Origin of the sequence: Streptomyces virginiae, from assembly GCF_040638905.1 — a bacterium.
GTDB lineage: Bacteria > Actinomycetota > Actinomycetes > Streptomycetales > Streptomycetaceae > Streptomyces > Streptomyces virginiae_B.
In genome coordinates this window covers 55,618-111,478 of record NZ_JBEZYV010000014.1, presented here as the reverse complement: position 1 = coordinate 111,478, position 55,861 = coordinate 55,618, and the positions used below count along the sequence as shown (strand labels likewise).

At 72.5% G+C, this 55,861-nt stretch carries 51 protein-coding genes (1 of these 51 cut by a window edge); 17 read left to right on the top strand and 34 right to left on the bottom strand.

The window, feature by feature from the left end:
- The 5 genes from AB0F82_RS21095 to AB0F82_RS21075 form a co-directional block, all read left to right on the top strand.
- Positions 1–360, top strand: the 3' portion of a protein-coding gene (locus AB0F82_RS21095) for a phosphatidylserine decarboxylase (RefSeq protein ID WP_362629908.1). The gene continues 297 nt to the left of window position 1, outside the view; only the last 360 of its 657 coding nucleotides appear in the window; the start codon falls outside the window, past its left edge; its stop codon occupies positions 358–360.
- On the top strand, positions 347–1,207 hold the full coding sequence (gene pssA / locus AB0F82_RS21090; RefSeq protein ID WP_376506802.1) for a CDP-diacylglycerol--serine O-phosphatidyltransferase: 861 nt from the start codon (positions 347–349) through the stop codon (positions 1,205–1,207). The genes AB0F82_RS21095 and pssA overlap by 14 nt, the downstream gene beginning before the upstream one ends.
- 405 nt (positions 1,208–1,612) lie before the next feature.
- The gene (locus tag AB0F82_RS21085; RefSeq protein ID WP_362629905.1) at positions 1,613–3,097 is read left to right on the top strand and encodes an AlkA N-terminal domain-containing protein; all 1,485 of its coding nucleotides are present in this window, start codon (positions 1,613–1,615) and stop codon (positions 3,095–3,097) included.
- A gap of 9 nt (positions 3,098–3,106) precedes the next feature.
- Complete coding sequence (locus AB0F82_RS21080) at positions 3,107–3,601, top strand: methylated-DNA--[protein]-cysteine S-methyltransferase (protein ID WP_356811154.1); 495 nt, start codon at positions 3,107–3,109, stop codon at positions 3,599–3,601.
- An 84-nt stretch (positions 3,602–3,685) separates the two neighbouring features.
- Complete coding sequence (locus tag AB0F82_RS21075) at positions 3,686–4,075, top strand: SHOCT domain-containing protein (RefSeq protein ID WP_362629901.1); 390 nt, start codon at positions 3,686–3,688, stop codon at positions 4,073–4,075.
- A gap of 7 nt (positions 4,076–4,082) precedes the next feature.
- Here AB0F82_RS21075 and AB0F82_RS21070 read toward each other — a convergent pair whose 3' ends face one another.
- Positions 4,083–4,511, bottom strand: coding sequence for a hypothetical protein (locus tag AB0F82_RS21070; protein WP_362629898.1), 429 nt, complete (start codon positions 4,509–4,511; stop codon positions 4,083–4,085).
- A gap of 46 nt (positions 4,512–4,557) precedes the next feature.
- Positions 4,558–5,058, bottom strand: a complete 501-nt coding sequence (locus AB0F82_RS21065; RefSeq protein ID WP_362629895.1) for an NUDIX hydrolase — start codon at positions 5,056–5,058, stop codon at positions 4,558–4,560.
- A 482-nt stretch (positions 5,059–5,540) separates the two neighbouring features.
- Between AB0F82_RS21065 and AB0F82_RS21060 the strand changes: the two genes are divergently transcribed.
- Both AB0F82_RS21060 and AB0F82_RS21055 read left to right on the top strand, forming a co-directional pair.
- A complete protein-coding gene (locus tag AB0F82_RS21060; protein WP_362629892.1) occupies positions 5,541–6,689 on the top strand; it encodes a glycerate kinase in 1,149 nt (382 codons plus the stop codon).
- Between the two features lie 145 nt (positions 6,690–6,834).
- Positions 6,835–9,660, top strand: a complete 2,826-nt coding sequence (locus tag AB0F82_RS21055; protein ID WP_436842123.1) for a SpoIIE family protein phosphatase — start codon at positions 6,835–6,837, stop codon at positions 9,658–9,660.
- A 10-nt stretch (positions 9,661–9,670) separates the two neighbouring features.
- Here the strand turns inward: AB0F82_RS21055 and AB0F82_RS21050 are convergent, their stop codons facing one another.
- From AB0F82_RS21050 to AB0F82_RS21040, 3 genes are all read right to left on the bottom strand, one after another.
- Complete coding sequence (locus AB0F82_RS21050) at positions 9,671–11,734, bottom strand: SpoIIE family protein phosphatase (RefSeq protein ID WP_362629886.1); 2,064 nt, start codon at positions 11,732–11,734, stop codon at positions 9,671–9,673.
- A 137-nt stretch (positions 11,735–11,871) separates the two neighbouring features.
- Complete coding sequence (locus AB0F82_RS21045; protein WP_362629883.1) at positions 11,872–13,236, bottom strand: MBL fold metallo-hydrolase; 1,365 nt, start codon at positions 13,234–13,236, stop codon at positions 11,872–11,874.
- Positions 13,233–14,342 (bottom strand): molybdopterin-dependent oxidoreductase, encoded by a 1,110-nt coding sequence (locus tag AB0F82_RS21040; RefSeq protein WP_362629880.1) that lies wholly within the window; start codon positions 14,340–14,342, stop codon positions 13,233–13,235. Before AB0F82_RS21040 ends, AB0F82_RS21045 begins: the two co-directional genes overlap by 4 nt.
- Positions 14,343–14,682: 340 nt before the next feature.
- Here AB0F82_RS21040 and AB0F82_RS21035 point away from each other — a divergent pair, with 340 nt between their 5' ends.
- Positions 14,683–16,566 carry an alpha/beta hydrolase gene (locus AB0F82_RS21035; protein ID WP_362629877.1) on the top strand — a complete coding sequence of 628 codons (1,884 nt, stop codon included), beginning with the start codon at positions 14,683–14,685 and terminating at the stop codon, positions 16,564–16,566.
- Positions 16,566–17,108, top strand: coding sequence for a hypothetical protein (locus AB0F82_RS21030; protein WP_362629874.1), 543 nt, complete (start codon positions 16,566–16,568; stop codon positions 17,106–17,108). The genes AB0F82_RS21035 and AB0F82_RS21030 overlap by 1 nt, the downstream gene beginning before the upstream one ends.
- Before the next feature lie 26 nt (positions 17,109–17,134).
- Here AB0F82_RS21030 and AB0F82_RS21025 read toward each other — a convergent pair whose 3' ends face one another.
- Positions 17,135–18,349 (bottom strand): aromatic amino acid transaminase, encoded by a 1,215-nt coding sequence (locus AB0F82_RS21025; RefSeq protein WP_362629871.1) that lies wholly within the window; start codon positions 18,347–18,349, stop codon positions 17,135–17,137.
- The gene (locus tag AB0F82_RS21020; protein ID WP_362629868.1) at positions 18,342–19,319 is read right to left on the bottom strand and encodes a DMT family transporter; all 978 of its coding nucleotides are present in this window, start codon (positions 19,317–19,319) and stop codon (positions 18,342–18,344) included. The genes AB0F82_RS21025 and AB0F82_RS21020 overlap by 8 nt, the downstream gene beginning before the upstream one ends.
- Positions 19,320–19,454: 135 nt before the next feature.
- Between AB0F82_RS21020 and AB0F82_RS21015 the strand changes: the two genes are divergently transcribed.
- Entirely contained in the window at positions 19,455–19,943 is a 489-nt protein-coding gene (locus tag AB0F82_RS21015; protein ID WP_362629865.1) for an Lrp/AsnC family transcriptional regulator, read from the top strand.
- Positions 19,944–19,988: 45 nt separating this feature from the next.
- On the opposite strand, the gene AB0F82_RS21010 is transcribed toward AB0F82_RS21015, so the two are convergent.
- The 3 genes from AB0F82_RS21010 to AB0F82_RS21000 all read right to left on the bottom strand — a co-directional run bounded on the left by AB0F82_RS21010 (position 19,989) and on the right by AB0F82_RS21000 (position 22,931).
- A complete protein-coding gene (locus tag AB0F82_RS21010; RefSeq protein ID WP_362629862.1) occupies positions 19,989–20,507 on the bottom strand; it encodes an O-acetyl-ADP-ribose deacetylase in 519 nt (172 codons plus the stop codon).
- Between the two features lie 42 nt (positions 20,508–20,549).
- Positions 20,550–21,968: a phytoene desaturase family protein gene (locus tag AB0F82_RS21005; protein WP_362629859.1), complete on the bottom strand. Its 1,419-nt coding sequence runs from the start codon at positions 21,966–21,968 to the stop codon at positions 20,550–20,552.
- A gap of 138 nt (positions 21,969–22,106) precedes the next feature.
- Positions 22,107–22,931 (bottom strand): inositol monophosphatase family protein, encoded by an 825-nt coding sequence (locus AB0F82_RS21000; protein WP_362629856.1) that lies wholly within the window; start codon positions 22,929–22,931, stop codon positions 22,107–22,109.
- Positions 22,932–23,093: 162 nt separating this feature from the next.
- Here AB0F82_RS21000 and AB0F82_RS20995 point away from each other — a divergent pair, with 162 nt between their 5' ends.
- The gene (locus tag AB0F82_RS20995) at positions 23,094–24,077 is read left to right on the top strand and encodes a DUF72 domain-containing protein (RefSeq protein ID WP_362629854.1); all 984 of its coding nucleotides are present in this window, start codon (positions 23,094–23,096) and stop codon (positions 24,075–24,077) included.
- On the opposite strand, the gene AB0F82_RS20990 is transcribed toward AB0F82_RS20995, so the two are convergent.
- The 7 genes from AB0F82_RS20990 to AB0F82_RS20960 all read right to left on the bottom strand — a co-directional run bounded on the left by AB0F82_RS20990 (position 24,044) and on the right by AB0F82_RS20960 (position 31,622).
- On the bottom strand, positions 24,044–25,042 hold the full coding sequence (locus AB0F82_RS20990; RefSeq protein ID WP_362629851.1) for a TIGR03842 family LLM class F420-dependent oxidoreductase: 999 nt from the start codon (positions 25,040–25,042) through the stop codon (positions 24,044–24,046). The genes AB0F82_RS20995 and AB0F82_RS20990 overlap by 34 nt on opposite strands.
- A 13-nt stretch (positions 25,043–25,055) precedes the next feature.
- Positions 25,056–26,456, bottom strand: a complete 1,401-nt coding sequence (hydA, locus tag AB0F82_RS20985) for a dihydropyrimidinase (protein WP_362629848.1) — start codon at positions 26,454–26,456, stop codon at positions 25,056–25,058.
- Between the two features lie 10 nt (positions 26,457–26,466).
- Positions 26,467–27,762 carry an aspartate aminotransferase family protein gene (locus AB0F82_RS20980; RefSeq protein WP_356811133.1) on the bottom strand — a complete coding sequence of 432 codons (1,296 nt, stop codon included), beginning with the start codon at positions 27,760–27,762 and terminating at the stop codon, positions 26,467–26,469.
- Positions 27,759–28,601, bottom strand: a complete 843-nt coding sequence (locus AB0F82_RS20975) for a nitrilase-related carbon-nitrogen hydrolase (protein WP_326480423.1) — start codon at positions 28,599–28,601, stop codon at positions 27,759–27,761. Before AB0F82_RS20975 ends, AB0F82_RS20980 begins: the two co-directional genes overlap by 4 nt.
- A 418-nt stretch (positions 28,602–29,019) precedes the next feature.
- Positions 29,020–30,495, bottom strand: a complete 1,476-nt coding sequence (locus tag AB0F82_RS20970) for a hypothetical protein (RefSeq protein WP_362629845.1) — start codon at positions 30,493–30,495, stop codon at positions 29,020–29,022.
- Positions 30,496–30,540: 45 nt separating this feature from the next.
- On the bottom strand, positions 30,541–30,921 hold the full coding sequence (locus AB0F82_RS20965) for a PPOX class F420-dependent oxidoreductase (RefSeq protein ID WP_356811131.1): 381 nt from the start codon (positions 30,919–30,921) through the stop codon (positions 30,541–30,543).
- A 449-nt stretch (positions 30,922–31,370) separates the two neighbouring features.
- Positions 31,371–31,622, bottom strand: coding sequence for a helix-turn-helix domain-containing protein (locus tag AB0F82_RS20960; protein WP_356811130.1), 252 nt, complete (start codon positions 31,620–31,622; stop codon positions 31,371–31,373).
- 78 nt (positions 31,623–31,700) lie between these two features.
- Here AB0F82_RS20960 and map point away from each other — a divergent pair, with 78 nt between their 5' ends.
- Positions 31,701–32,468, top strand: coding sequence for a type I methionyl aminopeptidase (map, locus tag AB0F82_RS20955; RefSeq protein WP_362629840.1), 768 nt, complete (start codon positions 31,701–31,703; stop codon positions 32,466–32,468).
- A 57-nt stretch (positions 32,469–32,525) separates the two neighbouring features.
- Here map and ggt read toward each other — a convergent pair whose 3' ends face one another.
- Positions 32,526–34,334, bottom strand: coding sequence for a gamma-glutamyltransferase (ggt, locus tag AB0F82_RS20950; RefSeq protein WP_362629837.1), 1,809 nt, complete (start codon positions 34,332–34,334; stop codon positions 32,526–32,528).
- 134 nt (positions 34,335–34,468) lie between these two features.
- On the opposite strand from ggt, the gene AB0F82_RS20945 reads away from it, so the two are divergent.
- Entirely contained in the window at positions 34,469–35,194 is a 726-nt protein-coding gene (locus AB0F82_RS20945) for a hypothetical protein (RefSeq protein WP_356811127.1), read from the top strand.
- Here AB0F82_RS20945 and AB0F82_RS20940 read toward each other — a convergent pair.
- From AB0F82_RS20940 to AB0F82_RS20915, 6 genes are all read right to left on the bottom strand, one after another.
- Positions 35,154–36,416 (bottom strand): cytochrome P450, encoded by a 1,263-nt coding sequence (locus AB0F82_RS20940; RefSeq protein WP_356811126.1) that lies wholly within the window; start codon positions 36,414–36,416, stop codon positions 35,154–35,156. The two genes, AB0F82_RS20945 and AB0F82_RS20940, sit on opposite strands and share 41 nt — an antisense overlap.
- A gap of 93 nt (positions 36,417–36,509) precedes the next feature.
- The gene (locus AB0F82_RS20935; RefSeq protein WP_362629832.1) at positions 36,510–37,046 is read right to left on the bottom strand and encodes a hypothetical protein; all 537 of its coding nucleotides are present in this window, start codon (positions 37,044–37,046) and stop codon (positions 36,510–36,512) included.
- Positions 37,043–38,488, bottom strand: coding sequence for a HAMP domain-containing sensor histidine kinase (locus AB0F82_RS20930; protein WP_356811124.1), 1,446 nt, complete (start codon positions 38,486–38,488; stop codon positions 37,043–37,045). The genes AB0F82_RS20935 and AB0F82_RS20930 overlap by 4 nt, the downstream gene beginning before the upstream one ends.
- Positions 38,489–38,494: 6 nt before the next feature.
- Positions 38,495–39,178 (bottom strand): response regulator transcription factor, encoded by a 684-nt coding sequence (locus AB0F82_RS20925; protein ID WP_356811123.1) that lies wholly within the window; start codon positions 39,176–39,178, stop codon positions 38,495–38,497.
- A gap of 40 nt (positions 39,179–39,218) precedes the next feature.
- On the bottom strand, positions 39,219–40,886 hold the full coding sequence (gene murJ / locus AB0F82_RS20920; RefSeq protein WP_436842122.1) for a murein biosynthesis integral membrane protein MurJ: 1,668 nt from the start codon (positions 40,884–40,886) through the stop codon (positions 39,219–39,221).
- On the bottom strand, positions 40,883–42,046 hold the full coding sequence (locus tag AB0F82_RS20915) for a lipid II:glycine glycyltransferase FemX (protein ID WP_356811121.1): 1,164 nt from the start codon (positions 42,044–42,046) through the stop codon (positions 40,883–40,885). The genes murJ and AB0F82_RS20915 overlap by 4 nt, the downstream gene beginning before the upstream one ends.
- A 223-nt stretch (positions 42,047–42,269) precedes the next feature.
- Between AB0F82_RS20915 and AB0F82_RS20910 the strand changes: the two genes are divergently transcribed.
- Together AB0F82_RS20910 and AB0F82_RS20905 are read left to right on the top strand one after the other, a co-directional pair.
- Positions 42,270–43,463, top strand: a complete 1,194-nt coding sequence (locus tag AB0F82_RS20910) for a L,D-transpeptidase (RefSeq protein WP_356811120.1) — start codon at positions 42,270–42,272, stop codon at positions 43,461–43,463.
- A gap of 132 nt (positions 43,464–43,595) precedes the next feature.
- Positions 43,596–45,194 (top strand): CocE/NonD family hydrolase, encoded by a 1,599-nt coding sequence (locus AB0F82_RS20905; RefSeq protein ID WP_362629823.1) that lies wholly within the window; start codon positions 43,596–43,598, stop codon positions 45,192–45,194.
- Between the two features lie 64 nt (positions 45,195–45,258).
- On the opposite strand, the gene AB0F82_RS20900 is transcribed toward AB0F82_RS20905, so the two are convergent.
- The 9 genes from AB0F82_RS20900 to AB0F82_RS20860 all read right to left on the bottom strand — a co-directional run bounded on the left by AB0F82_RS20900 (position 45,259) and on the right by AB0F82_RS20860 (position 52,998).
- The gene (locus AB0F82_RS20900; protein WP_362629820.1) at positions 45,259–46,002 is read right to left on the bottom strand and encodes an amino acid ABC transporter ATP-binding protein; all 744 of its coding nucleotides are present in this window, start codon (positions 46,000–46,002) and stop codon (positions 45,259–45,261) included.
- A 198-nt stretch (positions 46,003–46,200) separates the two neighbouring features.
- Positions 46,201–46,641 (bottom strand): DUF6278 family protein, encoded by a 441-nt coding sequence (locus tag AB0F82_RS20895; RefSeq protein WP_356811117.1) that lies wholly within the window; start codon positions 46,639–46,641, stop codon positions 46,201–46,203.
- A gap of 102 nt (positions 46,642–46,743) precedes the next feature.
- Positions 46,744–47,529: an exodeoxyribonuclease III gene (locus AB0F82_RS20890; protein WP_356811116.1), complete on the bottom strand. Its 786-nt coding sequence runs from the start codon at positions 47,527–47,529 to the stop codon at positions 46,744–46,746.
- A gap of 74 nt (positions 47,530–47,603) precedes the next feature.
- A complete protein-coding gene (locus AB0F82_RS20885; RefSeq protein WP_362629816.1) occupies positions 47,604–48,236 on the bottom strand; it encodes an MBL fold metallo-hydrolase in 633 nt (210 codons plus the stop codon).
- Positions 48,237–48,265: 29 nt separating this feature from the next.
- The gene (locus AB0F82_RS20880; RefSeq protein WP_030822441.1) at positions 48,266–48,859 is read right to left on the bottom strand and encodes a hypothetical protein; all 594 of its coding nucleotides are present in this window, start codon (positions 48,857–48,859) and stop codon (positions 48,266–48,268) included.
- Positions 48,856–50,028, bottom strand: a complete 1,173-nt coding sequence (locus AB0F82_RS20875) for an ROK family glucokinase (protein WP_362629813.1) — start codon at positions 50,026–50,028, stop codon at positions 48,856–48,858. Before AB0F82_RS20875 ends, AB0F82_RS20880 begins: the two co-directional genes overlap by 4 nt.
- Entirely contained in the window at positions 50,025–50,987 is a 963-nt protein-coding gene (locus AB0F82_RS20870) for an ATP-binding cassette domain-containing protein (protein ID WP_362629810.1), read from the bottom strand. Before AB0F82_RS20870 ends, AB0F82_RS20875 begins: the two co-directional genes overlap by 4 nt.
- Positions 50,954–51,988 carry an ABC transporter permease gene (locus AB0F82_RS20865; protein WP_362629807.1) on the bottom strand — a complete coding sequence of 345 codons (1,035 nt, stop codon included), beginning with the start codon at positions 51,986–51,988 and terminating at the stop codon, positions 50,954–50,956. The genes AB0F82_RS20870 and AB0F82_RS20865 overlap by 34 nt, the downstream gene beginning before the upstream one ends.
- Positions 51,985–52,998 (bottom strand): sugar ABC transporter substrate-binding protein, encoded by a 1,014-nt coding sequence (locus AB0F82_RS20860; protein WP_362629804.1) that lies wholly within the window; start codon positions 52,996–52,998, stop codon positions 51,985–51,987. The genes AB0F82_RS20865 and AB0F82_RS20860 overlap by 4 nt, the downstream gene beginning before the upstream one ends.
- A gap of 232 nt (positions 52,999–53,230) precedes the next feature.
- On the opposite strand from AB0F82_RS20860, the gene AB0F82_RS20855 reads away from it, so the two are divergent.
- On the top strand, positions 53,231–54,244 hold the full coding sequence (locus AB0F82_RS20855) for a Gfo/Idh/MocA family protein (protein ID WP_356811110.1): 1,014 nt from the start codon (positions 53,231–53,233) through the stop codon (positions 54,242–54,244).
- Positions 54,245–54,343: 99 nt separating this feature from the next.
- On the opposite strand, the gene AB0F82_RS20850 is transcribed toward AB0F82_RS20855, so the two are convergent.
- The gene (locus AB0F82_RS20850) at positions 54,344–55,270 is read right to left on the bottom strand and encodes a DMT family transporter (protein WP_362629801.1); all 927 of its coding nucleotides are present in this window, start codon (positions 55,268–55,270) and stop codon (positions 54,344–54,346) included.
- 134 nt (positions 55,271–55,404) lie between these two features.
- Here AB0F82_RS20850 and AB0F82_RS20845 point away from each other — a divergent pair, with 134 nt between their 5' ends.
- Entirely contained in the window at positions 55,405–55,773 is a 369-nt protein-coding gene (locus AB0F82_RS20845; protein WP_362629798.1) for a hypothetical protein, read from the top strand.
- Positions 55,774–55,861: the final 88 nt, after the last annotated feature.

Genomic DNA, 55,861 nt, shown 5'->3' with positions numbered 1-55,861 from the left:
TTCATGAGCCCGCTCAACGTCCACGTCAACCGCGCGCCCCTCGCGGGCACGGTGACGTCCGTGGAGCACATCCCCGGCGGATTCGTCCCGGCCTTCAACAAGGAGAGCGAGAACAACGAGCGCGTTGTCTGGCACTTCGACACCGAGCTCGGTGACATCGAGATGGTGCAGATCGCCGGCGCCGTCGCCCGGCGCATCGTCCCGTACCTGTCGGCCGGCACCAAGGTGGAGCAGGGCGAACGCATCGGTCTGATCCGCTTCGGCTCCCGCGTCGACATCTACCTCCCGGAGGGCGTCGAGGTCGCGGTCGAGGTCGGTCAGGCCACCACCGCGGGGGTGACACGAATTGACCGTGACTGACCCTGAGACTCCGGCCACCGGCTGGGTGCCCGAGTCCGCCGAGGAGGAGTCCGCCGAGGACGACATGCCACTCTCGCTGCGGCTGTCGATAGCGGACACCCTCACCCTCGGCAACGCGACGTGCGGATTCATGGCGGTGTACTTCACCACCACCGGAATCCTCATCCCGCACCTCACCGGGAGCGGCGAGACGGGCATGGCCCGCAACAGCGCCGCCACGGCGGTGATACTGATGCTGCTCGCCGCGGTCTTCGACCTCTTCGACGGCATCGTGGCCCGCAAACTGCGCAGCTCCCCGATGGGCGCCGAGCTGGACAACCTGTCGGACCTGATCAGCTTCGGCCTGGCCCCGGCCTACTTCGTCCTGGTCTACGGCATGGTCGCCGTCGACGCGGACCAGAAGATGTCGGCGCTGGCCGCGATCGTGGTGCTCCTCGCCGTGGTGCTCCGGCTCGCGAGATTCAGCTGCGTGACGATGAAGGACGGCATGTTCCAGGGCATGCCGAGCCCCTTCGGCGCCCTGACGGTCGTCTCGATCGTGCTGCTGGAGCTGCCGTTCATCCCGACGCTGCTGGCGATCATCGGGGTGGCGTGGCTGATGGTGAGCCGCGTCGAGTACCCCAAGCCGCGGGGTGTCCTCGCGGTGGCGATGCTCTGCTGGATCATCAGCGCGATGGGGCTGCTGGCGGCCTGGGCGTTCGACGCCCCGGGCGGTCAGCTGCTGCTCCAGACCGGCTGCGCCCTGCAGATCGCGATGGCGGCGACCATTCCGCTGTTCGCGACGACGCGGAGGGCCAACACCTTCCGCCACAACCGCCGCGAAGCCCGGGCGACGTCGCTGCGCTAGCCCGACATGCACGAGAAGGCCCCGGATGCCCATGGCATCCGGGGCCTTCTGCGTGTCCGAGGGCGGGGCCGGGCCGGGGCCGGGGCCGTGTCGGGGGCCGGGGCCCCTTCTCACCACCCGGTGGGGCGGGGCCGTGGCCGGTGGTGGGGCGGGGGGCGTCCGGGGTGTGAAACGTGATTTGTGGCCCGTACCGCTGAGCACCTTCCGGCTCCCCGGGGGGCCATAAATCATGCCTACCCCGGACGGCCCCCGCCCCGCCGCCGGCCACGGCCCCGCCCCACCCCACCGGCCCCCGCCGAACCCCCGCCGAGCCCCCGCCGAGCCCCCGCCGAGCCCCCGGCCAGGGCTACGCTTGATGTCGGAAAACCGCCAGCCCCCGTCGGTCCCGCCCAGAATCATGGAGCCATGCACACCGACACCGAGCGCTGCGTAAGGGCCGTGCAGTCGAAGGACGCCCGCTTCGACGGCTGGTTCTTCACCGCCGTCCTGACCACCCGGATCTACTGCCGGCCCAGCTGCCCCGCCGTACCCCCGAAGGTCGAGAACATGACCTTCCTGCCCAGCGCCGCCGCCTGCCAGCAGGCCGGGTTCCGCGCGTGCAAGCGGTGCCGGCCCGACACCAGCCCCGGTTCCCCCGAGTGGAACGCCCGCGCCGACGCCGTCGCCCGGGCGATGCGCCTGATCCAGGACGGGGTCGTGGACCGCGAAGGCGTCCCCGGTCTCGCCGCCCGCCTCGGGTACTCCACCCGCCAGGTCGAGCGCCAGCTCAACGCCGAGCTCGGAGCCGGCCCCCTGGCCCTGGCCAGGGCCCAACGCGCCCAGACGGCCCGGCTGCTCATCGAGACCTCCGAGCTGCCGATGGCCGACGTGGCCTTCGCCGCCGGCTTCGCCTCCATCCGCACCTTCAACGACACCGTCCGCGAGGTCTTCGCCCTGTCCCCGAGCGAGCTGCGCAACCGGTCGGTCAAGGCCGGCCGCAACAGGAACGCCCCGCCCCGGATCCCGGGCACGATCAGCCTGCGCCTGCCGTTCCGCACGCCCCTGAACCCCGACAACCTCTTCGGTCACCTCGCCGCGACCGCGGTGCCCGGCGTCGAGGAGTGGCGCGACGGCGCCTACCGCCGCACCCTGCGCCTCCCCCACGGCACCGGCGTGGTCACCCTGACCCCGCAGCCCGACCACATCGGCTGCCGCCTCGCCCTCACCGACCTGCGCGACCTGACGATCGCCATCAGCCGGTGCCGCTGGATGCTCGACCTCGATGCCGATCCCGAGGCCGTCGATGAGCAGCTGCGCTCCGACCCGCTGCTGGCTCCGCTCGTGGACAAGGCCCCCGGGCGCCGGGTCCCCCGTACGGCCGACGCGGCGGAGTTCGCCGTACGGGCCGTGCTGGGCCAGCAGGTGTCCACGGCGGCGGCGCGCACGCACGCCGGCCGGCTGGTCACGGCGCACGGCGAACGCGTGGAGGACCCGCTGGGCGGCCTGACGCACCTCTTCCCCTCGCCGCAGGCGCTGGCCGGGCTCGACCCGGAGTCGCTGGCACTGCCCCGCAGCCGGCGGGCCACGCTCACCGGCCTGGTCTCGGCGCTGGCCGACGGTTCGCTGCCGCTCGGCTTCGACAGCGACTGGGAGGCGGCCCGCGCGCAGCTTTCGGCGCTGCCCGGTTTCGGTCCGTGGACCACCGAGGTGATCGCGATGCGGGCGCTCGGCGACCCGGACGCGTTCCTGCCGTCCGATCTCGGCGTGCGGCGCGCGGCGCAGGGGCTCGGTCTGCCGTCCACCCCGTCGGCGCTGACGGCCCGGGCCGCCGGCTGGCGGCCCTGGCGCGCGTACGCCGTCCAGTACCTGTGGGCCACGGACTCCCACCCCGTCAACCACCTGCCCGTCTGAGGAGCATCCGTGAACGTCAAGCAGCACACCGTCGTCGACAGCCCTTACGGTCCGCTCACCCTGGTCGCCGCCGACGGCGTCCTGAGCGGCCTCTACATGACCGGGCAGCGCCACCGGCCGGCCGAGGAGTCCTTCGGTGAGCGGGTGGCCGCCTCGGAGGAGCCGTTCCCCGAAGTGGTGCGACAGTTGGCCGCGTACTTCGCCGGGGAGCTGACCGCGTTCGACCTCCCGCTGCGTCTGGAGGGCACCGATTTCCAGCGCAGCGTCTGGGACCAGCTGGTACGGATCCCGTACGGCGAGACGTGGTCGTACGGGAAGCTGGCGGCGAAGCTGGGAAAGCCGAACGCCTCGCGGGCGGTGGGCCTGGCCAACGGGAAGAACCCGGTCGGGATCATCGTGCCGTGCCACCGGGTGATCGGTGCGTCCGGCAGCATGACCGGCTACGGCGGCGGGGTGGAGCGCAAGGTCCAGCTGCTGGCCTTCGAGTCCGCTTCACGCTCTTAGGCGTCGACCGGCGGACCGGCTCCGAATGCGGACATACGGGACCACCTGTATGAAAGAGGTACCGCGACGCGATCGGAGCCGGGCATGGACGACTATCCGCTTCTGAACCTCTTCTGGACGATGCTGTGGCTGTTCCTGTGGATCATGTGGTTCTTCCTGCTCTTCAAGATCATCACGGACATCTTCCGTGACCACACGCTGAGCGGCTGGGGCAAGGCCGGCTGGCTGATCTTCGTGCTGATCCTGCCGTTCCTCGGCGTGTTCGTGTACCTCATCGCCCGGGGGAAGAGCATGACCGAGCGGGATGTGAAGCAGATGCAGGAGAACCAGGCGGCCTTCAAGCAGTACGTCCAGCAGGCGGCCGGCCCCGGTGGCGGTTCGGCGGACGAGCTGCACAAGCTCTCCGTCCTCAAGGACAAGGGCGACATCACCCAGGAGGAGTTCGACCGCGCCAAGGCCAAACTCCTGGTCTGATCGCGGGTCAGACCACGAGGAGCGGGACGAGCAGGGCGAAGGCGGCGCCGGCCTCCACGGCGTAGCCGTAGAGCGACGGGTGCTGCACGGGGGCGGCGAGCAGCACCACGCCTTGCTGCGCGGCGGCCGCCGCCACCCATTCGGCGTCGGCGCCGAGGTTGCCCTCGTACCAGCCCTGGCAGGCGCCGGGGCCGGTGACGGCGAGGAAGTCGTCCTCGCGGCGGTAGAGGGCCCGCCAGTCGGCGGCGGGCGTGGACCACCCCTCGAAGTCGGCGAACCGGGCCCAGCCGCCCTCGCGTATCGCGGTGTCGAAGAGCCACACCGGCGTCCCGTCGGGGGTGACCTCGCCGCCGGCCTGCTCGTCGGTCGTGAAGTGGACCATCGGCAGGGCGTCCGGCCCGTCGGCCGTGCTGGGCCAGGCGTACATCGTGATCATCGCTTGATTCTGTCCTGGTCGAAGTAGGCCGGTGTCTGCCGAGTGTCTACGGGGTGACCGGGCGCCGGCCGTTCTCCAGTTCCACGGTGCCCTCACCCGACTGGAGGACCCGGTAGGCCTCCTGGACGCGCGGTCCGAGCGATCCGGGCAGATAGGTGGCGAGTTCGGCGGGGTCGACGAGCCGCCACGAGACCAGTTCCTCCTCCTGGAGCCTGATCGAGGCCAGGGAGGCCTCGTCGAGCACGCCCCCGTCGTAGAGGTACGCGACGAGCGGCGGCCGGTCGGGGCCGATCGTCCAGTCCACGGCGAGGAGGCGGCCGAGGGGGACGTCGATGCCGATCTCCTCGGCGCTCTCGCGGCGGGCGGCGGTGCGCGGCGACTCGCCCCCGTCCGACTCGATGGTGCCGCCCGGCAGGGCCCAGCCCTCGCGGTAGTTGGGCTCGACGAGCAGGACCCGGCCCTCGGCGTCCCGGTAGAGGGCGGCCGCGCCGGCCAGCACCCGGGGCAGGCTCGCGATGTACGTGGCGTAGTCATCCGTGGTGGTCACCCGGCCACCCTACCGAGGTGCCGCCGGTCAGACGCCCGCCCCGGGGCCGGTGCCGCCGAGGCGGATCGGGTCGAAGCGGCTGATGGCGAGGACGGCGCACATGACGAGGAAGACGTCGGCGGCGATCACGTACGGCCGGGCGCAGTTGTTCAGGGTTACGCCGGCACGGTGCTCGACGCGGCGCCGAAGGAGTCTCCGGCGAGGGCCGCCCAGGCGACGCCGGCCGGCACGGCGATCACGCCGACGGTGACGACGGTGTGGTCGGGGGCGCGTCCACGCGACCGCCGGGGCCGCCGCCCGGGGTGTCCGGACGCGGCTGTTCCAGTGATGCGGCGCTCATGCGGCCACACTATGCGGGCTCATATCCGTATTTAGGCGCATGGCGCGCCGGGTGTGGCCCAGGCCACTCATGGGCATAGGAGGATCCTCCGGATAAGCTCATGGCGGCGCGACTGCACTGTTCGATAGCAAGGGATAGCAAGGTGACGGACGGAGCAGTAACTGAGGCCGCGCGCGTGCTCATCGCCGCGGATAAATTCAAGGGCTCGCTCACGGCCGTTCAGGTCGCGGAGCGGGTGACGGCCGGCCTGCGCAGGGCCGTACCGGGCGTGGAGATCGAGACCCTCCCCGTCGCGGACGGCGGCGACGGCACGGTCGCGGCCGCCGTGGCGGCCGGTTTCGAACGCCGGGAGGTACGGGTCACCGGACCGCTCGGTGACCAGGTCACGGCCGCCTTCGCGCTGCGCGGGGACACCGCTGTGGTCGAGATGGCGGAGGCCTCGGGCCTCCAGCTGCTGCCGGCGGGCAGCTTCGCCCCGCTGACGGCGACCACGTACGGCTCGGGCGAAGTCCTCAAGGCCGCGCTGGACGCGGGCGCCCGCTCGATCGTCTTCGGCGTCGGCGGCAGCGCCACCACGGACGGCGGTGCCGGGATGCTGGCGGCGCTCGGCGCGGTGTTCCTGGATGCGAACGGCGAACCGGTCGGTCCGGGCGGCGGTGCGCTGGCCGACCTGGCCTCGGCCGACCTGTCGGGCGTGGACCCCCGCTTCGCGGAGGTCGACTTCGTCCTGGCCAGCGACGTGGACAACCCGCTGACCGGCCCGAAGGGCTGCGCGGCCGTCTACGGCCCGCAGAAGGGCGCTTCGCCCGAGGACGTGGCGGCGCTCGACGCGGCGCTGGCGCACTACGCGCAGGTGCTGGAGAAGGCGATCGGGCCGAAGGCCGCCGAGCTCGCCGCGTCCCCGGGCGCGGGCGGTGCGGGCGGCATCGGCTACGGCGCACTGCTGCTGGGCGCGAGCTTCCGGCCCGGCATCGAGCTGATGCTGGAGGTACTGGGCTTCGCGCCGGCGCTGGAGCGGGCCACGCTCGTCATCACCGGCGAGGGCTCCCTGGACGAGCAGACCCTGCACGGCAAGGCCCCCGCGGGCGTCGCGGCGGCGGCGCGGGCGGCGGGCAAGCCGGTGGTCGCGGTCTGCGGCCGGCTGCTGCTGGACCAAGAGGCCCTGGAGGCGGCCGGTATCCGCAAGGCGTACCCGCTGACGGATCTGGAGCCCGACCCGGCCAAGTCCATCCCGAACGCGGGTCCCCTCCTGGAGCAGGTCGCCGCCGCCATCGCCGCCGACGTCCTCTGACCCACCGGGGCGGAGGCCCCGGGCCCCGCGCCTCGCGCGAGGCCCGGCCCCCCGCCCGGGGGCCGGGCCTCGGGCGTTCGGTGCGGGGGCACGGGGAGGTCCGGTAGCCCACGCCCAAACCCCGGGACAGTGTTAGAAAGGGCTCATGACCGGACGTTTTGGTCGACAGCCGACCGGGTGGGGTTCGCGCATGTCAGCGCGCCTGTCCCGGGGGGCGCACAGTGTCGCCGGTCAGGTCTTCGCCCTCCAGGCGGTGATCGTGCTGCTGCTGATCACCGCCGCCGCGCTGGCCCTGGTCTACCAGGCCCGTTACGACAGCCAGCGCGACGCCCGCAACCGCTCGCTCGCCGCCGCCGAGGCCTTCGCGCACGCCCCCGGACTCCCCCAGGCGCTGATGTCGCGCGATCCGACGGCCGCGCTCCAGCCGCTGGCCGAAGCCGCCCGCAGGGCCTCGGGCCTGGACTTCATCGCGGTGATGGACCTCCGCGGGGTCCGCTACACCGACTCCCGGCCCGAGCTGATCGGGCAACGGGCCTCGGACGTCTCCCGGGCCGTCGCCGGGGAGTCCTTCACCCAGGTGTTCAAGGGGCAGCCGAGCGACGCCGTCCGGGCGGTGGTGCCCGTGCGGAACGCGGACGGCGAGGTCATCGGCCTGGTCGGCACCGGCATCGAGGTGGAGAACGTCTCCCACGCGGTGGAGGGACAGCTCCCGCTGCTCGTGGGCGCCACGGCGGGCGGTCTGCTGCTCGGCACGGTCGGCGCCGCCCTGGTCAGCCGGCGGCTGCTGCACCAGACCCGCGGCCTGGGCGCCGCCGAGATGACCCGGATGAACGAACACCACGAGGCCGTTCTGCACGCCGTCCGCGAGGGCGTGCTCATCATCGGCAACGACCAGCGGCTCATCCTGGCCAACGACGAGGCCCGACGGCTGCTCGACCTGCCGCAGGACGCCGAGGAGCGCCACGTCGGCGGCCTCGGACTCGACCCCCGCACCACCGAGCTGCTCGCCTCGGGCCGGGTCGTGACCGACCACGTGCACCTGGCGGGCGACCGGCTGCTCGCGGTCAACGTCCGGCCCACGGTGGCCTACGCGGGGCGGCCGGCCGGCCGTGTGGTGACCCTGCGCGACACGACCGAGCTCGCCTCGCTGTCCGGCCGGGCCGAGGTCGCCCGCAGCCGCCTCCAGCTGCTGTACGACGCGGGCGTGCGGATCGGCACCACGCTGGACGTCGCGCGGACCGCCGAGGAGCTGTCGGAGGTGGCCGTGCCGCGCTTCGCGGACTTCGTGACGGTGGAGCTGCTGGAGCCCGTACTGCGCGGCGACGAGCCCTCCCGTGGCGGTGTGTACACGGAGATGCGCCGTGCCGCCATCACCGGAATCCGCCCCGATTCGCCGCTCCAGCCGGTCGGCGACCTCATCCGGTTCGAAGTGCCCACGGCCCCGATGGCGGCGGCCCTGGACGCCGGGCACGCGGTGCTCGCGGCCGACCTGAACGCGGCCATGGGCTGGCGGGCCCAGGACTCCCAGGGCACCCGCGTGGCCCTCGAATACGGACTGCACTCGTTGATCTCCGTACCCCTGCAGGCCCGCGGGGTGGTCCTGGGCATGGCCAACTTCTGGCGCGCCGACACCCCCGAGCCCTTCGACGGGGAGGACCTGTCCTTCGCGGAGGAGCTGGGTGCGCGGGCGGCCGTCTCCATCGACAACGCCCGCCGCTTCACCCGCGAGCACGCGATGGCCGTGACGCTCCAGCGCAGCCTCCTGCCCCGGGTGCTGCCCGACCAGAGCGCCGTGGACGTGGCCTACCGCTACCTGCCGGCGAAGGCGGGGGTGGGAGGCGACTGGTTCGACGTGATCCAGCTGCCGGGCGCCCGGGTGGCGCTGGTCGTGGGCGATGTCGTCGGGCACGGGGTGCACGCGGCGGCCACCATGGGGCGGCTGCGCACGGCGGTCCACAATTTCTCCACCCTGGACCTGCCGCCCGACGAGCTCCTCGGGCACCTGGACGAGCTGATCAACCGGATCGACCAGGACGAGGCCGGGGTCGCCGGGAACGGGGACGGCAGCGCCGACGGGGAGGGGAGCGGAGCGGACGGGGAGGACGCGGGGCCCGACGGTACGGCCGAGCGCACGTCCTCCGTCACCGGCGCCACCTGTCTCTACGCGGTCTACGATCCGGTCTCCGGGCGGTGCCGGATGGCGAGCGCCGGGCACCCCGGGCCCGCGCTGATCCGCCCCGACGGCCGGGTGGAGTTCCCCGAGATGCCGGCCGGGATCCCGCTCGGCGTGGGCGGGATGCCCTTCGAGGCGGTCGAGTTCCAGCTGCCGGAGGGGAGCCGGCTCGTACTGTTCACCGACGGCCTGGTGGAGGACCGCGACCGGGACTTCGACACCGGGCTGCACCTGCTCGCCGAGACGCTGTCGCGGCCGGGCCGCAGCCCCGACCAGGCCTGCTCGGACGTCCTGGCCACGATGCTGTTCCCGGTGCCGAGCGACGACATCGCCCTGCTGATCGCGGACACCCGGCGGCTGGAGGCGGACCGGATCGCCGAATGGGAGGTGCCCCTCGAGCACTCCGCCGTCTCGTGGGTGCGCAACGCCGGCTCGGCGCAGCTCGTCGAGTGGGGCCTGCGGGACACCGCCTTCACCGCGGAGCTGATCCTGAGCGAGCTGGTCACCAATGCGATCCGGTACGGCAGCGCGCCCGTCGGGGTCCGCCTGATCCGCGACCGGAGCCTGATCTGCGAGGTTTCCGACGGCAGCAGCACCTCTCCGCACCTGCGGTACGCGGCCACCACCGACGAGGGCGGGCGCGGGCTGTTCCTCGTCGCGCAGTACGCGGAGCGGTGGGGTACCCGCTACACCGACCGCGGGAAGGTCATCTGGGCCGAGCTGCCGCTGACCGGGAGTGCGGAGCCGCAGCCGCCGGCGCCGCTGGACCTGGACGCGCTGGAGGACCTGGCCTGGTGAGCCGGGCGGGTCAGACGGGCCGGGAGCGGGCCAGCAGCATCGCCACGTCGTCCTCCTGCGCGCACGGCAGCAGCCGCCGCAGGATCTGGTCGCACATTCCCTCCAGGGGCTGCTCCACCCCGTGCAGGGCCCTGCCCAGCTGTTCCATGCCCTGGTCGAGGTCGCGGTCCCGGGCCTCGATGAGCCCGTCGGTGTAGAGCACGAGCAGGCTGCCCGGGGGCAGGTGCACTTCCTCGGTGCGGAAGTCGCGTCCTCCGGCGCCCAGCGGGGTCCCGGGCGGGCCGTGGAGGAAGGTGACGGTCCCGTCGGTGGCGACGACGGCCGGCGGCGGGTGGCCGGCGCGGGCGATGACGCAGGCGCCGGACGCCGCGTGGTGCACGGCGTACACGCACGTCGCCATCTCGTCCTCGCCGAGGTCGGCGACGACCGCGTCGAGGGAGCGGAGCAGCTGCGCGGGGGGTACGCCGTGGCGCGCGAGGGTCCGTACGGCCGTGCGCAGCTGGCCCATGACGGCCGCCGCGTGGACCCCGTGGCCCATGACGTCCCCGATGACGAGCCCGGTCCGGCCGCCGGGCAGCGGGATGGCGTCGAACCAGTCCCCGCCGACGTCGTTGTCGCTGGCGGGCAGGTAGCGGCCGGTGAGTTCGAGGCCGGGGACCTCGGGCAGGGCGCTGTTGGTGAGGCTGCGCTGGAGGGTCAGGGCCGCCCGGCGCTGGCGGGTGTACATGCGGGCGTTGTCGATGTTGAGGGCGGCGCGGGCGACGAGTTCGTCGACGAGTACGCAGTCCTGCGCGTCGAAGGGCTCGCGCTCGCGCGTCCGGGTCACGGTGACGGCTCCCAGCACGGTGCCTCGGGCGACGAGCGGGACCAGGCGGGCCGAGCCCAGGGTGGCCAGGTAGGACCTCAGGGCGCCGGCGCGCGGGGAGGTGATCAGGGCCGGGATGTCGGAGACGTAGAGGTTCATGGGCCGGCCCTCGGCGATGACCCGTTCGTAGACGGTGCCCGCGGGGATCTGGAAGGTCTGGCCGGCGGTGAGTTTCGCGGTGGGGGCGGAGGGGTCGGGGAACTGGGCCGCCAGACGGCGCAGGACTCCGCGGGTGGAGGCCGCGGGCGTTGCGCCCTCGTCGGGGCCCAGGACCGATTCGAGGAGCTGTACGTCGGCGGAGTCCGCGAAATGCGGTACCAGCAGTTCGACGATCTCCTGGGCGGTCTGGTGCAGGTCCAGGGTGGTGCCGATGCGGGTGCCGGCCTCCGCGAGCAGGGCGAAGCGGTGCTGGGCCAGCTCGGCCTCGGCCTGGGCCTGCTGTCTCTCGGTGATGTCGATGAGGGAGGCGATCACGCCGAGGGGCCGCCCGGAGCCGTCGAGGAGCGGGGCGTAGGAGCAGGACCAGGTCCGGTCGTGTTCGGGGTCGGCGGGTGTCCGCCCGGTGCGGCGGACGTCGACGACGGCGGTGCCCCGGTCGAGGACCTGCTGCATGGTCGCCTCCAGGGCGACGGCGTTGACCCCGGGGACGACTTCGGTGAGCCGTTTGCCGAGGTGGTCGGCGGCGGACATGCCGTTCATCCGGGCCAGTGCGTCGTTGACCCGGAGGAAGCGGAGGTCGGGGCCGAGGGTGGCGAGGCCGATGGGCGACTGGGTGAAGAGGCTCTGGAGGGCGGCGAGGGAGTCGCGCATGTGGAGGACCTCGGAGGTCTCCACGGCGATGAGCATGGCTCCGGTGCGCCCGGTGGCGTCGACGGCGGGGACGATCCACATCTCCATCACGACGCGGTGCCCGTCGCGGTGGCGTACGGGGAGGGTGCCGACGACGGTCTCGCCGGCCTGGACGCGGCGGGTCAGCTGGTCGGCGAGCTCGTGGTTGGCCTCGGGGACCAGTACGGAGGCGCCGGGGCGGCCGAGAATGTCCTCGGGGCGGTGTCCGAGCAGGTCCTGGGCGGCCAGCGACCATTCCACGATGCGGCCGTCGGCGTCCTCCCGCCACAGGGCGATCGGCAGCAGCTCGCGGAGCACGCCGGCGTAGCCGACTGCCGCCGGCTGGTCCGGCACCTCGCTCGTCGACTGGTACGTGTCCACACCGACCTCACCCCGGGGGCCCGAATTGCTACCGATTCACCCTATCCGAGGCATCGGCGCCGGGCTCGCGTCGCCGGAAGGGCGGGTGAGGACCGTACCTCCGCGGGGGCGTCGCGAAACCCGCGCCCGGGCCTGCGTCAGGCGTGCGCCATCAGCTCCCGGGCTCCGCCGCTGATCACCGCGGTCACGGGGATGCCCGCACGGTCGATCAGGCCCGCCGCGACGGCCGCCCGGCGGCCGCTGCCGCACACCACCAGGATCTCCCGGTCCCGGGGCAGTTCGCCGATCCTGCGGGGCAGCTCGGCGAGGGGCACGGCCAGCGAGCCGGGGATGCCGCCTTCGGGGCGGTCGGGCCGCACGTCGAGCACCCGCCTGCCGCCGACGTGCCCGGCCAGGGCGGCCGCGTCCGCGGTCCGGAAGGTGCGCAGCGGGCGGCCGGCGGCCGCCCAGGCGTCGGGCCCGCCGGCCAGGTACCCGGCGATGTCGTCGTATCCGATCCGCAGGAGCTGGACCATCGCCTCGTGGGCCGCGTCCCCGGGCGGTTCGGGCAGGACGAGGACCAGCCGCGTGCCGAAGGGCACGACCTCGCCGACGAGGCTCGCGAAGCGTTCGTCGAGCTCGTCGCAGATCGAGTCGGGGAGGTGGCCGGCGGCGAAGGCCGCCCGGTCCCGTACGTCGACGATCTGCGCGCCGCCGCCGAGGAGCCCCTCCACCATGGTCGGGGTGAGCGGGCGCATCACGGGCGGGCCGCCGAGCACCCGTGGCCCGGCCCCGTTGAGGGACCCCATGTGGCGGTAGTAGGCGGGGTACGGGGGCAGGTCCGACATCCGTCCCCTGACGAACTCCTCCTCGTCCTGGGCGGTGAGCACGGGGTTGGTGCGCCGCTCCGTGCCGACCGTGCTGGTCCGCTCCCCCGACACCGGGCCGGCCGCGCAGGAGCTGCCCGCGCCGTGCGTCGGCAGTACGCGGGTGCCGTCCGGGAGCAGGGCGAGGCGGCGCAGCGTCCGGTACTGGGCCCTGGCGAGTTCCTCCGTACGGCCGCTGCCGGAAAGATCGGTCCGGCCGGCGTTGCCGACGAGGAGGCTGCCGCCGGTGAAGACGGCCGACGGGGCCCGGGCGCCGTCGTCGAAGACCAGGTAGGAGGTGTGTTCGGCGGTGTGGCCCGGGGTTTCCACGGCCCGCACGGTCACGTCGCCGACGCGGATCTCGTCGTCCTCGGCCATGGGCAGGTGGTCGAAGGCGTACGGTGCGCGGGCCGGGCCGGCGACGGTGGCGCCGGTCGCCGCGCGGACCTCCAGCGCGCCGGAGACGTAGTCGTTGTGGACGTGTGTCTCCAGGACGTAGCGGATCCGGACCCCTTTGGCTGCGCAGGACTCCATCAGCTCCCAGCTGTCGCGTTGCGGGTCGACGAGGGCGGCCTCGTCACCGCTCACGAGCAGGTAGCTGGTGTCCCCGAGCGACGGGGTGGCGAGGACCTCGATCGTCGCCTCGTAACCGTTCATACGACCACCACCTCGACACAGGCCACGGGGTTGCAGCCGTAGCCACGGGCGTTCCACGGGGCCTGCGGCGGCTGCGTGTCGCCGCGGGCGTCGGTCGCGCGGGAGAGCAGCCGGTACGGTCCCGGCTGCTGCGGGGTCCACCGGTAGGACCAGTCGCTCCAGGCGTACGGGCCGGCCGGTGGTTCGAGTACGGCCCGGTGCCAGCCCCGGACGTGGTCCGGGTCGCGGGCGTCGTCCTCGTGTTCGACCCGCACCTCGACGCTGCGCACGGCCACTCCGTCGCCCGACCATGCGTGGCCCCGGACCAGGGTCTCGTGGCCGCGGCGCAGGTCCTCGTCGGGTGCGGGCTCGGTGATGAGCGACTTGACCCGCAGGGTCGTCACGGGGCCTTCGGGGGTGCCGCGCGGGGTGAGGTAGAGGTACTCCTCGGCCTGGAAGACGCCGGTGAAGGGGCTGGTCACGGCCCGCGCTGCGACCAGCCACTTCACATCCGCGACGGCGTACCGGCCGGGGGCCACCAGGCGGACCGGTGCCCCGTGCCCGGGGGCGAGCGGTTCGCCGTTCATGCGGGTGGCCAGGAGGGTGTCCGGGTGGCGGGCCACGGCGAGCGGGAGGCTGCGTTCGAAGGGTGTGCGGCGGCCGTGCACCGGGCCGCGGTCGGCTCCGGTGAAGACGACCTCGACGGCGGCGGGGTCGATGCCGGCACGGTCGGCGAGGAGGTGGAAGGGCACGCCCGCGAAGTGTGCGCAGCCCACCGCTCGCTGACTCCAGGGCAGGCCGGGCGGGGGCGGTCGCATCAGGCTCCGGCCGTTGCCCGCACATTCCACGACGACGTCGAGTTCGCGGTGTTCCAGCGTGAGGAGTTCTTCGTAGCCGATGGAGAGGGGGGTGGCGACGGCGCCGCCGAACCGGAGCCGCCACCGGCCGGGGTCGGTGGGCGGGACGCGGAAGTGGTCGCGTACGAAGAAGGCCCCGACGGGGGTGACGGGCTCGGCCAGCGCGGCCGCCGGGGTCTGGGCGTTGTACGGGTCGTCCGTGACCGTCTCGGGTGCCCAGACCGTGGCGCCGGGCCCCTGCGCGACCCGGAATTCCGGCCCTGCGGTCATGGCCCCACCTCCCGTCGGGCTCGTACGGCTCGCGACGCGAATTTCTTCCAGCGTACGTCCCGGAAACCCTTGACTTGGGACATATAGGGAGGAGACTCATAAATACACCGGATCACCGGAAAGAGCCGCACCTCCCTCAGGAGACGTCCTGGGGCTCGAGTGACTTTGTCCAGGCTCTGGCCAGGCCCCCGGCAGTACTTGTCGACCACGGGAGCCATCGGCGACGGCGGATGGCTCATGGAACCGACGGACTGCCGGGGACTGTCATGTCCGCGCACACCCGTAGGTAAGATCGCGAGCATTGCATTCGCAGATACTTACGGGGTCGGTGATCGCGGGGATGGACTACGCAACGCTGAAGGCGCTCAAGCCTTCGGAGTTCACGGAGGCGGCGGACGGGTACCGGTCGGTCAGCAGCATGGCCGACCACGCCTACGCGAGTGCCGAAAGTCAGATCACCACGCGGCTGAGAGCCGGGCTGAGCGGCAAGGCCGTGGATGCCGCGATCGACCAACTGCACCTGCTGGCCAAGAACTTCCACTACACGCAGGTCGAATGCGGGCTCGCGGCGACCTCACTCAGCGCCCTGGCCGCGTCACTGACGACCGCCAAGTCGAAGCTGGACGCCGCCCTGTCGGACGCCGAGGCCGCGAAGTTCTCGGTGGGGCCGGACGGTTCGGTCAGCTACCCGCCCGCGGGCGAGGAGAAGGACGGCAAGCTGCCGGACGGCGGCACCGTTTCCGGAAGCGCAAAGGGCAAACCCTCCGGGAACGTCATCGATCCCACCAAGGACGCCAACGACCTGTCCGCCGCGCTGGAGCGGCAGGCCGCGAACATCCACCCCAATCCCAACTTCGGGAAGGCGGTGGAGATAGCCAACCGGATCGCCCAGGCCGTCGCCGAGGCCACCGAGGCCGACACCCAGTGGGCCCCCAGACTGCGCAAGCTGAAAGCCGACGACGACCTCGTCGTCTCCGAGTCCGACTGGGCCGACGTCCAGGCCGACACCGGCCAGGTCCAGGCCGGCGCGAAGGACTACCTCGCCCACATCAAGCCGCCGCCGCCGAAGGGCAGCGACCCGGAGCTGAACGCCGAGTGGTGGAAGGGCCTTTCGGACCGGGAGAGGGAGGCCTACATCACCCTCCAGCCGGCGAGCGTCGGCGCGATGAACGGACTGCCCGCCGACGTCCGCGACAACGCCAACCGCACGGTGCTCGCGGAGACCCACGGCGCCTACAAGACGGAGCTGAACGCGATTCCCAAGGAGCCCGAGCCCAAATACCACTACGTCCAGCGCGGACGGGCGTGGATGCGCGAAGAGACCGACGAGTGGAGCGCCTGGAACGACAAGCACGGGGACCGCAAGGCCCACCTGGAGGACCGGCTGCAGGGCATGGACACCATCCAGAAGCGCTTCGACGAGACCGGCAGGCGCGGGCTGCCGCAGGCGTACCTGCTCGGTTTCGACGCCGAGGCGAACAACGACGGACGGGTGATCCTGGCCAACGGCAACCCGGACACCGCGGACCACACAGCCGTCTTCGTGCCGGGCACGAAGACGACCCTGGGCAGCATCGAGGACGAGGCCGCGAAGAGCGACGCCCTGTGGCGCGAGTCCTCGGCGCTGGCGCCCGGCAAGTCGGTGTCGACCATCACCTGGTTCGACTACGACGCCCCGAACACCATCCTCACCGAGGCCACCCAGGACAAGTGGGGGCAGCAGGGCGCTCCGACGCTGCGGCAGTTCCTCGACGGCACCGAGGCGGCCCACCGCTCGGCCACCGGCGACAGCTCGCACACGACGCTCATGGGCCACAGCTACGGATCCACGCTGATCGGCGACACGGCGAAGTACCGCAGCGAGTACGCCGACACATGGGCCGATCCCCTGCCCGTCGACGACGTGGTCGTGGCCGGCAGTCCCGGCATGCAGGCGGACCACGCCGCCGACCTGGGCTTCAAGCCCAAGCACGTGTGGGCGATGGAGGGCGGGGGCGACGACAACTTCGTCACGGGTGGTGGCCGGTTCGCCGGTCTCGGCGACAACTGGACCATTCCGACGGACGAGTCCTTCGGCGCCAACAAGATGCGCAGCGACGCCCCGGGCCACGGAGGCTTCTGGGACGAGGAGGACGGCAAGGCGTCCCTCAGTCTGCGCAACCAGGCGGCCGTCATAGCGGGCCGCTACGACCGGGTCGATCTGGAAAGGGCGGCGCCCCACTAATGGACCGCAAGAACAGGTACAACGTCACGGCACTGGCGCTCCTGGGCGCCCTGACCCTCGCATCGGGATGCACTCTCATGGACAGCGAACCCTCCGCCAAGCGCACCTACGAACCGCAGCCCCGCGCCCACCGGGACGTGGAGAAGGAGGTCGGCGACCTGTCGAGCAGGGCCCTCGACATGACACAGGTGAAAGGCAAGGTGACCGACGGGGGGCCGGCGACCTATCCCTGCGGCACCAGCGAGGAGAAGAAGCAGGGCCTGCGCAACGTTCGGCACGTCTGGTCCGTGTACGGCGTGGACCACGACGCCCTCGACACGGGTATGAAGAACCTCGCCGCGCAGCTGCCGCAGAACGGCTGGAAGGTCGTGAAGAACGGCCCGAACGAGAACACCAAGGCGAAGACTCCCGAGGTCCTCGCCGTCCACGAGGCGTCCCACACCCAGCTGGAGGCCCAGTGGATGGACAGCTCCGACGGGGGCGAGAACCTGATCAACTTCGCCGTGTACTCCCGGTGCTTCAAGGACACCGAGCCGGAGTAACACCTGCGGCGGCCCCGGCCCGGGGCTCAGGCGAGCTCGCGCGGGCGGGGCACCTCGGCCGTGTCCAGGACCGCCGCGATCCCCCGGGCCAGGCAGGGGATCCGGTGGGCCGGTATGCCGGCGATGTTGATCCGCCCCGAGGTCGTCCCGTAGATGGCGTACTGCCTGCGCAGCCGGAGCATCTGGTGCGCGGACAGCGGCAGCATCGAGAACATGCCCTTCTGCCGGGCCAGCGAGCGCGCCTGCTCCGTGCAGCCGAGCGCGGCGAGGTGGTCGGTCAGATCCGCGCGGTTGGCCATGATCCGGCCGCGCATGACGTCCAGCTCCGCGCGCCAGGAGGCCCGCAGCCCCTCGTCCTGGAGGATCGTGGTCACGACGGCGGCGCCGTGCTCGGGCGGCATCGAGTACAGGGTCCGGGCGGCGTTCTGCAGGGCCGTCTCGGCGTACCGCACGGCCCGGCCCGAGGAGCCGAGGACGATGGCGCAGCCGACGCGGTCGCTGTAGAGGCCGAAGTTCTTCGAGCAGCTCACGGCGATCAGCATCTCGGGCACCCGGGCCGCCAGCATCCGCGTGGCCAGCAGGTCGGCCTCCAGGCCGTCGCCGAGCCCGTGGTAGGCGAGGTCGACGAAGGGCACCCAGCCGCCGCGCTCGGCCGATTCGGCCAGCGCCTCCCAGTCGTCCAGCAGGGGGTCGACGCCCGTGGGGTTGTGGCAGCTCCCCTGGAGCAGGACGACATCGTCGCGGCCCGCGTCCGCCAGCTCCCGCAGCACGCCGGCCGTGTCGAAGCCGCCCTCCGGGTCCCGCCACCCGTAGGTGCGGACCTTGAGCCCGGCGGCCTCCAGGATGGGCCGGTGGTTGACGTAGGCCGGGTCGCTGATCCACACCGTGGCGCCGGGGCGGGTACGGAAGACCAGGTCGGCGAGGAGCCGCAGGGCGCCGGAGCCCGCGACGGTCTGGACGGCCGCGGCCCGCTCGGCGGGCCCGTGCGGCCCCAGGACCAGGTCGAGCAGGGAGCGGTTGAAGGCGGTGTTGCCGGAGAGCCCGCGGTACTCCTTGGACTCCGAGCGCTGCGCCAGCCGGATCTCGGCCTCGCGGACGGCGGCCATGACGGGGGTGGTCCCGGACTGGTCCCGGTAGACGCCGAGGACGAGGTTGAGGCGTTCGGGCCGCTCGTCGCCGCCGAACTCGTACGTCAGGTCCCACAGCGGGTCGGTGGGCGGCGGGGGGAGGAGCTCAAGCATGTGCGGGGACCTCGGGTCGGGGGCGGCGGTTGGCGAGGACGACGCCGGCGGTGATGAGCGGGACGCCGACGAGGACTGCGGCGGTCGGTGACTCGCCGAGCAGGGGGATCGCGAGCAGGACCACGGCGACGGGGCTGAGACTGCCGACGACGGAGCTGCGTTCGGCGCCGAGACGGCGGATGGCGAAGGCGTACAGCAGGCCCGCGCAGAGGCCGACGCCGAGCCCCTGCACGACCAGGAACAGCACGATGTCGCCGCCCGCGGCGTGCGCGATGCCGGTGGGGAGGACCCCGGTCAGGACGAGCAGTCCGATGATCACGAAGGAGGGAAGGCACAGCAGTCCGATCGATCCGACGGGATCGAGGTCCACCTCGCGCAGTCCCACGGTGTAGAGGGCCCACAGGCCGCTGGCGACCAGGAGGATGCCGGAGCCGGCGAGGACGTCGGTGTCCACGGGGACGACGTAGCGCCAGACGAGGGCGACGACACCGGCGGCGATCAGCGCCAGGCCCGCGGCCTGTGTCCCCCTCGGGACGCCGTGCCCGCGCCGGATCATGATCAGTGAGACGAAGAGCGGGACCATGCCGGGGACGATGGACCCGACGAAGGCCGCCGACGTCAGGGCCCCGCCGTTCATCGCGGCCAGGAAGAAGGGCACCCCGGCACCGCAGACGATCTTCAGGGCGGGGCCCGGCCGTACCGCGGCGATGGCGCGGCGGCGCCGCCACAGGGCGGGGAAGAGCACGACGAGGGGGAGGCCGAACCGCAGCAGCGCCGCGTCGGCGGGCAGCAGCGAGGAGGTGCTCAGGGCGCGGGCGCTGAGTGCGAACGCCGCCCAGATCGACACCGTCACCAGCAGAGCCAGCATGCCCTGGGCCTGGGGGGAGAGCCCGCGCCGGCCGGGGTGTCCGGCGCACGGGCCCGCCGCATCGGGAGGCAGGGTCGCCCGGGTGGTGTGCGTCGCGACCAAGGGATCCACTCCAGCCTCTGGAACACGGACCGGTCCGGTCCGCTCAAGGCAACGCTAGGCCTTGAGCCGGGGCAGCCGATTGCCAGTTCTGCCTCTCGGACATACGTTTGGGGCAGGATCTGCCAAGGAGTGGCCATGGACGCAGTCGATCTGCAGATCATCCGGGAATTGCAGACGGACGGGCGCCTTTCCAACCAGGAACTGGCCGACCGCGTCCGGCTGTCTCCGTCGCCCTGCCTGCGCCGGGTCCGGCGGCTGGAGGAGGCGGGTCTGATCCGCGGCTACACGGCCATGGTCGACCAGGTCGCCTTCGGGCTGCCGGTGACCGTCTTCGTCCGGATCCGGCTGGAGCGGCACACGGCGGAGGCGGTGCGCCTCTTCGAGGAGCACGTCGCGGTCATCGAGCACATCCAGGACTGCTACTTGATGGCGGGCAGCAGCGACTACCTGCTCCGGGTCGTCATCGAGGACCTGGAGGCCTACGAGGCGCTGGTGCGCCACCGGATCCACGCCATCCCCGGGATCGCCTCGATCGAGTCGAGCTTCGCGTACGGCAGCGTGAAGCAGTCCAGGACCTATCCGCGGCCGGCGCCGGGTGCCTCCCGGCGGCCGCCGGGGGCGTGAGGCCCGCCGGGACGTCCGACGGGAGCATGCCGGACCCCGGAACGCCTACCGGGACGCCTCGACCGCCGCCTCGAAGGCGGCGTGGGCGGCTTCGTCGAAGAGGACAAAGCGCACCTCCTGAACCTCGGTACGGGCCGCCCGGACCGTCCCGACCGCGATCCTCGCGCCGTCGTCCATGGGCCAGCCGTAGACACCGGTGGAGATCGCCGGGAAGGCGACCGTACGGGCGCCCAGCTCGTCGGCGACGCGCAGCGACTCGCGGTAGCAGGAGGCGAGCAGCTCCGACCGGTCCTCTTCGCGCGACCAGACGGGGCCGACGGTGTGGATGACGTGCCCGGCGGCCAGCCGGCCGGCCGTGGTGGCGACGGCACGGCCCGTCGGCAGGCCCTTGCCGTAGTGCGAGCGCCGCAGGTCCTCGCAGGCGGCGAGGATCTCCGGGCCGCCCCTGCGGTGGATGGCGCCGTCGACCCCGCCGCCGCCGAGCAGGGAGGAGTTCGCGGCGTTGACGATGGCGTCGGCCTTCTCGGCGGTGATGTCGCCGCGGACGAGGGTGATGCGGACCATCGAAAGTCCTTTCAAGGGTGCTGCCGGGGTCGGGCGCCGCTCTCAGGGGGCCTTGCGCAGGTGGCGCCAGACGGCCTTGGCGGCGTTGTGGCCGGACATGCCGTGGACGCCCGGCCCCGGAGGGGTCGCCGAGGAGCAGATGAAGACCGCCGGGTGGGCCGTGGTGTACGGGGAGAGGCTGAGCCTCGGGCGCAGCAGGAGCTGGAGGCCCGAGGCGGCTCCGCAGGCGATGTCCCCGCCGACGTAGTTGGCGTTGCGGGCGGCGAGCTGGGGCGGACCGGCCGTGGCGCGGGCCAGGACCAGGTCGCGGAAGCCGGGGGCGAAGCGCTCCAGTTGGCGCTCGACGGCTTCGGTGAGGTCGCCGTCCCAGCCCGCGGGGACGTGTCCGTACGCCCAGAAGACGTGCTTGCCGTCGGGAGCCCTGCCGGGGTCGACGAGGCTGGGCTGCGCCGTGATGAGGAAGGGCGTGCGGGGGGCCCGGCCGCCCGAGGCGAGCTGGAGGGCGGCGTCGATGTCGCGCGTGCGCGGGCCGACCTGGACGGTGCCGGCGCGGCGCGGCTCCTCGGCCGTCCACGGGACCGGGCCGTCCAGGGCGTAGTCGATCTTGAATACGGAGGCGCCGTACCGGTAGCCGTCGTACGCGCGCCCGAGGCGGGCGATCCGGGCCAGTGCGGTCGGCGAGGTGTCGAAGACGTAGGCGCGGGCGGGCGGGAGGTCGTCGAGCCGCTTGACCTCGAAGTCCGTGTGGATCCGGCCGCCGAGGTCGCGCAGGTACGCGGCGAGGGCGTCGGAGATGGACTGGGAGCCGCCGCGGGGCATCGGCCAGCCGCCGGCGTGGGCCGCGAGGGCGAAGACCAGGCCGACCGCGCCGGTCCCGATCCCGTCGAGCGGTGCGATGACGTGCGCGACGAGTCCGGCGAACAGCGCGCGGGCCCGTTCGTCCCGGAAGCGGCGCAGGAGCCAGGTCGAGGGCGGCAGTCCGGCGAGCCCGAAACGGGCGAGGGTCACCGGGTCGCGGGGCAGCGCGGTGTTCGGCAGGGACATGAAGTCCCGGGCGAGGGTGTCCCATCGGCCGAGGAACGGTCCGACCAGTCGCCGGTAGGCGCCGGCGTCGCGCGGGCCCAGGGATGCCGCCGTCTGCGCGACGGAGCGCGAGAGGACGGCGGCCGTGCCGTCGTCGAAGGGGTGCGCCATGGGCAGCGGGGCGTGCAGCCACTCCAGCCCGTACCGCTTCAGCGGCATCGTGGCGAAGACCGGCGAGCCGATGCCGAGCGGGTGCACCGCCGAGCAGGGGTCGTGCCGGAAGCCGGGGAGGGTGAGCTCCTCGGTCCGGGCTCCGCCACCGACCGTGTCGGCGGCCTCGAAGACGGCCACGGAGAAGCCGCGCCGGGCCAGTTCGACGGCGGCCGTCAGCCCGTTGGGGCCCGCCCCCACCACGACCACATCGAAAATCGACGGCACTTGCACTCCTTCGTTTCCGGCGGCGCTTGCACCTCCAGGATATTGCGAGGGCCGGTGGGGCAGGACCCGCCGGACCCCCGGGCCGTGTCTTTCGGATCAGGCCGGCCGCGAGCCCGGCGTGGTCCGAAAAGACCCGGCCTACGCGCCCCGGAGCAGCTCCCGGATGCGTACGGCGGTGGCCTCGTCCCGTCCGACGGCGAACGGCAGGGCATTGTCGCGGTCCACCCGGAAGGGGACCCCGTCGACGGTGCTCTGCGCGCCGCCGGCCTCGGCGACCAGCAGCAGTCCGGCGGCGTGGTCCCAGGCCGACGGCCAGGTGAAGGCGAGGGCGTCCATCTCGCCGCGGGCCACCTTCAGGTACTCCAGGCCGGCCGAACCGCAGGGCCTGGCGGCGACGCCGGGTACGTCCAGCCGGGCCAGGGTGCGCTTGTTCTCGTCGGAGGTGTAGAGGGGGTGGGCGATGGCGACGCGCAGATCGGTGCCGGGCTCGGGCGAACCGCTGTGGATCTCCTGCCCGTTGACGTACGCACCCTGTCCGCGCACGGCGGTCGCCAGTTCCTCCAGGGCCGGGGCGAAGGTCCAGGAGGCGAGGATCTCCCCGCGGTGGGCCAGCGCGACCAGGGTGCAGAAGGCCGGGTCGCCGCCCACGAACTGGCGGGTGCCGTCGACGGGGTCGACGATCCACACGGGGGCGTCCGCGCGCAGCGCCTCGTACACGGTGGGGTCGGCGTGCACGGCCTCCTCGCCGACGACGGCCGAGCCGGGCAGCAGCCGGGTCAGGGCGGCCGTGAGGTGTTCCTCCGCCCTGCGGTCGGCGATGGTCACCAGATCGTGCGGCCCGGTCTTCTCGTCGACCTCGTGCTCGGCGAGCTGCCTGAATCTCGGCATGATCTCGACCGCCGCCGCCTTGCGGACGGCTTCTTCCACATCGGGCAGGCCACGGGCCAGGAACTCATCGATCATGCGCCCATCACATCACGGCGGACCGACAAAGCCCACCGGCCCCGGTCAACGCGGCGCGCACACGCGGGGGCCACGGGGTGAACCGGCGCGTGAGCCGTCCGGGTGCGGCAGGGACTGCGGGCGGGACCGGTAGCGCCGGGCGGAGGGGGTATCCGCGTCCCCATGGGTGACATCTCGGTGGGCACGTGTTCATGGACGGATCCGTCACTGGTCGCCGGCGGGTGGTACCCCGCCGGGCAACGTGACGCGGAGGGACGGCTGAGGTATTACGCCACCCGTTTCCCAGTCGTCGAGGTCGACTCCACTTACTACGGGATGCCGAGCCTGCGCAACAGCGCGCTGTGGGCCAGTCGGACCCCGCCCGGCTTCCGCTTCGACGTGAAGGCGTTCTCCCTCCTCACCGGCCATCCCACACGGACCGCAGCCCTCCCGGCCGACCTGCGGCAACCGGGTGCCCCCGCTCGGGTACGCGCCGACCCCGGGCTGCTGGAGGAAGTGTGGCAGCGCTTCAGCAGCGCTCTGGAGCCCTTGCGCGAGAGCGGGCGGCTCGGGACGCTGCTGTTCCAGTTCCCGCCCTCGCTGGCTCCGGGTCCGAGGGGCGAGCAACTGGTCGAGGAGAGCACCGGGCGGGCGGAAGGTTGGCCGGTAGCGGTGGAATTTCGCCACCCGGAGTGGTGGAGTGCGCGGCGGCGGACCGCGACCGCCCGGCTCCTCGGCCGGTGCGGGTCGGCGGCCGTCGCCGTCGACACGGCCCAGGGACTTCCTTCGTCCGTTCCTCCGGTCACTGCCGTCACCACGCCGGAGCTGGCCGTCGTCCGTTTCCACGGGCGGAGCCCCGAGTGGGGTTCTTCCGGCCCGGGCAGCAAGGAGGCGGCGTACCGCCACACCTACACGGAGGCGGAGTTGGCCCCGTGGGTCACACGCCTGCGGGACGTGGCACGGCAGGCCGACTCCGTGCACGTCCTGTTCAACAACTGCTGCGCCGACGCGTCCGTGCGGGCGGCGGGCACGATGCAGCGCATGCTCGGCCAGGAGCCGCCCGCATCGGGCGAGCGACTCGCGCACGGCCGGGCGACCGGGCACGTGCCCGGTCCTCGGGACGGCGGCGGGAGTCAGTCCAACGCCGGGATGACGTGTCCGCCGTAGGCGTCGATCGTGGCCTCCCTCTCGTCGTGCATGGCGTAGAGGGCGAACTGGTCGACGCCGAGGTCGCGCAGGGCCCGCAGCTTCTCGATGTGGGCCTCGACCGGTCCCAGCAGGCAGAAGCGGTCGACGATCTCGTCGGGCACGAAGTCCGTGGACGGGTTGCCGGCGCGGCCGTGATGGCTGTAGTCGTAGCCCTGGCGGGCCTTGATGTACTCGGTCAGGGCGTCCGGGACCAGCCCCGAGTGTTCGCCGTAGCGGCCCACCAGGTCGGCGACGTGGTTTCCGACCATGCCGCCGAACCACCGGCACTGGTCGCGTGCGTGGGCGAGGTCGTCACCCACGTACGCCGGGGCCGCCACGCAGATGGTGAGGGCGTCCGGGTCCCGGCCGGCCGCCGCGGCCGCCTCCCGGACGGACCTGACCATCCATTCGGTGAGGTAGGGGTCGGCGAGCTGGAGGATGAACCCGTCCGCCTTCTGCCCGGCCAGCGCGAGGGCCTTCGGTCCGTACGCGGCCATCCACACCGGAAGCTTCCCGTCCCGGATCCACGGGATCCGGATCGGGTTGCCGTCGACCTCGGCCTCGCGGCCCTCGGCGAGGTCGCGGATCACGTCGATGGCCTCGCCCAGCCGGGCCAGGGTGTTCGGGGCGCGACCGGCGACCCGCATCGCCGAGTCCCCGCGGCCGATCCCGCAGACGGTGCGGTTGCCGTACATGTCGTTGAGGGTGGCGAAGGTGGAGGCGGTGACCTCCCAGGTGCGGGTGCCCGGGTTGGTCACCATCGGGCCGATGTGCATCTTCTGCGTGTTGGCGAGGATCTGGCTGTAGATGACGAACGGCTCCTGCCACAGGACCGCCGAGTCGAAGGTCCAGCCGTAGCGGAAGCCGTTGCGCTCGGCGCGCTTCATGAGGCTGACGACCTGGGAGGCCGGTGGGTCCGTCTGGAGGACGAGGCCGAAGTCCATGCGGGGACTCTCCTTACAGGTACTGGCAGGTGGAGCGGTGGACGAAGGCCCCGTGGCCGGCCCGGCCGGCGTACTCGCGCCGGTCGATGACGAGTTCGCCGCGAGAGAGGACGGTGTCGACGCGTCCGGTGATCCGCTTGCCCTCGTACGCCGAGTAGTCCACGTTCATGTGGTGCGTCTCGGCGGAGATGACCTGCTCGGCGTGCGGATCGTAGAGGACGATGTCGGCGTCGGCCCCCGGCGCGATGGTGCCCTTCTTCGGGTAGAGGCCGAACATCCGGGCGGGTGCGGCACAGGCGATCTCGATCCACCGGCGGCGGCTGATGTGCCCGTCCACCACGGCCTGGTGGAGGAGGTCCATGCGGTTCTCCACGCCCGGCAGCCCGTTGGGGATCTTCGAGAAGTCGCCCCGGCCCAGCTCCTTCTGGCCCCGGAAGCAGAAGGGGCAGTGGTCGGTGGAGACCACCTGGAGGTCGTTGGTGCGCAGCCCCCGCCACAGTGCGGCCTGGTGCTCGCGGGGCCGCAGCGGGGTGGAGCAGACGTACTTGGCGCCCTGGAAGTCGGGCTCCTCCAGGTTGTCGGTGGACAGGAACAGGTACTGCGGACAGGTTTCCCCGAAGACCGGCAGGCCCTTGTCACGGGCTGCGGCCAGCTCGGCCACCGCCTCCTCCGCCGAGACGTGCACGACGTACAGCGGGGAGCCCGCGACCCGGGCGAGCTGGATGGCGCGGTGGGTGGCCTCGGCCTCCAGCAGCACCTTGCGGACCTCGCCGTGGTGGCGGGGGTCGGTCTCCCCGCGGGCCAGGGCCTGTTCGACGAGGACGTCGATCGCGATGCCGTTCTCGGCGTGCATCATGATCAGCCCGCCGTTGGAGGCGCCGCGCTGCATGGCGCGCAGGATCTGCCCGTCGTCGCTGTAGAAGACGCCCGGGTAGGCCATGAACAGCTTGAAGGAGGTGACCCCTTCGCCCACGAGGAGGTCCATCTCCTTCAGGGTGCCCTCGTTGACGTCTGAGAGGATCATGTGGAAGGCGTAGTCGACGGCGCAGTTCCCGTCGGCCTTGGCGTACCAGGTGTCGAGTCCTTCGCGCAGGGAGTGGCCCACGCTCTGGACGGCGAAGTCGACGATGGTCGTGGTGCCGCCCCAGGCGGCGGCCCTGGTGCCGGTCTCGAAGGTGTCCGAGGCGGAGGTCCCGCCGAAGGGGAGCTCCATGTGGGTGTGCGCGTCGACCCCGCCCGGGATGACGTACTTCCCGGTCGCGTCGATCGTACGGTCGGCCGTCCAGGCACCGGCGGCCGCGGAGCCGTGGGCGGCCAGCGCCGCCACGCGGCCGTCCTCGATCAGGACGTCCGCGTGGAGTTCGTCGGCGGCGGTGACGACCAGGCCGCCGCTGATCAGGGTGCGGTTGCTCATGTGGTCCCCCTCACTGGATGCTGCGCAAGGCCTGTTCGAGGATCTCGGCGCCCTCTTCCGCCTCGGCGACGGTGAGGGAGAGTGGCGGCGCGATGCGCAGCACGCTGGTGTTGTGGCCGCCACCCTTGCCGAGGAGCAGGCCGCCTTCGCGGGCCGCCTCCAGGACGGCGGCGGCGGCGTCCGGGTCGGCCAGGTCTGTGCCGGGCTTGGTGAGCTCGATACCGGCCATCAGACCCCGGCCGCGGACCTCCCGTACGGCGGGGACGGTGGCGGCGATCCCGCGCAGCCGCTCCAGGAGCAGGCCTCCGACGCGTCGTGCGTTGCCCTGGAGGTCGTGTTCCAGCAGGTAGCCGAGGTTCGCGACGCCGGCCGCCATGGTGACGGGTGAACCGCCGAAGGTGGAGATGGAGTTGGAGTCCAAGCAGTTCATCACCTCGGCGCGGGCCACGACGCCGCCGATGGACATGCCGTTGCCGATGCCCTTGGCGAAGGTGAGGATGTCCGGCGGGCCGTTCTGGGCGTGCGCCTGCCAGCCCCAGAAGTGGTCTCCGGTACGGCCCCAGCCGGTCTGCACCTCATCGCTGATCCACAGGATGCCGTGGCGGTCGAGGACCTCGCGGAAGGCGCCGTACAGCCCGTCGGGCGGGGAGGTGAAGCCGCCCACTCCCTGGACGGGTTCGGCGATGAGGGCGGCCACTCCCCCGCGGGCCTGGCCGAGTACGTCTTCGAGGTCGGCGACGGCCGCGGCGGTGAAGGCGGTGTCGTCGAGGTGGGCGAAGGGGCCGCGGGTGCGGACGGCGCCGTGGACGTAGTACGTCTGCAGCGGCGAGAGGCTGGTCGGGGACCAGCCTCGGTTGCCGGTGATGGAGACGGTGGAGAAGGACCGGCCGTGGTAGCTGTTGCGCATCGCCAGGATCTGGTTGGAGCGGCGGTACGTCGTCGCGAGCAGCAGGGCGGTGTCGTTGGCCTCGGTGCCGGAGGTCGTGAAGAAGACGCGGGCGTCGGGGATGCCGGAGAGGGCCGCGACCCGCTCGGCGAGCTCGATCATCGGCCGGTTGAGGTACAGGGTGGAGGAGTGGATGATCCGCCCGGCCTGCTCGGCGACGGCCTTGGTGACCTCGGGCAGGGCGTGGGCGGTCATCGTGGTGAGGATGCCGCCGAAGAAGTCGAGGTAGCGGTTGCCGTCGGCGTCCCAGACGTGGCGTCCCTCGCCGTGGGTGAGCTCGATGGGGTGTGCGTAGTACAGCGCGAGCCAGTCGGGCAGGACGGTGCGGTGGCGGTTGTGGAGCGGGGTCGGGTTGGTCACGGCTGTACGAGCCCTCCGTAGGCGTCGGGGCGGCGGTCGCGGTAGAAGGCCCACTGGTCGCGGACCTCCTTGATCAGGTCGAAGTCGAGGTCGCGGACGAGGAGTTCCTCCTCCTTGTCGCTGGCGACGTCGCCGACGAACCGGCCGCGCGGGTCGACGAAGTAGCTGGTGCCGTAGAAGTCGTTGTCGCCGTACTCCTCCTGGCCGATGCGGTTGATCGCGGCGACGAAGTACTCGTTGGCGACGGCCGCGGCCGGCTGTTCCAGCTGCCAGAGGTAGGCGGACAGGCCGCGGTGGGTGGCGGAGGGGTTGTAGACGAGCTGGGCTCCGGCCAGGCCCAGCTGGCGCCAGCCCTCGGGGAAGTGGCGGTCGTAGCAGATGTAGACGCCGATCCGGCCGACGGCGGTGTCGAAGACGGGCCAGCCGAGGTTGCCCGGACGGAAGTAGTACTTCTCCCAGAAGCCCTTGACCTGCGGGATGTGGTGCTTGCGGTACTTGCCGAGGTAGGTGCCGTCGGCGTCGATGACGGCGGCGGTGTTGTAGTAGAAGCCCGCGCTCTCCAGCTCGAAGACGGGGACGACGATGACCATCCCGGTCTCGCGGGCGAGGTCCTGCATGCGGCGGACGGTCGGGCCGTCGGGGACGGCCTCGGCCCAGCGGTAGTGCTCGGGCTCCTGGACCTGGCAGAAGTAGGGGGCGTTGAACACTTCCTGGAAGCCGATGATCTTCGCGCCTTCGGCGGCGGCCCGGCGGGCGTGCTCCTCGTGCTTGGCGATCATCGATTCGGTGTCTCCGGTCCAGGTGGCCTGGACCAGCGCGGCGCGGACGACTTGGGCCATGAGCTGCTCCTTGCGACGGGAACGCCGGTTCTACGCACGTAGACGGAGTGCGTAGGGAGTAGAACGTAGGCCTCGCCACAGCGTGGGGCAAGACCGCCGTGCACGGTTGGAGTAGTCGATCAGGTTACGTCGCACCGTGGTCGTTTGCGGTCAGCGGACGGGACTTTGACGACATGAAGCGTGGGGTGTCCGCAAGACGGTGCGTGCGCTGCGGGCCACCTGGCGGAAGCGGCCGGGCGGGCCCCGCGGGACCGGGCTCCGGGGGCCGCGCGGCACCCGGGCCGGGGGATGGTTTCCGCGGCCGGCCCGGCGCGGGTGGGAGCGGGGGTGTCCCCGCAGGACGAGCGCGCAACCCCCGGGTACCACCGGATCCCGCCCCGCAGGGCGCCTCGCACCCGGCATGATCGGGGTGGGCCCCTCAGGCAGGGACGATGCCCACGACGCGCAGGGCGTGGGCGAGGTCGCGGTGGCGGGCACCGGGGAGCAGGCCTGCCGCGTGGAGCAGCCGCGGGGTGAGCCACTGGGGGTCGTGCCGGGCCAGGGCGGCGGCCTCCTCGGCGGTACGGACGCGTACGAAGGCTCCGAGCAGGGCGTCGGCCTCCCGGGTACGGCCCGCCGCGCCGAGGGCGAGGGCCGCGTCCGCGACCTCGGGGGCGGGGCGGGAGACGCCCTGGCGCAGCAGGGCGTCGCAGTCGGCCTCCCGGCCGGCGTCGCCGAGGGCGGCGGCGGCCGCCGCGAGCTGTACGGGCGGCAGCGAGGCGGCCTCCCAGAGCAGGGTGTTCCAGTCGGCCGCCAGGCCGGCGCGGGCCAGCTCGGCGGCCAGGTGGGGCAACTGCCCTGCGGGCCAGGCAGCGGCCTGGCACAGCAGGGCGTGCGCCTCCCCGGTACGGCCCTGCGCGCGCAGCGCGAGCAGCTCGGCGGCGACGGCCCGGGGCGTGCGGTTCGGCGGCGCCGGCACGGACGTGGGCGCGGACGTGGGCGTGGGCGCGGACGTGGGCGTTGCTTCCGGCACCGGCCCCGGCACGGGCTCGGGCCTCCGTCGGCCGAACCGGGCGCCGCGCGGAGCGGGGTGGTCCTCGGCGTCCTGGTGGCCCGGGGGCGGGGTGAAGACGGGGGGTTCGTCAGCCGTCGCCCCGGCGTACCGGGCCCCTCCGCCGCGGCGCGCTCCGCGCAACCACCGCCCCTCGCCCCGCGCGACGGGCGGCAGAACCGGCGGCTGCGCCGGACCCTCGGCGGGTACGCCCGCCCGGGCCGCGGGCTCCGCCGGCTCCGCGGGCGCGCCGTTCCGGGGCTGTCGCCCGGTGTGCGGGAGTGGCTGGGTGGCGGGGTGGACGGGGGCTTCGGCTCGGGGTGGGTGGGGGGATGTCCGGCGGGGGACGGTGGGTAAGGGGTCGGTCTGCAGGGCGGTCAGGCGGGCCGCGAAGTCCTCGTGGCGGGCCGCGGCGCGGGCCATGTCGTCCTGGGTCCAGGACAGCTCCCGGGTCAGGGCATCGGTCTCGGCCGGGTCGGCGGCCCCGACCAGCCGGACGGCCAGGTCCCGCAGGGCGGCCTCGGACTCCGCCCGCTGGGCGGCCGCCGCCGCGAGCAGGGTCCGTAGCTCGTCCTCGCCCCCCGGCAACCGGTCCCATACGTTGACGGCCGCCGCCCGCAGCCTCGCCGCGTAGACCGTCTCCCGCGCCGCGAGCTCCGCGCCGCCCGCCCCCGCCAGGTCCCTCAGCAGCGATTCCACCACGTCCCACGGGGGTATCGCCGCCCCGTTCAGACAGGCCCGCACGCCCTCGGGATCCCGGCGCAGGAACTCCCCGTACCAGCCTGCTCCGGCATCCAGCCGCTGCGTCAATCCCCTCAAGTATCCGGAGAGTTGACTGATCGCCAGTGAAGTCGCGGTCTCCATGACCGCATTGGATCCCACCTGTGTTACGGGCGGGCTACGGGAGCCTCAAAGCTTGACGGCGATCGCGGTGTGCGGCCGCTTCCCCCGGCGCGCCAGCGCGGCGGGCACGTCCACCGCCCAGAACTGCCAGGTGTACTTGCGCGACATCAGCTTGCGCACCCGCCGCAGGCCCTCGTCGTCGAGCAGCCGGGCCCGCCCCTCGACGACGGGCGCGCCTTCCTCGACGCGCCCCCGCACGTCGCACGGGGCGAGGGTGACCCGCCCGTCGTTGCGGATGCGCTTGACCTTCCACGAGTCACTGCGCGTCCACACGTACAGCTCACCTCCGTCGGCCACCGCCCACACCGGTGTCGCCACGGGCGTGCCGTCCTTGCGGAAGGTGGTGAGGCTGACGTACCGCGCGCTGCCGAGCTCCTGGAGACCCATACCGGGACCCTAACGCGGACCTCCCGGGGCCCGGCACCCCGGGAGCCGCAGGGGCTGCCGGCCGACCCAGGGCGACAGGCCTACGCCCAGACCCAGGCCCAGGCCCAGGCCACAGGCTCAGGGCGACACGCTCAGGGCGACGGCGAGGCGCGCAGGGGTGTGCGGTGCCGGTCAGCGACCGTTCGGGGCGTCGGGGGCCGGCGTTTCCTGCCGGCCGCGGCCGTCCGCTTCACGTACGGGTTCCGGCCGGTCGTCCGGCAGGGCGCACGCAGCCAGCAGCAAACCTCCGGCGAGGAGGGCGCCGACGGCTGCGAATCCGAGTCGTTTGGCTGCATTGGTGGCTGACACGCCTTCACGCTTGCCCCGCCCGCGGCAAGTCACACCGCGGATTGGGCCGGACGGCCTCGGCTCCCGCCCGAACGGCATGAGGGGCGGGCGCCTCGGCGGTATTACGCCGGTACGACCGCGCAGCGCCGGAGGAGATCGTCCAGTGAGAGGCCGAGCGCCTCGGCGAGGGCGGCGACCGTGAAGAAGGCGGGGGTGGGCGCCCGGCCGGTCTCGATCTTGCGCAGGGTCTCGGCGGAGAGCCCGGCCCCGGCCGCGATCTCGACCATGCTGCGGGTGCCGCGGGCCTCGCGCAGCAGGGCGCCCAGGCGCTCGCCGCGTTCGCGCTCTTCGGGGGTGAGAGGGGTACGGACCATGCGGCCATCCTACCCGGAGCGCCAATAGTTATCCCGGTAAAGTAATCCCGTTACAGTTATACCGGTATAGTTATTGGCATGGTGGAACTGAAGACAGCACCCGAGATCGAGAAGATGCGCGCCGCGGGCCGGATCGTCGCCCGCACCCTGGCCGCCGTACGCAAGGCCGCGCACGTCGGAGTGTCCCTCGCCGACCTGGACCAGGTTGCCCGCGAGGTGCTCCGCGGAGCCGGCGCGACCTCGCCCTTCCTCGGCTACCGGCCGCGGTTCGCGCCGGTGCCCTTCCCCGCGGTGGTGTGCGCCTCCGTCAACGACGCGATCGTCCACGGCATCCCCGACGGCTACCGGCTGCGCGACGGCGACCTCGTCAGCATCGACTGCGGGGCGGAGCTCGGTGGCTGGGTCGGGGACGCGGCGGTCAGCTTCACCGTCGGCCGCGCCCGCCCGGAGGACCAGCGGCTGATCGAGACGTCCGAGGCGGCCCTCGCGGCCGGGATCGCCGCCGCCGTGCCCGGCAACAGGATCGGCGACATCGCCCACGCCGTCGGCACGGTCTGCCGCGCCGCGGGATACGGCGTCCCCGACGGCTTCGGCGGCCACGGCATCGGCCGCCGGATGCACGAGGACCCCGGCGTGCCCAACGAGGGCCCGCCGGGGCGCGGCATGAAGCTGCGCCCCGGCATGGTCCTCGCCATCGAGCCGATGCTGATCGCGGGCGGTACGGACGACTACCGGTGCGACGGCGACGGCTGGACCCTGCGCACCGTCGACGGCACCCGCGCGGCCCACTCGGAGCACACGGTCGCGATCACCGGCCGCGGCCCGCGGATCCTCACCGCCCCCTGACCGCCGCGAGACCTCGTACGGATCCGCGCCTACGGATCCGCGCCCACGGATCCCCGGCTACGGATTCCCGCGGGGGTGGACGACCATGGCCGAGCCGCCGCCCCGGCGGCTGGTCTCCGCCGCCGCCAGCCAGCGCCCGTCCGCCAGTCGCTGGACGCCGGTCGCCGCGCCGATCTCCGGGTTCAGCCGAAAAGCCTGGCCCAGGGACTCCAGCTCGGCTCGCAGCGGGCTGTTCCACAGACCCGGCTCCAGCTCGGTGGTGGTCTGGTTGCGCTGGCTGGCCCGCGGCGCCGCGATCGCGTCGACCAGCGGCAGGCCCCGGTCCAGGTGGCCGGTCAGGGTCTGCAGGACCGTGGTGATGATGGTGGCTCCCCCGGGCGAACCGACCGCCAGCACCGGCCGGCCGTCGTCCAGCACGATCGTCGGGGACATGGACGAGCGCGGCCGCTTGCCGGGCCCGGGCAGGTTCGGGTCGGGAACTCCCGGCACCGCCGGGGCGAAGGAGAAGTCGGTGAGTTCGTTGTTGAGGAGGAATCCGCGACCGGGCACCGTGATGGCGCTGCCGCCGGTGGACTCGATGGTCAGGGTGTAGGAGACGACGTTGCCCCAGCGGTCGGCGACCGTCAGGTGCGTGGTGTTCTCCCCCTCGTACGTGGTCGGCGCCGCCTGTCCGGTGGTGGCGCAGGGCGCCGGGTGGCGCGGGTCGCCGGGTGCCAGCGGGCTGGTCAGCGTCCGGTCCGGCCTGATCAGGCAGGCGCGGGAGTCGGCGAACCGCTGCGAGAGCAGTTCCCGCGTCGGTACGTCCACGGCGGCCGGGTCGCCGACCCAGCGGCCGCGGTCGGCGAAGGAGATACGGGAGGCCTCGATGAAGCGGTGCAGGTACTGCGCCTCGGACAGCTTCGAGAGGTCGGTCCGCTCCAGGATGTTCAGCGCCTCGCCGACCGTGGTGCCCCCGGAGGACGAGGGCGCCATGCTGTAGACGTCCAGGCCGCGATAGCCGACACGGGTCGGTTCCTGGCGCTTGGTCGCGTACGCGCGCAGGTCGCCGGTGGTCAGGTCACCGGGCCGTACCCTGCGGGTGGCCGCCGGGTCCACCGGGGGCGTGCGGACGGTCCGGACGATGTCCTCGGCGATAGGTCCCCGGTAGAGGGCTCCGGCGCCCTTGCGGGCGAGTTCGGCGTAGGTGGCGGCCAGGTCGGGGTTCTTGAAGGTGGAGCCGACCACGGGCAGGGATCCGCCCGGCAGGAAGAGCTTCGCGGTGTCCGGGAAGTCCTTGAAGCGGTCCTGGTTGAGCTCGGTCTGGGCACGGAAGGTGCTGTCCACGGTGAAGCCGTCGCGGGCCAGTTTCTCGGCGGGCTTCAGCAGGGATCCCAGTGAGCGGCTGCCCCAGGCGTCGAGGGCGGTCTTCCAGGTGGCGGGGGTGCCGGGGACACCGACGCCGAGGCCGCTGGTCTGGCCCTCGGCGAAGGGGATCGGCTGCCCGTTCTCCTGGAAGAGGGTCTCGGTGGCCGTGGCCGGGGCGGTCTCCCGGCCGTCGACGGTATGGACGCGGTGTGAGCGGGCGTCGTAGTGGACGAGGTATCCGCCCCCGCCGATGCCCGCCGAGTAGGGCTCGGTCACGCCGAGCGCGGCGGCGGTGGCGACGGCCGCGTCGACGGCGTTGCCGCCGGAGCGCAGCACGGCGATCCCTACGGCCGAGGCGTCGGCGTCGACGCTGGCGACGGCGCCGCCGTAGCCGGTGGCGACCGGTACCTTCGCCGGCGCGGTCGGCGTCCCGACGGTGGAGGGCGGAGCGGCTCCGGTCGAGACGAGTGCGGCGACGACGGTCAGCAGCGGTAACGTGCGGGCGACGGCGGGACGGTGCATCCGGACCTCCAATGGCAGCGTGGGCCGAGCCTAGCGCCGGGCCCGCCGCTCCGGCAGGCATCACGCGGGGGCACGCCGCCTGCGGGTGGACCGCGCCGGTGACCGCCCGCGGCCGCGGCGCTAGCATCCGGCCCATGAACGACGACGTGCGCAACATCGTGCTCGGGGTGATAGCCACCGCCGTCAGCGGCGGGTTCGGCTGGTTCTCCCGCACCTACCTCTGGCGGCGCGCGCTCCGCCGCAAGCAGGCGTTCTTCGGCCTGCCGACCGGCTCGGACTGCCTGTTCGTGGTCAACCGGCAGATGGGCGGTAAGGATTCCTCCCTGCACCGCAACGACGCCTTCGCCCTGCTGGAGATCTCCGCCCTGATCAAGGACTGCGGGGCGAACGTCCAGATCGTCACGCACGACACCGCCCGCCAGGGCTTCGGCGACCGGGCCGAGTTCTGCGTCGGCGGCCCGTCCTCCAACGCGCGCACCACGGCGCACCTGGCGTCCATGCTGCCGGGCATCACTGTCAACACGGAGACGGAGCAGAACGAGGACCGGGGCTCGATCCAGGTGGGCGGCGAGACCTACCGGTGGCGCAAGGGGATGGAGGAGTACGTGGTGCTGGCCCGGCTGGCGGGCGGCGAGGGCGGCCGCCCGGTGTTCCTGCTGTCGGGGCAGACCGCGGTCAGCAACCAGGCGGCCGCCCGGTACCTGAGCCGGCACCACGCGCACCTGGCGCGCAAGTACGGGGCGGACTCCTTCTGTCTGGTGCTGAAGCTCGTCAACTCCGACGCGTACGGGCCGGACGTGACCGAGTTGGTCGCGGACGTCACCCGGCAGGCCCGGACACCCGCAGCGGCAGCCGCGTGATCCCGTTGATGAAGTTCGACACCAACCGCTTGGGCGGGCCCGCGAGTTCCGGTACGGGCATGGTCGCGCACCACTCCTCGTAGAGGGTGCGCAGCTGGAGGCGGGCGAAGTGCGCGCCCAGGCAGACGTGCGGGCCGTCTCCGAAGGACACGTGCGGGTTGGGTGCGCGGCCGAGGTCCAGGCGGCCCGGGTCGGTGAAGACGCGTTCGTCGTGGTTGGCGGAGGCGTGGAAGACGACGACCTTGTCGCCGGCCCGGACCGGCTGCCCGGCCAGTTCGTGGTCGACGGCGGCGGTGCGGCGGAAGCTGAGGACCGGCGGGTGGACGCGCAGGAGTTCGTCGACCGCGCCCGCCGGGGAGTACCGCCCCGCCGCGAGCCGGCGGTAGGCGTCCGGGTCCCGGGCCAGGGCGAGCAGGCCGCCGGGGGCGGCGCCGCGGACGGTGTCGTTGCCGGCGACGGTGAGCAGGAAGAAGAACATCTCCAGTTCGGCGGGGTCGAGTCCGGCCGTGGCGAGGGCGGTCATCACGTCGTCGCCGGGGTGCCGGCGCTTGTGGGCGGCGAGGTCGCGGGCGTACGCGAACATCTCGCCGAGCAGGGCCGGGGAGCGCGGGTTGAGGGGCTTGCCGTCGGGGCCGAGGAGCGGCTCCGGGGCGTCGTCGGGGTCCTGGTAGCCGATGATCCGTACGGTCCATTCCAGCAGCAGGGCCCGGTCGGCGGGCGGGACGCCCAGCAGGTCGGTGAGGTTCAGCAGCGCGTACTCGTCGGTGACGGTGCGGACGAGGTCGGCGCAGCCGTCGCCGTCGGCCGCGTCGCGGGCGGCGGCCAGCAGCGTACGGGCGCGGTCGCGTACCCGCCCGGCGAAGGCGTCGACGCGGGCGGGGGTGAAGGCGCGGGCGACGAGCCGGCGCAGCCCGCCGTGGTCGGGGGGATCCTGGTTGAGCATGGTGCGGCGCAGGAAGGGCAGGTCGGCGGGGTCGGGGTCGCGGATCTGGGTGGCGCCCAGCCAGGAGGAGTACGTCCGGTGGTCGCGCAGGACGCGGACGACGTCGGCGTGCCGGGTGACGGCCCAGAATCCGGGGCCGGCCGGCCAGCCGGTGATCTCCGGTTCCGGCTGCCAGGCCACGGGGTGCCGGTCACGCAGGAGCCGGTAGCGCTCGTGCGGGACGCCGTCGGCGTAGATGCGGGGGTCGAAGACGTCGGGGACGTCCGCGGCGTGGTCCATGGGGCCACCGTGACGGGTGGGCGGCCCCGCCCGCAAGGGCGCGGCGCACGTCGGCACGTGTGTGTCAGCGGGTGCGTGTCAGCACGGTGTACGTCAGCGCTGCGTCCGGCAGTCGGCGGAGGGGAGGGTGGTGTCGGTGCCGCGGATGGCGACCGGGCTGCGGGTGTCCGGTACGGCGGAGGCGCCGACGGTGCACACCAGCTGGTCGCGGGCCGTCTGCGACAGGCCGGCCACGGCGAACGGCACGTTCGCCGTCAGCCCCTTGTCCTGTGAGTGCTTGGTCACGGTCACCGCGTCCGTCTTCGCGTCGGGCAGCTGGGGCAGCGCCGTGGTGAGCCCGGCGGCCGAGGCCGGACCCATGGGGCCGTTCAGCAGCAGCCGCAGCAGCGGCGTGGGCGCGAGGGTGTAGTCGGCGCCGATCGAGAAGGGGACCGGGACGAGCCGGTCGCCGTCCTTGGAGACGAAGTAGAGGACGGCGGCGGTCTTGCCGCCGGGCACCTTGACGCCGGCGGCGTGACCGCTCTCGATCACCCCGGTGCGTTTGATGCCGCAGCCGGCGAGCAGCAGGGCGCAGCCCGTCAGTGCCGCCGTGGCCGCCGCGGCGCGGGCTCTGGTCCTCCGCCCGGTCATACGCGGGCCTCCAGCGGCATGTCGAGGGTGAAGAGGGCGCCCCCGCCGGGCTGGTTGCCCGCCCGGAGGGTGCCGCCGTGCAGGCGGACGTTCTCCAGGGTGATGGCGAGTCCGAGGCCGCTTCCGGCGGAGCGGGTCCGGGCCGCGTCGGCCTTGAAGAAGCGGTCGAAGATGTGCGGCAGCACCTCGGGGGCGATGCCGGGTCCGCTGTCGGCGACGTCGATGAGGAGCCGTTCGCCGTCCTCGCCGGGCGCGGTCCGCACGGTGACGCGTACGGGAGCGCCACCGTGCCGGAGGGCGTTGCCGACGAGGTTGGCGAGGACCACATCGAAGCGGCGCGGGTCGAGCCGGGCGCGTACTGCGTCGGGCAGCTCGGTGACGACGCGGTCGTCGTCCCAGTGGCGTCGTTCGAGGGTCTTGCGGACGGCTTCGGCGATGTCCACGTCGTCGAGGTTGAGCTCGGCGGCCCGGGCGTCGAAGCGGGAGATCTCCATCAGGTCCTCGACGAGGACGGCGAGTTTGCCGGTCTCGGCGCTGACCAGGCGCAGGGCCTTGGCGGTGTCGGCGTCGAGGCGTGCGGCGTCCTCGTCGAGGACCTCGGTCACGGCGAGCATCCCGGCGAGCGGGGTGCGCAGTTCGTGGGAGACGTCGGAGGCGAAGCGGCGGGCGCGGACCTCCGCCTCCTGGAGTTCGCGCACGGACTGTTCCAGGGCGCGGGCGGTCTCGTTGAAGGTACGGGCGAGTCCGGCGAGTTCGTCGGCGCCCCGGACCTCGATGCGGGTGTCGAGGCGGCCGCTGCCCAGCTTCTGGGCGGCCCGGCGCATGTCGCGGACCGGCCGCAGCACGCTGCGGGCGGCCAGCAGCGCGGGGACGATGGCGATGGCCAGGCCGGGGACGGCGCCCTGCTGGGCTGCCTCGACCATGGCTTCCACGGTCTGCTTCTCGGTGGAGAGCGGGACGCTGGCGTAGAAGACGACCCCGGTGGGTTCGCTGGATCCGTTGTGCTCGAAGACGGCGGGAACTCCGATGGTGAGCCAGGGGTTGCCGCGTTGGTCCTCGACGCGCTGGAAGGCGGCGTACCGGTTGTTGCGGACCTTGTCGCGCAGGCTGTCGGTGATCACGGTGGACGTGGGCGTGCCGGGGTTGGTGGAGACGCGCATGCCGGCGTATTCGCCGAAGATGATCCACGGGTGGGGTTTGCCGCGCTTGCCGAGCTCGATGACGATGCGCTGCAGCTCCTGCTGTTCCAGGGGGAGGCGGAACTCCTGCTGCTCGATCTGGTCGCGCAGGGTGCTGACGGCGGTGTCCTGGGTCTGCTTGAGGATGGCGTTGCGTGCCTGTTGGTAGGTCAGGGCGGCGGTGGTTCCCGCGCTGATCGCGGCGACCAGGAGGAAGGCCGCTATCAGCCGGGTGCGCAGGCCGAGGGGTGCTATGCGTCGCACCGCGGCCTACAGGGGGCCGAAGCGGTAGCCGAAGCCGCGCACGGTCTGTATGTAGCGGGGGCTGCGGGCGGGGTCCTCTATCTTGTGGCGCAGGCGGCGGACGCAGGCGTCCACGAGCCGGGCGTCGGCGTGGTAGCTGTGGTCCCAGACGTACTCGAGGAGCTGCTGGCGGGAGAAGACCTGCTCGGGCGAGGCCGACAGGTGCAGCAAGAGCTTGATCTCGCTGGGTGCGAGGGCGACGCGTTCGCCGTTCTTGGCGACGGTCAGCCCGGCGCGGTCGATGGTGAGTTCGCCGTGGCCCTCGATGCCGGGGCGGGCTCCGACCGGGTCGCTGAGGCGGCGCAGTACGGCCTTGATGCGGGCTTCGATGACCTCGGTGCGGGCGGGTTTGACGATGTAGTCGTCGGCGCCCGCCTCCAGGCCGATGACGATGTCGAAGTCGTCGCCGCGTGCGGTGAGCATGATGATCGGGACTTCGCTGGTCCGGCGGATGCGGTGGCACACCTGCACGCCGTTGATGCCGGGCAGCATCAGGTCGAGCAGGACGAGTTCGGGGTGGAAGTCCGCCATCATGGCGAGCCCCTCCTCCCCGGTCTCGGCGGCCTGTACCTCGTGGCCGCGGCGGCGCAGGCCGAGGCCGACCCCTTCGCGGATGGAAGGGTCGTCCTCGATCAGCAGTACGCGTGGCATCCGGTCAGTATCCCAAGGCGGTCTTCGGCTCCTCTTCCCGCTACCGGCCGGTCTTGCGGCGCAGGGAGTCGAGCAGGTCGGTGAGCTCGGCCAGGCGCAGCGGCCGGGCGAGGAGGACGACGACCAGGACCAGGGCGGTGGTTCCCGCGCCGACCGCGGCGAAGTCGCCGAAGTCCTCGGCCGCGCGGGCCGCCGCGTACGCCGCGCCGGCCGCGGGCACGCACGCCGCCAGCAGCCTCAGGTGGGTGCGTACGGCGGTGGTGCGCCGCTCGGTACGGGTGCCCGCGCGCGGGCCGAGCCTGCGGGAGAGGGCGTACGCGGTGGCGGCGGCGCCCGCGAGGAAGGCGACGGAGGAGGCGGCGGCCATGCCGGTGACCGCCCAGCGCGGGGACAGCAGGGAGTAGGCGGCGGCCGACAGTCCGGCGTTCAGGGTGACGATGACGAGGTTGAGGAAGAAGGGGGTCCGGGTGTCGGAGAGGGCGTAGAAGCCGCGCGAGAGGACGTACTGCGCGGAGAAGGCGACCAGGCCGGGTGCGAAGGCCGTGAGCATGCCCGCCATGACCTCGATGTCGGCGGCGCCGGTGCGTCCGTAGCCGAAGACGCCGCCCATCACCCAGGGGGCGAGGGCGGCCATGAGGGCGGCGGCGGGGACGACGAGGGCGGCGCTGGAGCGCAGGGCGTAGGAGACGTCGCGGCGGACGGCTGCGTGGTCGCCGTCGGCGGCGGCCGAGCTCATCCGGGGCATCAGCGCGGTCACGAGGGAGACGGTGATGATGCCCTGCGGGACGATCCACAGCTGGTAGGCGTTGCTGTAGGCGGTGTAGCCGGCGCCGCCCGCGAGGCCGGCGTCGACGGCGTGCTGCCCGGTGGTGGTGGAGAGCCGGGTGACGACCCAGTAGGCGATCTGGTTGGTGAGGACGAGCATGACGGTCCAGCCCGCGTTGCGCAGGGGGCGGCCGAGGCCGCTGCCGCGCCAGTCGAAGCGCGGGCGCCAGCGGAACCGGGCCGCGTGCAGCGAGGGGATCAGGGCGAGGGCCTGGACGACGATGCCGGCGGTGGTGCCGAGGCCCAGGAGCCGGGTCTCGGCGGCGGTGAGGCCGCCCGCCGCGTCGTGGGAGACGTGGAGGAACAGCCCGAAGACGGCGATGATCACGAAATTGTTGAGGACCGGGGTCCACATCATGGCGCCGAACCGGCCGCGGGAGTTCAGCACTTGGCCGAGCAGGGTGAAGAGCCCGTAGAAGAGGATCTGGGGCAGGCAGTACCGGGCGAGGGCCACGGTGGTGCTCGCCTGGGCGCCGCTGTATCCGGTGTACGCGGAGACGATCAGCGGGGCGGCGAGGACCGCGGCGGCGGTGAGTACCACGAGGGCCGCGGTGCAGGCGGTGAGCAGGCGGTCGGTGTAGGCGGCGCCGCCGTCGGCGTGTTCCTTGGCGGCCCGGACCAGCTCGGGTACGAAGACGGCGTTGAGCGCTCCGCCGACGAGGAGGATGTAGATGATGTTCGGGACGGTGTTGGCGACGGCGTAGCCGTCGCCGAGCAGTCCGGTGCCCAGCGCCGCGACGACGACGGCGGAGCGGATGAAGCCGGTGGCGCGGGAGACGATCGAACCGGCCGCCATGAGCGCGCCGCTGCGCAGCACCGAGGTCTTCTTCGGTGCCGCGCTGTCGGGGGCCGGGCCGGCCGGTCTGGTGTCGGTGGCCGTCACCGGCGGGCCAGGTAGGCCTGGAACGCCTTGTAGAGCGCCGTGTTGGCGACTCCGTCCATCGGGATCTCCCATTCGCCGAGCGTTTCGACGACCTGTCCGCCGGTGCCGAGCTTCCAGCGCAGCAGCCCGAAAGAACGTTCGTCGGGGTCGAGGGTGGAGGGTACCCCGCGCATGTCGTATTCGTCGGCTCCGAGGGCGTGTGCGTCGCGCATCATGCGCCACTGCAGGGCGTTGCTGGGCCGTACTTCGCGCCGGTGGTCGGCGGAGGCGCCGGTCTGGTACCAGACCCTGCTGCCAGTGCTGATCATGGTGTGGGCGGCGAGGATCTCGCCGCGGTGGATGGCCAGGTAGAGCCGCATCCGGCCGGGCTGTTCCTCGTTCAGGACGCGGTACTGCTGCTCGTAGTACGCGAGGGAGCGGCCGAGCCGGAAGCCGTCGCGCTCTTCGGTGATCCGCAGCAGCCGGTAGAACTCGGGCAGGTCGGCGGTGGTGCCGAGGACCGTCTCGACCCCGGCCTTGCCGGCCTTGCGGACGTTGCGCCGCCACTCCTGGTTGAGGCCGGACCACAGCTCGTCGAGGCTGCGGCCGGCGAGCGGGACGCGGAAGACGTGGCGGGGCTGGGCGTCACCGTCGTCCTCGCCGCCGCAGCGCTTCCAGCCGCGGGTGCGCAGCCGGTCGGCGAGGGCGGCGCCCACCGGGTCGACCTCGGTGGCGAGGACGTCGGACATCTGCCGGCCCGTGCCGGTGCCGGCCTTGGCGGTGGCGGCGTCCCAGCGGCGGTAGGCGGGGCTCGGGCCGATGCGGACGGCGAAGGCTCCGGCGGCCCGCAGGTGCCGCATGAGCGGGTTCAGCCAGCGGTCGATGCGCGGATCGGACCAGTCGGCGACGGGCCCTTCCGGAAGGTAGGCGAAGTATTTGCGGGTGCCGGGGAATTGCCGATAGAGAACGAGTCCGGCACCTTCGATCTCTCCGCCCGGACAGTGCCATCCGATCATTTCCGAGCGCCAAAGGTCCTTCACCCGGCCCCAGGACGGGTACTGGAGAAAGCTCGCCGCCGGCGTCCTGGAGAGGAAGGCCTGGTATTCGGAAACGGACAGGGCGCGCACCTGGAGCTCATGGTCCTGGTCCTGCCGGGCGGGGGTGACGAGCAGTGCGCACACGGCTGACGGCCTTCCTGTTCGTGCCGAGGGGTCGTTCACAGGACTCTCACAGGCACCCGTGACCGCCGTGCGCGGCGAATGTGACCGGACGATGACCGTTTCGCTGCGGTCCACGTCACAACCAGAAAGGCGGATCTTTTCCGCGGTGTGCGCAACCTAAAGTCCTCCCGTTCTCATCCTCTTTTGTGAACGTTCATCACCACCACTTCGAGGGGGCCCTTCGTTGAGCCGCACACGCCGCACCGCCATTGCGGGCACCGCACTCCTGGCCGCCGCGCTGACCGCCTGCTCGGGCGGGAGTGACGCCGGCAGCGACGCCAAGGGCAAGGACGAGTCGAAGCCGAAGGCGCCCATGGCGGTCTCGGTGAACCTCACGGGCGATCAGGTCAAGGCGGGCCAGCCGGTGACGGTGACCCTCACCGAGGGCAAGTTGGCCCAGGTGAAGGTGACCGACGCCAAGGGCGCCGAGCTGCCCGGGAAGATAGCCGACGACGGGAAGAGCTGGACCTCGGAGCGCAATGCCCCGGCCGGTGCGGAGTACAAGGTCGAGGCGCAGAACACCGACAGCCAGAGCGCCACCACGCAGTTCAAGACCAGCGCCGCCGACAAGGTGAACAAGGTCTCGATCAACGTGCCCAAGGGCAGCACGGTGGGCGTGGCGATGCCCGTGTCGCTCGTCTTCGACAACCCGGTGACGAACAAGGCCGAGGTGGAGAAGCAGCTCAAGGTCACCACCTCGAACAGCACCGAGGGCTCCTGGGGCTGGATCAAGGACCACTCCGGCAACGACCGCGTCGACTGGCGGCCCAAGGACTACTGGAAGTCCGGCACCGACGTGAAGGTCGAGATGAACCTGAACGGCGTGGACTCCGGCAAGGGCGGCGGAATGTTCGCCCGGGACTACACCACCGAGTTCAAGATCGGCAAGGACCGCCGGGTCCAGGTCAGCCTCGACACCAAGAAGTTGTCGGTGACGGAGGACGGCCAGGTGCAGAAGACGATCCCGATCTCGGCCGGTACTCCGGGCGGCAAGAAGGCGTCCTGGTCCGGGAAGATGGTGATCATGTCGAAGGAGGGCACCATCCGGATGGACTCCCAGACGGTGGGCCTGGACAACGCCTACGACAAGATGGTCGATTACTCGATGCGGCTGACCTGGTCGGGCATGTACGCGCACGCCGCCCCGTGGAACGAGGCCAACTTCGGCCGGACCAACAGCAGTTCCGGCTGCGTGGGGATGAGCGACGCCAACGCCAAGGAGTTCTTCGCGCAGTCGCAGGTCGGTGACGCCTTCGAGGTGGTCGGCGAGGGCTCCAAGGGCAACGCCGACATCGGCAACGGCTACGGCGAGTGGAACCTGTCCTGGGACCAGTGGAAGGCCAAGAGCGCGCTGTCCACCGCCCCGCAGAACGGCTGACCTGCGGACCGCTCCGACTGACTCTCGTTCAATTGTTACCACCACGTAACTTACCGATGGGTTACCTCCGGTAAGCCGCTCCCGTTACCGTCGGGTCACTTTCAGGACTCCGGTGCACGCGAGGAGCGACCGATGGAACGCACCACCACCGCCGCAGCCGTGGCGGCACTCCTGGCGGCGACCGCCCTGGGCCTGGCCCCCCACCAGGCCCAGGCGGCCACCGCGCCCGCTGCGGCCACCACCGCCCCCACCCCGCAGGCCGCCCCCGCGGACCTGCGGTTCCATGACATCCCCGGCTCCGGCGGCATCACCCTCAAGGGCAACGTCTTCACCCCGGCCGGAGCCGAGAGCGGCCGGAAATATCCGCTGATCGTGCTGCCCACCAGCTGGGGCATGCCGCAGATCGAATACATCGCCCAAGCCAAGAAGCTCGCCGACTCCGGCTACGTCGTGGTCAGTTACACCTCTCGCGGCTTCTGGCTCTCCGGCGGGCAGATCGAGGTGGCAGGCCCGCCGGACGTCGCCGACGTCTCAGCCGTCATCGACTGGGCCCTCGCCCACACCCCCGCCGACGCGGACCGCATCGGCCTGGGCGGGGTCTCGTACGGCGCCGGCATCAGCCTGCTGGCCTCCGCGCACGACCCGCGCGTCAAGGCCGTGGTCGCGATGAGCGGCTGGGCCGACCTCATCGAATCCATCTACTCGGGCCGCACCCAGCACCTCCAGGCCGCCGGCCTGCTCGGCGCCGCCGGCTACCTCACCGGCCGCCCCGGACCCGAACTCCAGTCGATCCTGGGCGACTTCCTCGGCTCCCGGCTGGACCGCGAGCAGCAGATGATCGAGTGGGGCAGGAAGCGGTCGGCCGCCGAGCAGGTGGACCGGATCAACGCCAACGGCGCCGCGATCATGCTCGGCAACGCCTGGGGCGACACGATCTTCGCGCCGAACCAGTACGCCAAGTTCTACGAGCGGCTGACCGGCCCCAAGCGGCTGGAGTTCCGCCCCGGAGACCACGCCACCGCCGAGGGCACGGGCCTGCTCGGCCTGCCCAACGACACCTGGACCAACGCCCACCGCTGGTTCGACCGCTACCTCAAGGGCGAGCGCAACGGCGTCGACACCGAGGCCCCCGTGCAGATCAAGTCCCGCAGCGGCAGCGGCTACGAGGGCTACGCCGACTGGGCGTCGGTCGGCTCCGGCGGCACCGAGAAGCTCGCGCTCTCCGACAGCGAGCACCTCTTCGCGAACGTCGACTCCGGCGCCAACGGCGGCGTCGTACTGCTCTCCAGCGTCTTCGACCAGTTCTTCAAGGCCCCGCCGATCGCCTCCGTCCCGCTCCTCCCCCGGGCCTTCGCCGCCGTCTGGCAGTCGGGGCGCTACGACGAGGCCCGCCGCATCCGCGGCACCGTCCGGCTGCACACCACCGTCACCCCCACCAAGGGCGACGGCACCTTCGTCGCCCACCTCTACGACGTCGGCCCGCTCGGCATCGGCAAGCTGGTCAGCAACGCCCCGTACACCTTCCACGGCAAGACCCCGGGCCAGGCCTTCGGTGTCGACCTGGAGCTCTTCTCGACGGCTTACGACGTGCCCGCGGGCCACCGGCTCGCCCTCGTCGTCGACACCGTCGACCCGCTCTACATCGAGCACAACCCCACCGGCGCGCAGCTGACCTTCTCCTCGCCGCAGGGCGACCCCAGCTACGTCTCGGTGCCGCTGCGCGAGCGGTGATCCACGGCGCCGTCCGGGCCCGGACGGCCGCGGCCGGGCCCGGACGGCCCCGCTCCGGGACTCCTCAGTGCTTGAGGATCTTGGAGAGGAAGTCCTTGGCCCGGTCGCTCTCCGGGGCGGTGAAGAACTGCTCCGGCGTGCGGTCCTCGACGATACGGCCGTCGGCCATGAAGACCACGCGGTGCGCCGCGGAGCGGGCGAAGCCCATCTCGTGGGTCACCACGACCATCGTCATCCCCTCCTGGGCGAGTTGCTGCATGACCTCCAGCACCTCGTTGATCATCTCCGGGTCCAGTGCGGAGGTGGGCTCGTCGAAGAGGAGCGCCTTCGGATCCATGGCGAGGGCGCGGGCGATCGCCACGCGCTGCTGCTGGCCGCCGGAGAGCTGGGCGGGGAACTTGTCGGCCTGGTCGGCGAGGCCGACACGGTCCAGGAGCTGCCGGGAGCGCTGGTCCGCCTCGCGCTTCGCGCGCCCCAGGACCTTGACCTGCGCGAGCGAGACGTTGGCGAGGACGGTCTTGTGCGCGAAGAGGTTGAAGGACTGGAACACCATCCCCACCTCGGCGCGCAGCCGGGCCAGGTCCTTGCCCTCGTCGGGCAGCGGCTCCCCGTCGATCAGGATCGTGCCCGACTCGACGCTCTCCAGCCGGTTGATCGCCCGGCACAGGGTCGACTTCCCGGAGCCGGAGGGCCCGATGACCACCACCACCTCCCCGCGGCCGACGGTGAGGCTGATGTCCCGCAGTACGTGCAGCGGTCCGAAGTGCTTGTTGACGTCCCGCAGCTCGATCAACGGATCGACGGCCATGCGCTGCCCTGCCCACTCGGTGTCGGTGCCGGTACCGGTGCCCGGCCTCGGGTGCCGGCGCCGGTATCGACGCGTCCCGGTCCGTCTCGTCGCTCGCGCCTCGGACTGCCGGGGTCAGCGCAAACTATCCAGCCCGGAAGGGCACTTCGCCGCGACACGCCGCCCGCCGCGGGGGCGCCGCGGCCGGCGCCGGAGGGGTCAGCCCTCGGAGGCCTCCGCGTACGCCTGGCTGAGCTCGGGGGAACCGGTCATCGCCCACGACACCCCCCACTCGATCACGTTCAGCTCGCGCCCCGAGGCCAGGCGGATCACCGGCTGGCCGTTGGGCCACACCTTCCAGGCCGCCCCCACGACGGTCCGGACGATCACGGTGCCGAGGTAGAAGCCCGCGTCGTTGCCGAGCCAGGGCACCACCTCGGGGTCCCGCCGCCAGCGGGGCATCAGCTGGTCGAGGGCCTCCAAAGAGGCCGGGCTCCCGTCGAGTTCGAGCCCGGCCGCCCGTGCGTGGACCCGCAGCATCTCGCACTCCGAGAACAACTCGGCGACGCCCTCGGGGTCGTCCACCAGGGCGGCGGCGAGCCCCGCACCCTGTTCCGTTTCACGCCGGTTCAGCCAGTTGTCCAGGAAAGGGATGTTCATACCGCCCAGCGTCGCACCAGGACTCCCCGCTGGCCACAGGGCGCGCCTGGGGGGTGTCTCGGATCGGGCCGCGCTCGGCCGCGCCGGCGGCGGGGCGTCCGCCTACCGCTCCAGGTCCAGGTCGACGACGACCGGTGCGTGGTCGGAGGCGCCCTTGCCCTTGCGCTCCTCGCGGTCGACGTAGGCGTCGGTGACGGCCTTGGTGAAGGGCTCGTTGCCGTAGACGAGGTCGATGCGCATGCCCTTGTTCTTGGGGAAGGCGAGCATCCGGTAGTCCCAGAAGGTGTAGGGACGGTCGTACTTCAGCGCGCGCGGGAAGACGTCGGACAGGCCGATGTCGCGCAGTGCCTCCAGCGCGGCCCGCTCGGCCGGGGTGACGTGGGTGAGGCCCGCGAAGACCGCCGGGTCGTACACGTCCTCGTCGGTCGGGGCCACGTTGAAGTCGCCGAGCACCGCGAAGGGGCGCGGGCCGGCCGCGTCCTCGGCGACGGCCGCCGCCAGGGAGCGGAACCAGTCCAGCTTGTAGCCGTAGTGGTCGTGCTCGACCTCACGGCCGTTGGGCACGTACACCGACCAGACCCGCACGCCGTCGCAGGTGGCGGAGATCGCCCGGGGCTCCTGGACGCCCTCGTAGTCGGGGCCGCCGGGCAGCCCCGTGACCACGTCGTCCAGGCCGACCCTGGAGAGCAGGGCCACGCCGTTCCAGCGGCCGGTGGCGTTGACCGCCGCCTCGTAGCCCAGCTCGCGCAGCTGCTCGTGCGGGAACTGCTCCGCCGAGCACTTGGTCTCCTGGATGCACACGACATCGGTGCCGGAGCTCTCCAGCCAGGCCAGCAGGCGCGGCAGCCGGGCGGTGATGGAGTTGACGTTGTAGGTGGCGATACGCATACCTGCCAACCTACCGCCCGGCACCGACAGCGCCCGTCCGACGACCGTCACGGCGGGACCGTCAAGGGGGGCCGTCACAGCTCGGTGCTGTCCCCCGCGGTGAGGCGTCCGTGGTCGGTGCCGCCCAGCTTGTCCAGCGCGAAGTCGTAGACGGGCCGGGCGATGTCGGCGAGGTAGGCGTCGTGGATGTCGAGCGCCCGGCGCGGCTTGACCTCGCGGAGGTAGTCGATCACCTCGGAGACCTTGTTCCAGGGGGCGTGCACCGGCACCATCAGCGTCTCCACCGGGACCCCGGGCACGGTCAGCGCGTCGCCGGGGTGGAAGAGCGATCCGTCGACGAGGTAGCCGACGTTCGTGACCCGCGGGATGTCCGGGTGGATCACGGCGTGCAGCTCGCCGTGCACCTGTACCTCGAAACCGGCCGCGGTGAAGGTGTCTCCGTGGCCGACCGTGTGCACCCGGCCCGGATAGGCGGGTGCGAGCCGCTCGGCGACGCTGCGCAGGGTCCACAGCGCGGCCGACGGCGACGCGTCGAGGGCGGCCCGCAGCCGGCCCTCGTCGAAGTGGTCGGGGTGTTCGTGCGTGACCAGCAGGGCTTCCGCCCCCAGGCCCGCGTCCGGTTCGCTGAAGGCGCCCGGGTCGATGACGAGCGTGCGCCCGTCCTTCTCCAACTGGACGCAGGAGTGCAGCCGCTTGGTGAGCTTCATGATCCCAGGCTAGCGCCGGGCCGGGCCCGTCACGGGGTGGTCGTGGAGACGACGTAGACCTTGGGCTTCTCGGGGTCCGTGAGGTCGACCGTGATGTCGCGGCTGGGGCGCGGGTCGGCCTGCTCCAGGCTGGTTCCGTACCAGAGGGCGCGCGGGCTCCAGCTCCAGCCCGCGACCTCGGCGTCGTGCGGGGAGATCGTGACGTCCCCGGCGACCAGCGCGTCGCGGCTGGTGCCGACGGCGGCGAGGAAGGCGTCCAGGTCGGCCGGGGTCACCGCGAACTGTGTGAAGAGCCGGCTGGTGCGCCAGTTGTTGGTCTCCAGGAACCCGACCTTCCAGGCCTTCGCCGGGATCGGCACCTCGTAGATGCTGCGCTGCACCTTGGAGGGCCAGCCGGGGCGCACCTCGGACGCGCCGACCTTGGCGGCCTTGTCGCGGCCGCTCTCGCGGCTCTGCTGGGTGGAGATCGCCAGGTAGCCCGCGGGTACGCCGATCAGCAGCACGATGATGATCGCGGTGATCCAGCGGCGCTTGACCACGTGGCGGCGGTCCTCGGGGGTCGGCGGCGGCGTGCCGCCCTCGTCGGGGGCGGAGGCCTGGTGGGGCAGGGTGGGCGGGTTCACGACTGGTCCTGGTCCTCGGGTGCGGCGCTCTCGCGCCGGCGGCCCAGCTGGCCCAGCTGCGCGTAGCGCTCGTAGCGCTCGACCCGGCGGCGGGTGGCGCGGCGGAAGCGCCGGGCGACGAGCCGGGCGAGGTCGGCGGCGCCGACCATGCCCGCCTCGGGGCCGAGCTGGGCCTTGGCGATGCGGGCCTCGGGACGGTAGCCGCGGCCGGTGAGATGACGGCGGAACGCGTCCCGGGCGGGGCCGATCAGCAGGTCGTCGGCGGCGCTGACGCCGCCGCCGATGACGAAGCACGACGGGTCGAGGGCGGCGGCGAGGTTGGCGATGCCGACGCCGAGCCACTGGCCGATGTCCTGGAGCAGCTCGACGCACATGGCGTCGCCCTCGCGGGCCAGCTCGGTGATGAGCGGCCCGGTGATCTCCGAAACGTTCCCGCCGACCTTGGCGATGATGTTGTACGCGACCGGGGAGTCGGCGGCGGCCAGCTCGCGGGCCTCGCGCACCAGGGCGTTGCCGGAGCTGTACTGCTCCCAGCAGCCGCGGTTGCCGCACGGGCAGCGGTGTCCGCCGGGGACGACCTGCATGTGGCCGAACTCGCCGGCGACCCCGTACCGGCCGCGCTTGACCTGGCCGCCTTCGAGGATGGCCCCGCCGATACCGGTACCGAGCGTGATCATGACGAGGTGGTCCTCGCCGCGTCCGGCGCCGAAGCGCCACTCCGCCCACGCGGCGGTGTTGGCGTCGTTGTCGACCATCACCGGGACGGCGAGCCGGGACTGGAGGGCGTCGCGCAGCGGCTCGTCGCGCCAGGCCAGGTGGGGTGCGAAGAGGACCCGGGAGCGGTCGGCGTCGACCCAGCCGGCCGCGCCGATGCCGACGGCGTGCACGTCGTGCCGGTCGGATAGGTCCAGCACCAGTTCGACGATGGTGTCCTCGACGACCTTGGGGCTCTTGGACTTGTCCGGGGTCTCGGTGCGGAGCTTCTCCAGGATGATCCCGTCGGCGTCGACGACGCCGGCCATCACCTTGGTACCGCCGATGTCGATGCCGACGGTCGGGACGCGTGGGGCGGTCAGGTGCGACCGCCGCTCACGGGTGCCGATGGTGCGCAGGACGGTGCCTCGCGCCGACCCCCGGTGGGTGAGCGTGAAGTCCCGGTACGTGCTCATCGAGTCGTGTCGTCCCTCGTGGGTGCGGTGGTGCGGGAAGCCTCGTCGGCTGCGTCCGCCGGTCCGGTGCGGCCGGCGCCGCGGGCCGTCGCGTCCGTGACGCCCGTCCCCGATTCTGCCACTCGCTCCAGTTCGTGGCTCAGTTCGTCGAGCTCCGAGCCGCCCGCCATCTGGCGGGTGAGCTCGTCGAGGGTGATCGAGTCGCGGGTGTGACTGCCCGCCATGGTGCCGCGTTTGAGCAGGACGAAGCGGTCCCCGACCAGGTACGCGTGGTGCGGGTTGTGGGTGATCAGGACCACACCGAGGCCGGCGTCGCGGGCCGCGGCGACGTACTTGAGGACCACACCGGACTGCTTGACGCCGAGGGCCGCGGTCGGCTCGTCGAGCACGAGGACCTTCGCGCCGAAGTAGACGGCGCGGGCGATGGCCACGCACTGCCGCTCGCCGCCGGAGAGGGTGCCGATGGGCTGGTCGACGTCGCGCAGGTCGATGCCCATGCGCAGCAGCTCGGCGCGGGTGGTCCGGCGCATGAACTCCACGTCGAGGCGGCGCAGGGGGCCGCGCCCCTTCGTCGGCTCGGAGCCGAGGAAGAAGTTGCGCCAGACGGGCATGAGCGGGACCACGGCGAGGTCCTGGTAGACGGTCGCGATGCCCTGGTCCAGGGCCGCGCGCGGGTTGGCGAGGACGGTCTCCTCGCCTTCGATCTCAAAGGTTCCGGCGTCGTGCCGGTGCAGCCCCGAGATGATCTTGATGAGGGTGGACTTGCCCGCGCCGTTGTCGCCGAGGACGCAGGTGATCTCACCCGCGGAGACCTCCAGGGAGACGTCCTGGAGTGCGCGGATGTTGCCGTAGTACTTGCTGACGCCCGTCAGCTTGACCAGGGCGGCCGCTGCGGCCGGGGGCACGGTGGTGGTTCTGCCGGTGGTCACTTGCTCGCCTCCGCCCGCTTGCGGACCCATGCGTTGAGCAGCGTGGCCAGCAGCAGCATCGCGCCGAGGAAGAACTTGAACCAGTCCGGGTTCCACTGGGCGTACACGATGCCGTTGCTGGTCATGCCGAAGATGAAGGCGCCGACCGCCGAGCCGATGGCGGAGCCGTAGCCGCCGGTCATCAGGCAGCCGCCGATGACCGCCGCGATGATGTAGAGGAACTCGTTGCCGACGCCCTCGCCCGACTGGACCACGTCGAACGAGAAGAGGATGTGCTGGCCGGAGATCCAGGCGCACAGGGCGACACCCATGTACAGGCCGATACGGGTCTTCACGACGGGCACACCGACCGCGCGGGCCGCGTCGGCCCCGCCGCCGACGGCGAAGATCCAGTTGCCGGCGCGGGTGCGCAGCAGGATCCACGTGGCGACGGCGACCAGGGCCAGCCACCACAGGACGGTGATCTGGAGGGTGACCGGGCCGATCTCCCACTTCGAGGCGAAGACGGCGCGGGCGGAGGGGAAGCCCTCCATGTCGGCGATGGACTTGGTGGAGACCGTGCCGCTGATCAGCTTGGTGAAGCCGAGGTTCAGGCCGGTCAGCATCAGGAACGTGCCGAGCGTGATGATGAAGCTGGGCAGCTTGGTGCGGGTCAGCATGAAGCCGTTGAAGAAGCCGATGGCCAGCGTGACCAGCAGGGACACGCCGACGCCGACCCAGACGTCGGCGGTCATCCGGTAGCTGAACATCGAGCTCACCAACGCCGACGTCGTGACCATGACACCGGCGGAGAGGTCGAACTCGCCGCCGATCATCAGCAGGGCCACGGGGACCGCCATGATCCCGATGGTGGAGGCCGAGTACAGGATCGTGCTGAGGCTGGAGGCCTGGAGGAAGGTGGGGGCGGCGATGGAGAAGAAGACGAAGACGGCGACGGCGCCGACCACCGCGCCCAGCTCGGGGCGCCCGAGCAGCCTGCGGACGAGGGAGGTCGGCGCGAGCCGCTCGTCGACGGCGGTGGCGGCGGTCATCGGCTGCCCCGCTTGATGTACTCCTCCAGCTCGGCGGCCTCGGCGGCGGTGACGATCTGCGGTCCGGTGAGCACCGGGCGGCCGCCGCCGAGCACGTCCGCGTTGTGGCGGTACAGCCAGAGCAGGTCGATGGCCTCGTATCCCTGCAGGTAGGGCTGCTGGTCCACGGCGAAGCCGAGGGCGCCGGACTTGAGGTCGCGGGCCACGGAGTCGTTGAGGTCGAAGGTGTCGACCTCGGCCTCGCTGCCGGCGGCCTCCTTGGCCTTGACGGCGGTGGGGGCGAAGGGCGCGCCGAGGGTGAGGATCGCGTCGACGGACGGGTCCGCCTGCAGCTTGGCCTGGACGGCCGCCTGGACGGAGGGCATGTTGGTGCCCTCGACGTACAGGTTCTCCAGGCTTCCGGAGAAGGTCTTCTTGGCGCCTGCGCAGCGCTGCTCGTGGCCGACGTTGCCCTGCTCGTGCAGGACGCAGATCGTCTTCTTGCGGCCGCGCTTGTTCAGCTCGGTGCCGACCGCCTCGCCGGCGATCTGCTCGTCCTGGCCGATGTGGGTGAGCGCCCCGTACGCGGCGGACTGGGCGGATCCGGAGTTGACCGTGATCACCGGGATGCCCGCCTTGACGGCCTTGCCGACGACGTCCTTGAGGGCCTCCGGCTTGGCCAGGCTGACCACGATCCCGTCGACCTTCTGGTCGATGGCGTTCTGCACGAACTGCGCCTGCTGCTGAGCCTGGTCGTCGTGGGCGTAGACGAAGTTGATGTTGTCCTTGGCCGCGGCCTCCTTGGCGCCCTTCTGGACGATGTCCCAGAAGGTGTCGCCGTCGCCCGCGTGGGTCACCATCGCGAAGGTCCAGCGCGGGGTGGAGACGGCGGGCCGGCCCGCCTCGGCGGCCTTCGCCCGCTCCTCGGCGCGCTTGCCGCCCGTACTGCTGCAGCCCGCGAGCGAGGCCCCCAGTACCGCCGCCGCGAGCACGGCGCCCACGACGCGTACCCCTGTCCGAACCCTAGCCACGTCGCCGCGCCCTTCCCTCGTCCGTCTCGTCGGTCGTCCCGGCTGTCATGCCGTCCGTCATCATTCGGTCATTCCGGTTTCAGCCGCCCAGTATCCGCCACAGTGGACCATGAAGGGCCATCGGGGCATGCATGCGCAGATCGCCGCGACGGGTTCGCAGATCAGCGCACGAAGATCGCAGAAACGATGCGAGCGGATTGACAGGTTCCCCCGGCGGGGCCAGGTTGAGTCCATGCGCATCGGGCTCATCGGAACTGGCCGGATCGGGTCGTTCCACGCGGCGACGCTCGCCCGCCACCCGGAGGCGGGCTCGCTCCTGCTCGCCGACTCCGATCCCGCGCGGGCGGCCCGCCTCGCCGACCGGCTCGGGGCCACCGCCGCGCCCTCCGTGGAGCAGGTCTTCACCTGGGGCGTGGACGCGGTGGTCGTCGCCTCCTCCACCGACGGGCACGCGGAACTGGTCGTACGGGCGGTACGCGGCGGGCTCCCGGTGTTCTGCGAGAAGCCGGTGGCCCCCGACCTGAACCGCACGCTGTCGGTGCTGCGCGAGGTCGCGGCCCTGGGCGGGCTGCTGCAGGTGGGCTTCATGCGCCGCTTCGACGCCGGCTACCTCACCGCCCGGGAGCTGGTCCGCTCGGGCGCCCTGGGCCGGCTGCACACCGTACGGACGACGACGGCCGATCCGGCGCCGCCGGCCGCCGACTACCTGGCGACCTCGGGCGGCCTCTACCGCGACTGCATGGTGCACGACTTCGACATGGTGCGGTGGGTGACCGGGCACGAGGTGGTGGAGGTGTACGCGGCCGGGTCGGACGCCGGTCCCCCGCAGTTCCGGCAGACGGGTGACGTCGACACGGCCGCCGCGGTCCTCACGCTGGACGACGGCACCCTGGTCACGGCCACCGGCACGCGGTGCAACGGCGCCGGCTACGACGTGCGGATGGAGCTGGCCGGGGAGCGCGACCAGGTCTCCGCCGGTCTGGACGACCGGACGCCGATCGCTTCGACCGAACCGCACGGGCCGCCGCCGGCGAGCAAGCCGTGGACCGGCTTCCTGGAACGCTTCGGCCCGGCGTACGAGGCGGAGCTGAACGCTTTCGTGCACCTGGTGCGCGGCGAGGGGGTCAACCCCTGCGACGGGCGTGAGGCACTGGCGGCGCTGCGGGTCGCGGAAGCCTGCGAGCTGTCGCGGCGGGAGCGGCGCCGGGTCCGGCTGGAGGAGCTCCCGGACCTGCCGGATCGGTGACCGGAACGATGACCGGATGGGTGACCGGAACGGTGGGCAGGGCATCCGGCCACCCTACGGCGGTGATCGCCGGCTGACTGCGGCGCTTTCCGGCCACGATCAGGGTGCGGGCGCGGAGGCGACGGCCCGGCGGCCCCAGGCGGTACCGACGAGGACCAGCACGACGCCGGCGTGTCCGAGGGGGCCCAGGTGCTCACCGCCGAGGGCGATGCCCGCGACGGCTGCCCACAGGGGCTCGGTCCCCAGCAGCAGGCTGACCCGGGACGGCGAGGTACGCCGTACGGCCCACATCTGCACGAAGAACGCGAACAGGGTGCAGAAGACGGAGAGGAAGGCCAGTCCTGCCCACTGCGCGGGGCCGAAGTCCGCGGCGGCGGCCCAGGGGGTCGCGCCGGTCCCCGGTACGGCCGCCAGCAGGGCGAAGACGAGCACGGCGCCGCCGAGCTGCACGGTGGTCAACGACAGCGAGTCGGCGTCCTGGACGGCCTCGACCCGGGCCATCAGCAGGACGTGCAGGGTCCGGGTGAGTGCGGCGCCGAGGATGAGCAGGTCACCGAGGCCGGGCGCGGTGAAGCCGGCCCCCTGGGTGAGGAGCACGACGCCGAGGACGGAGGCGGCGGCGGCCCCGAGAAGGGAGGCGGAGGGCGCCTTCCTGCGCACGGCGGCCTCGGCGAGCGGGGTGAAGATCATGGTCAGGCTGATGATCAGCCCGGCGTTGGTGGCGGAGGTGTGGACGACCCCGTAGGTCTCCAGCAGGAAGATCCCGCCGAGCACCAGCCCCAGCAGCCCGGCGCCGCGCAGCTGGGCGGGGGTGAGCGCGCGCAGACGCGCCCACCAGGCGACGACCAGCACCGGCAGCACGAGCGCGAACCGCAGCACGAGCACGGCGATCACGGTGTGCGCGGTGGTGATCCCCTTGGCGGCGAGGTAACTGCCGCCCCACACGACGGCGACGGCCAGCACGGGCAGATCGCCGATCCAGGCAGGGCGGGGTGCGGCTTGCAGGGCGGGCGGGGCGACGGCCACAGGAGGTCTCCGACATCACTGGGGAGGTGGAGACGTCGGCGGCTCGCACGGTTGCGGGGCACACCGTACCGGAGCCGATCATGCGGGGCGACCCGTTTCCGGGCCGTCCGCCTCCGCCCCGTAGCATCGGGTCCATGGCTGATCTCTACGCCGTGGACCTGGCGTTCGACCTGCTCGACAGCACGCCCGACGCCGTGCTCGCCGAGGTGCGCCGCCAGCTGACGGGGGACGGCCTCCTCTCGCCCCGCGGCCCGGCGTGGCACGTCGGCGGGATGCTCGTGGGCGAGTTCGGCCCGGCGGAACACGACGGCTGGGCCCTGACGGCCCGCCAGGAGATCCACGGGGAACAGCTCCCGGCCCTGGAGGACCTCCTTCTCCTCCTGACCCCGCACATCCGCCCGCCGGGCCCGGTCGGCCGCATCCGCCACCACGCGCACGAGGCCCCGGACCTCCTGGTCCTCCGTGAGGGCCGCGTGGTGCAACTGGCCCTGGACCGGCGGTAGGCCGCGGGCGGTTCCGCGCGGCGCCCCCCCGGCGCCCGGCCCTAGAGCGGGCCTCCGCCCCTGGCGGTGCGCGCCGCGGACCTCTGCG

Excerpts from the sequence above, each read along its gene's own strand:
- AB0F82_RS21010 (WP_362629862.1), bottom strand. The coding sequence starts at position 20,507 with ATGGTCCGCATCACCCTCGTCCGCGGCGACATCACCGCCGAGAAGGCC.
- AB0F82_RS20845 (WP_362629798.1), top strand. The coding sequence starts at position 55,405 with ATGGCTGATCTCTACGCCGTGGACCTGGCGTTCGACCTGCTCGACAGC.
- AB0F82_RS20875 (WP_362629813.1), bottom strand. The coding sequence starts at position 50,028 with ATGAGCACGTACCGGGACTTCACGCTCACCCACCGGGGGTCGGCGCGA.
- AB0F82_RS20885 (WP_362629816.1), bottom strand. The coding sequence starts at position 48,236 with ATGAAGCTCACCAAGCGGCTGCACTCCTGCGTCCAGTTGGAGAAGGAC.
- AB0F82_RS20895 (WP_356811117.1), bottom strand. The coding sequence starts at position 46,641 with ATGAACATCCCTTTCCTGGACAACTGGCTGAACCGGCGTGAAACGGAA.
- AB0F82_RS21030 (WP_362629874.1), top strand. The coding sequence starts at position 16,566 with ATGGACCGCAAGAACAGGTACAACGTCACGGCACTGGCGCTCCTGGGC.
- AB0F82_RS20975 (WP_326480423.1), bottom strand. The coding sequence starts at position 28,601 with ATGGCCCAAGTCGTCCGCGCCGCGCTGGTCCAGGCCACCTGGACCGGA.
- AB0F82_RS20965 (WP_356811131.1), bottom strand. The coding sequence starts at position 30,921 with ATGGGTCTCCAGGAGCTCGGCAGCGCGCGGTACGTCAGCCTCACCACC.
- AB0F82_RS20945 (WP_356811127.1), top strand. The coding sequence starts at position 34,469 with ATGAACGACGACGTGCGCAACATCGTGCTCGGGGTGATAGCCACCGCC.
- AB0F82_RS21025 (WP_362629871.1), bottom strand. The coding sequence starts at position 18,349 with ATGCTTGAGCTCCTCCCCCCGCCGCCCACCGACCCGCTGTGGGACCTG.
- AB0F82_RS20995 (WP_362629854.1), top strand. The coding sequence starts at position 23,094 with ATGGGTGACATCTCGGTGGGCACGTGTTCATGGACGGATCCGTCACTG.
- map (WP_362629840.1), top strand. The coding sequence starts at position 31,701 with ATGGTGGAACTGAAGACAGCACCCGAGATCGAGAAGATGCGCGCCGCG.
- AB0F82_RS21015 (WP_362629865.1), top strand. The coding sequence starts at position 19,455 with ATGGACGCAGTCGATCTGCAGATCATCCGGGAATTGCAGACGGACGGG.
- AB0F82_RS21045 (WP_362629883.1), bottom strand. The coding sequence starts at position 13,236 with ATGAACGGTTACGAGGCGACGATCGAGGTCCTCGCCACCCCGTCGCTC.
- AB0F82_RS20960 (WP_356811130.1), bottom strand. The coding sequence starts at position 31,622 with ATGGTCCGTACCCCTCTCACCCCCGAAGAGCGCGAACGCGGCGAGCGC.
- AB0F82_RS21035 (WP_362629877.1), top strand. The coding sequence starts at position 14,683 with ATGGACTACGCAACGCTGAAGGCGCTCAAGCCTTCGGAGTTCACGGAG.
- AB0F82_RS21070 (WP_362629898.1), bottom strand. The coding sequence starts at position 4,511 with ATGATCACGATGTACGCCTGGCCCAGCACGGCCGACGGGCCGGACGCC.
- AB0F82_RS20990 (WP_362629851.1), bottom strand. The coding sequence starts at position 25,042 with ATGGACTTCGGCCTCGTCCTCCAGACGGACCCACCGGCCTCCCAGGTC.
- AB0F82_RS21085 (WP_362629905.1), top strand. The coding sequence starts at position 1,613 with ATGCACACCGACACCGAGCGCTGCGTAAGGGCCGTGCAGTCGAAGGAC.
- hydA (WP_362629848.1), bottom strand. The coding sequence starts at position 26,456 with ATGAGCAACCGCACCCTGATCAGCGGCGGCCTGGTCGTCACCGCCGCC.
- AB0F82_RS21040 (WP_362629880.1), bottom strand. The coding sequence starts at position 14,342 with ATGACCGCAGGGCCGGAATTCCGGGTCGCGCAGGGGCCCGGCGCCACG.
- AB0F82_RS20855 (WP_356811110.1), top strand. The coding sequence starts at position 53,231 with ATGCGCATCGGGCTCATCGGAACTGGCCGGATCGGGTCGTTCCACGCG.
- AB0F82_RS20900 (WP_362629820.1), bottom strand. The coding sequence starts at position 46,002 with ATGGCCGTCGATCCGTTGATCGAGCTGCGGGACGTCAACAAGCACTTC.
- ggt (WP_362629837.1), bottom strand. The coding sequence starts at position 34,334 with ATGCACCGTCCCGCCGTCGCCCGCACGTTACCGCTGCTGACCGTCGTC.
- AB0F82_RS21075 (WP_362629901.1), top strand. The coding sequence starts at position 3,686 with ATGGACGACTATCCGCTTCTGAACCTCTTCTGGACGATGCTGTGGCTG.
- AB0F82_RS20870 (WP_362629810.1), bottom strand. The coding sequence starts at position 50,987 with ATGGGTCCGCAAGCGGGCGGAGGCGAGCAAGTGACCACCGGCAGAACC.
- AB0F82_RS20905 (WP_362629823.1), top strand. The coding sequence starts at position 43,596 with ATGGAACGCACCACCACCGCCGCAGCCGTGGCGGCACTCCTGGCGGCG.
- AB0F82_RS20865 (WP_362629807.1), bottom strand. The coding sequence starts at position 51,988 with ATGACCGCCGCCACCGCCGTCGACGAGCGGCTCGCGCCGACCTCCCTC.
- AB0F82_RS20940 (WP_356811126.1), bottom strand. The coding sequence starts at position 36,416 with ATGGACCACGCCGCGGACGTCCCCGACGTCTTCGACCCCCGCATCTAC.
- AB0F82_RS21000 (WP_362629856.1), bottom strand. The coding sequence starts at position 22,931 with ATGATCGATGAGTTCCTGGCCCGTGGCCTGCCCGATGTGGAAGAAGCC.
- AB0F82_RS20970 (WP_362629845.1), bottom strand. The coding sequence starts at position 30,495 with ATGGAGACCGCGACTTCACTGGCGATCAGTCAACTCTCCGGATACTTG.
- AB0F82_RS20890 (WP_356811116.1), bottom strand. The coding sequence starts at position 47,529 with ATGCGTATCGCCACCTACAACGTCAACTCCATCACCGCCCGGCTGCCG.
- AB0F82_RS20935 (WP_362629832.1), bottom strand. The coding sequence starts at position 37,046 with ATGACCGGGCGGAGGACCAGAGCCCGCGCCGCGGCGGCCACGGCGGCA.
- AB0F82_RS21055 (WP_436842123.1), top strand. The coding sequence starts at position 6,835 with ATGACCGGACGTTTTGGTCGACAGCCGACCGGGTGGGGTTCGCGCATG.
- AB0F82_RS20925 (WP_356811123.1), bottom strand. The coding sequence starts at position 39,178 with ATGCCACGCGTACTGCTGATCGAGGACGACCCTTCCATCCGCGAAGGG.